Source organism: Streptomyces sp. CA-106110 (assembly GCF_050936285.1).
GTDB lineage: Bacteria > Actinomycetota > Actinomycetes > Streptomycetales > Streptomycetaceae > Streptomyces.
The window spans coordinates 8,490,839-8,547,883 of sequence record NZ_JBNJNB010000001.1 but is presented as its reverse complement, the minus strand read 5'-3'; the positions used below and the strand labels follow the sequence as shown (position 1 = coordinate 8,547,883).

Annotated in this window: 50 protein-coding genes (2 of these 50 only partly in view); 31 read left to right on the top strand and 19 right to left on the bottom strand. The window is 70.8% G+C overall.

The annotated features are described in order from the left end of the window. From lpdA to ACQEXA_RS39420, 7 genes are all read left to right on the top strand, one after another. Window positions 1-1,385, top strand: partial view of a dihydrolipoyl dehydrogenase gene (lpdA, locus tag ACQEXA_RS39450; protein ID WP_432926825.1) — the 3' portion only. The gene continues 4 nt to the left of window position 1, outside the view; the window shows 1,385 of its 1,389 coding nt (coding positions 5-1,389); its start codon lies off the left edge, out of view; the stop codon is at window positions 1,383-1,385. Between the two features lie 61 nt (window positions 1,386-1,446). After that, on the top strand, window positions 1,447-3,195 hold the full coding sequence (sucB, locus tag ACQEXA_RS39445) for a 2-oxoglutarate dehydrogenase, E2 component, dihydrolipoamide succinyltransferase (protein WP_433132415.1): 1,749 nt from the start codon (window positions 1,447-1,449) through the stop codon (window positions 3,193-3,195). A 258-nt stretch (window positions 3,196-3,453) separates the two neighbouring features. After that, entirely contained in the window at window positions 3,454-4,077 is a 624-nt protein-coding gene (locus tag ACQEXA_RS39440) for a GntR family transcriptional regulator (protein WP_432926829.1), read from the top strand. A gap of 295 nt (window positions 4,078-4,372) precedes the next feature. After that, window positions 4,373-7,075, top strand: coding sequence for a pyruvate dehydrogenase (acetyl-transferring), homodimeric type (aceE, locus tag ACQEXA_RS39435; RefSeq protein WP_433132413.1), 2,703 nt, complete (start codon window positions 4,373-4,375; stop codon window positions 7,073-7,075). Between the two features lie 167 nt (window positions 7,076-7,242). Beyond that, on the top strand, window positions 7,243-8,013 hold the full coding sequence (locus tag ACQEXA_RS39430; protein ID WP_432926832.1) for a VOC family protein: 771 nt from the start codon (window positions 7,243-7,245) through the stop codon (window positions 8,011-8,013). A gap of 76 nt (window positions 8,014-8,089) precedes the next feature. Further along, window positions 8,090-9,064 (top strand): helix-turn-helix transcriptional regulator, encoded by a 975-nt coding sequence (locus ACQEXA_RS39425; RefSeq protein WP_432926834.1) that lies wholly within the window; start codon window positions 8,090-8,092, stop codon window positions 9,062-9,064. A gap of 56 nt (window positions 9,065-9,120) precedes the next feature. Next, on the top strand, window positions 9,121-9,639 hold the full coding sequence (locus ACQEXA_RS39420) for a DUF4240 domain-containing protein (protein WP_359389516.1): 519 nt from the start codon (window positions 9,121-9,123) through the stop codon (window positions 9,637-9,639). Window positions 9,640-9,716: 77 nt separating this feature from the next. On the opposite strand, the gene ACQEXA_RS39415 is transcribed toward ACQEXA_RS39420, so the two are convergent. Continuing rightward, a complete protein-coding gene (locus tag ACQEXA_RS39415) occupies window positions 9,717-10,475 on the bottom strand; it encodes a peptidoglycan recognition protein family protein (RefSeq protein WP_432926836.1) in 759 nt (252 codons plus the stop codon). A 406-nt stretch (window positions 10,476-10,881) separates the two neighbouring features. On the opposite strand from ACQEXA_RS39415, the gene ACQEXA_RS39410 reads away from it, so the two are divergent. After that, the gene (locus ACQEXA_RS39410; RefSeq protein ID WP_360989051.1) at window positions 10,882-12,066 is read left to right on the top strand and encodes a MarP family serine protease; all 1,185 of its coding nucleotides are present in this window, start codon (window positions 10,882-10,884) and stop codon (window positions 12,064-12,066) included. A 24-nt stretch (window positions 12,067-12,090) separates the two neighbouring features. Here the strand turns inward: ACQEXA_RS39410 and ACQEXA_RS39405 are convergent, their stop codons facing one another. Beyond that, window positions 12,091-12,588: an N-acetyltransferase family protein gene (locus ACQEXA_RS39405; RefSeq protein ID WP_432926839.1), complete on the bottom strand. Its 498-nt coding sequence runs from the start codon at window positions 12,586-12,588 to the stop codon at window positions 12,091-12,093. 62 nt (window positions 12,589-12,650) lie between these two features. Between ACQEXA_RS39405 and ACQEXA_RS39400 the strand changes: the two genes are divergently transcribed. Together ACQEXA_RS39400 and ACQEXA_RS39395 are read left to right on the top strand one after the other, a co-directional pair. Next, window positions 12,651-13,553 (top strand): TIGR01777 family oxidoreductase, encoded by a 903-nt coding sequence (locus ACQEXA_RS39400; protein WP_432926840.1) that lies wholly within the window; start codon window positions 12,651-12,653, stop codon window positions 13,551-13,553. Between the two features lie 188 nt (window positions 13,554-13,741). Continuing rightward, complete coding sequence (locus tag ACQEXA_RS39395) at window positions 13,742-15,151, top strand: NAD(P)/FAD-dependent oxidoreductase (RefSeq protein WP_433132411.1); 1,410 nt, start codon at window positions 13,742-13,744, stop codon at window positions 15,149-15,151. 185 nt (window positions 15,152-15,336) lie between these two features. On the opposite strand, the gene ACQEXA_RS39390 is transcribed toward ACQEXA_RS39395, so the two are convergent. Then, a complete protein-coding gene (locus ACQEXA_RS39390) occupies window positions 15,337-16,773 on the bottom strand; it encodes a regulator (RefSeq protein WP_432926844.1) in 1,437 nt (478 codons plus the stop codon). Window positions 16,774-17,090: 317 nt separating this feature from the next. Here ACQEXA_RS39390 and lipB point away from each other — a divergent pair, with 317 nt between their 5' ends. The 4 genes from lipB (at window position 17,091) to ACQEXA_RS39370 (ending at window position 20,223) form a co-directional block, all read left to right on the top strand. Beyond that, complete coding sequence (gene lipB / locus ACQEXA_RS39385; RefSeq protein ID WP_433132409.1) at window positions 17,091-17,888, top strand: lipoyl(octanoyl) transferase LipB; 798 nt, start codon at window positions 17,091-17,093, stop codon at window positions 17,886-17,888. 106 nt (window positions 17,889-17,994) lie between these two features. Beyond that, window positions 17,995-18,960, top strand: a complete 966-nt coding sequence (lipA, locus tag ACQEXA_RS39380; RefSeq protein WP_432926846.1) for a lipoyl synthase — start codon at window positions 17,995-17,997, stop codon at window positions 18,958-18,960. 276 nt (window positions 18,961-19,236) lie between these two features. Next, window positions 19,237-19,434: an SCO2195 family GlnR-regulated protein gene (locus tag ACQEXA_RS39375; protein WP_359388861.1), complete on the top strand. Its 198-nt coding sequence runs from the start codon at window positions 19,237-19,239 to the stop codon at window positions 19,432-19,434. Between the two features lie 87 nt (window positions 19,435-19,521). After that, window positions 19,522-20,223 carry a DUF4191 domain-containing protein gene (locus tag ACQEXA_RS39370; RefSeq protein WP_432926848.1) on the top strand — a complete coding sequence of 234 codons (702 nt, stop codon included), beginning with the start codon at window positions 19,522-19,524 and terminating at the stop codon, window positions 20,221-20,223. 217 nt (window positions 20,224-20,440) lie between these two features. On the opposite strand, the gene ACQEXA_RS39365 is transcribed toward ACQEXA_RS39370, so the two are convergent. Then, window positions 20,441-20,908: an RDD family protein gene (locus ACQEXA_RS39365; RefSeq protein WP_432926850.1), complete on the bottom strand. Its 468-nt coding sequence runs from the start codon at window positions 20,906-20,908 to the stop codon at window positions 20,441-20,443. Window positions 20,909-21,106: 198 nt separating this feature from the next. Between ACQEXA_RS39365 and glnA the strand changes: the two genes are divergently transcribed. Beyond that, window positions 21,107-22,516 carry a type I glutamate--ammonia ligase gene (glnA, locus tag ACQEXA_RS39360; protein WP_432926852.1) on the top strand — a complete coding sequence of 470 codons (1,410 nt, stop codon included), beginning with the start codon at window positions 21,107-21,109 and terminating at the stop codon, window positions 22,514-22,516. 12 nt (window positions 22,517-22,528) lie between these two features. Here the strand turns inward: glnA and ACQEXA_RS39355 are convergent, their stop codons facing one another. Further along, entirely contained in the window at window positions 22,529-22,888 is a 360-nt protein-coding gene (locus ACQEXA_RS39355; RefSeq protein ID WP_433132407.1) for a tyrosine-type recombinase/integrase, read from the bottom strand. Between the two features lie 245 nt (window positions 22,889-23,133). Between ACQEXA_RS39355 and ACQEXA_RS39350 the strand changes: the two genes are divergently transcribed. Together ACQEXA_RS39350 and ACQEXA_RS39345 are read left to right on the top strand one after the other, a co-directional pair. Then, window positions 23,134-23,874 carry an SDR family oxidoreductase gene (locus ACQEXA_RS39350; RefSeq protein ID WP_433132405.1) on the top strand — a complete coding sequence of 247 codons (741 nt, stop codon included), beginning with the start codon at window positions 23,134-23,136 and terminating at the stop codon, window positions 23,872-23,874. Between the two features lie 56 nt (window positions 23,875-23,930). Further along, the gene (locus ACQEXA_RS39345) at window positions 23,931-24,683 is read left to right on the top strand and encodes a glucose 1-dehydrogenase (protein ID WP_432926856.1); all 753 of its coding nucleotides are present in this window, start codon (window positions 23,931-23,933) and stop codon (window positions 24,681-24,683) included. A 131-nt stretch (window positions 24,684-24,814) separates the two neighbouring features. Here ACQEXA_RS39345 and ACQEXA_RS39340 read toward each other — a convergent pair whose 3' ends face one another. Then, on the bottom strand, window positions 24,815-25,645 hold the full coding sequence (locus ACQEXA_RS39340) for a helix-turn-helix transcriptional regulator (RefSeq protein ID WP_433132403.1): 831 nt from the start codon (window positions 25,643-25,645) through the stop codon (window positions 24,815-24,817). A 309-nt stretch (window positions 25,646-25,954) separates the two neighbouring features. Between ACQEXA_RS39340 and htpX the strand changes: the two genes are divergently transcribed. Next, the gene (gene htpX / locus ACQEXA_RS39335) at window positions 25,955-26,878 is read left to right on the top strand and encodes a zinc metalloprotease HtpX (protein WP_433132401.1); all 924 of its coding nucleotides are present in this window, start codon (window positions 25,955-25,957) and stop codon (window positions 26,876-26,878) included. 6 nt (window positions 26,879-26,884) lie between these two features. Beyond that, window positions 26,885-27,469 carry a PspA-associated protein PspAB gene (pspAB, locus tag ACQEXA_RS39330; RefSeq protein WP_359388846.1) on the top strand — a complete coding sequence of 195 codons (585 nt, stop codon included), beginning with the start codon at window positions 26,885-26,887 and terminating at the stop codon, window positions 27,467-27,469. Between the two features lie 18 nt (window positions 27,470-27,487). Here pspAB and ACQEXA_RS39325 read toward each other — a convergent pair whose 3' ends face one another. Next, window positions 27,488-27,757, bottom strand: a complete 270-nt coding sequence (locus ACQEXA_RS39325) for a hypothetical protein (protein WP_432926862.1) — start codon at window positions 27,755-27,757, stop codon at window positions 27,488-27,490. Window positions 27,758-28,017: 260 nt separating this feature from the next. On the opposite strand from ACQEXA_RS39325, the gene ACQEXA_RS39320 reads away from it, so the two are divergent. Beyond that, complete coding sequence (locus ACQEXA_RS39320; protein WP_433132399.1) at window positions 28,018-28,743, top strand: alpha/beta hydrolase; 726 nt, start codon at window positions 28,018-28,020, stop codon at window positions 28,741-28,743. Between the two features lie 104 nt (window positions 28,744-28,847). On the opposite strand, the gene ACQEXA_RS39315 is transcribed toward ACQEXA_RS39320, so the two are convergent. After that, on the bottom strand, window positions 28,848-29,354 hold the full coding sequence (locus ACQEXA_RS39315) for a hypothetical protein (protein WP_432926868.1): 507 nt from the start codon (window positions 29,352-29,354) through the stop codon (window positions 28,848-28,850). A gap of 153 nt (window positions 29,355-29,507) precedes the next feature. Here ACQEXA_RS39315 and ACQEXA_RS39310 point away from each other — a divergent pair, with 153 nt between their 5' ends. Further along, the gene (locus tag ACQEXA_RS39310) at window positions 29,508-30,701 is read left to right on the top strand and encodes a winged helix DNA-binding domain-containing protein (protein WP_432926870.1); all 1,194 of its coding nucleotides are present in this window, start codon (window positions 29,508-29,510) and stop codon (window positions 30,699-30,701) included. Between the two features lie 85 nt (window positions 30,702-30,786). On the opposite strand, the gene ACQEXA_RS39305 is transcribed toward ACQEXA_RS39310, so the two are convergent. Further along, the gene (locus tag ACQEXA_RS39305) at window positions 30,787-31,095 is read right to left on the bottom strand and encodes a hypothetical protein (protein ID WP_359388832.1); all 309 of its coding nucleotides are present in this window, start codon (window positions 31,093-31,095) and stop codon (window positions 30,787-30,789) included. A gap of 163 nt (window positions 31,096-31,258) precedes the next feature. Here ACQEXA_RS39305 and ACQEXA_RS39300 point away from each other — a divergent pair, with 163 nt between their 5' ends. Further along, entirely contained in the window at window positions 31,259-31,618 is a 360-nt protein-coding gene (locus ACQEXA_RS39300; protein ID WP_432926872.1) for an arsenate reductase family protein, read from the top strand. A 134-nt stretch (window positions 31,619-31,752) separates the two neighbouring features. After that, window positions 31,753-32,448 (top strand): hypothetical protein, encoded by a 696-nt coding sequence (locus ACQEXA_RS39295; RefSeq protein WP_432926874.1) that lies wholly within the window; start codon window positions 31,753-31,755, stop codon window positions 32,446-32,448. Between the two features lie 2 nt (window positions 32,449-32,450). On the opposite strand, the gene ACQEXA_RS39290 is transcribed toward ACQEXA_RS39295, so the two are convergent. Next, on the bottom strand, window positions 32,451-33,317 hold the full coding sequence (locus ACQEXA_RS39290; protein ID WP_432926876.1) for an alpha/beta fold hydrolase: 867 nt from the start codon (window positions 33,315-33,317) through the stop codon (window positions 32,451-32,453). 68 nt (window positions 33,318-33,385) lie between these two features. Between ACQEXA_RS39290 and ACQEXA_RS39285 the strand changes: the two genes are divergently transcribed. The 5 genes from ACQEXA_RS39285 to ACQEXA_RS39265 all read left to right on the top strand — a co-directional run bounded on the left by ACQEXA_RS39285 (window position 33,386) and on the right by ACQEXA_RS39265 (window position 39,196). After that, complete coding sequence (locus tag ACQEXA_RS39285) at window positions 33,386-33,862, top strand: MarR family transcriptional regulator (RefSeq protein WP_432926878.1); 477 nt, start codon at window positions 33,386-33,388, stop codon at window positions 33,860-33,862. A gap of 202 nt (window positions 33,863-34,064) precedes the next feature. Beyond that, window positions 34,065-35,093, top strand: a complete 1,029-nt coding sequence (gene glnII / locus ACQEXA_RS39280) for a glutamine synthetase (protein WP_432926880.1) — start codon at window positions 34,065-34,067, stop codon at window positions 35,091-35,093. Window positions 35,094-35,568: 475 nt separating this feature from the next. Continuing rightward, window positions 35,569-36,204 carry a winged helix-turn-helix domain-containing protein gene (locus ACQEXA_RS39275; protein ID WP_432926882.1) on the top strand — a complete coding sequence of 212 codons (636 nt, stop codon included), beginning with the start codon at window positions 35,569-35,571 and terminating at the stop codon, window positions 36,202-36,204. Between the two features lie 93 nt (window positions 36,205-36,297). After that, a complete protein-coding gene (locus tag ACQEXA_RS39270; protein WP_433132397.1) occupies window positions 36,298-37,308 on the top strand; it encodes an NAD-dependent epimerase/dehydratase family protein in 1,011 nt (336 codons plus the stop codon). A 349-nt stretch (window positions 37,309-37,657) separates the two neighbouring features. Then, window positions 37,658-39,196, top strand: coding sequence for a DUF1996 domain-containing protein (locus ACQEXA_RS39265; protein WP_432926886.1), 1,539 nt, complete (start codon window positions 37,658-37,660; stop codon window positions 39,194-39,196). A 96-nt stretch (window positions 39,197-39,292) separates the two neighbouring features. Here ACQEXA_RS39265 and ACQEXA_RS39260 read toward each other — a convergent pair whose 3' ends face one another. After that, complete coding sequence (locus ACQEXA_RS39260; protein ID WP_432926888.1) at window positions 39,293-39,715, bottom strand: hypothetical protein; 423 nt, start codon at window positions 39,713-39,715, stop codon at window positions 39,293-39,295. Window positions 39,716-39,904: 189 nt separating this feature from the next. On the opposite strand from ACQEXA_RS39260, the gene ACQEXA_RS39255 reads away from it, so the two are divergent. From ACQEXA_RS39255 to ACQEXA_RS39245, 3 genes are all read left to right on the top strand, one after another. Beyond that, a complete protein-coding gene (locus ACQEXA_RS39255) occupies window positions 39,905-40,408 on the top strand; it encodes a tetratricopeptide repeat protein (protein WP_432926890.1) in 504 nt (167 codons plus the stop codon). 189 nt (window positions 40,409-40,597) lie between these two features. Beyond that, window positions 40,598-42,538, top strand: coding sequence for a hypothetical protein (locus ACQEXA_RS39250; protein ID WP_433132395.1), 1,941 nt, complete (start codon window positions 40,598-40,600; stop codon window positions 42,536-42,538). A 160-nt stretch (window positions 42,539-42,698) separates the two neighbouring features. Then, window positions 42,699-43,388 (top strand): TetR/AcrR family transcriptional regulator, encoded by a 690-nt coding sequence (locus ACQEXA_RS39245; RefSeq protein WP_432926894.1) that lies wholly within the window; start codon window positions 42,699-42,701, stop codon window positions 43,386-43,388. A gap of 6 nt (window positions 43,389-43,394) precedes the next feature. Here ACQEXA_RS39245 and ACQEXA_RS39240 read toward each other — a convergent pair whose 3' ends face one another. The 8 genes from ACQEXA_RS39240 to ACQEXA_RS39205 form a co-directional block, all read right to left on the bottom strand. Further along, window positions 43,395-43,751: a 5-carboxymethyl-2-hydroxymuconate Delta-isomerase gene (locus ACQEXA_RS39240; RefSeq protein ID WP_359406444.1), complete on the bottom strand. Its 357-nt coding sequence runs from the start codon at window positions 43,749-43,751 to the stop codon at window positions 43,395-43,397. 28 nt (window positions 43,752-43,779) lie between these two features. Further along, window positions 43,780-45,399, bottom strand: coding sequence for a SpoIIE family protein phosphatase (locus ACQEXA_RS39235; RefSeq protein ID WP_433132393.1), 1,620 nt, complete (start codon window positions 45,397-45,399; stop codon window positions 43,780-43,782). A gap of 74 nt (window positions 45,400-45,473) precedes the next feature. Further along, window positions 45,474-50,888 (bottom strand): pullulanase-type alpha-1,6-glucosidase, encoded by a 5,415-nt coding sequence (gene pulA, locus ACQEXA_RS39230; protein ID WP_433132391.1) that lies wholly within the window; start codon window positions 50,886-50,888, stop codon window positions 45,474-45,476. Window positions 50,889-51,149: 261 nt separating this feature from the next. After that, a complete protein-coding gene (locus ACQEXA_RS39225) occupies window positions 51,150-52,532 on the bottom strand; it encodes an alpha-amylase (RefSeq protein ID WP_432926900.1) in 1,383 nt (460 codons plus the stop codon). 287 nt (window positions 52,533-52,819) lie between these two features. Next, window positions 52,820-54,487 (bottom strand): glycoside hydrolase family 13 protein, encoded by a 1,668-nt coding sequence (locus ACQEXA_RS39220; RefSeq protein ID WP_433132389.1) that lies wholly within the window; start codon window positions 54,485-54,487, stop codon window positions 52,820-52,822. A 169-nt stretch (window positions 54,488-54,656) separates the two neighbouring features. After that, window positions 54,657-55,568: a sugar ABC transporter permease gene (locus ACQEXA_RS39215; protein ID WP_359406461.1), complete on the bottom strand. Its 912-nt coding sequence runs from the start codon at window positions 55,566-55,568 to the stop codon at window positions 54,657-54,659. A gap of 13 nt (window positions 55,569-55,581) precedes the next feature. Next, a complete protein-coding gene (locus tag ACQEXA_RS39210; RefSeq protein WP_432926904.1) occupies window positions 55,582-56,586 on the bottom strand; it encodes a carbohydrate ABC transporter permease in 1,005 nt (334 codons plus the stop codon). Window positions 56,587-56,697: 111 nt separating this feature from the next. Beyond that, window positions 56,698-57,045: the 3' end of an extracellular solute-binding protein gene (locus ACQEXA_RS39205; RefSeq protein ID WP_432926906.1), read on the bottom strand. The gene runs 927 nt beyond the window's last position; 348 of the gene's 1,275 nt are visible here — the last part of the coding sequence; its start codon lies beyond the right edge, outside the window; its stop codon occupies window positions 56,698-56,700.

The window sequence follows — 57,045 nt, the reverse complement described above, 5'->3', positions numbered from 1 at the left end:
CGAACGACGCCAGCACCGTTTTCGACCTAGTGATCCTCGGCGGTGGTAGCGGTGGTTACGCCGCGGCCCTGCGCGGGGCGCAGCTGGGCCTGGACGTCGCCCTGATCGAGAAGGACAAGGTCGGCGGCACCTGCCTGCACAAGGGTTGCATCCCCACCAAGGCTCTGCTCCACGCGGGCGAGATCGCCGACCAGGCCCGCGAGAGCGAGCAGTTCGGTGTCAAGTCCACCTTCGAGGGCATCGACGTCCCGGCCGTCCACAAGTACAAGGACGAGGTCATCTCGGGCCTGTACAAGGGTCTGCAGGGCCTGATCGCCTCGCGCAAGGTGACCTACATCGAGGGTGAGGGCCGGCTGTCCTCCCCCACCTCCGTCGACGTCAACGGTCAGCGGATCCAGGGCCGTCACGTCCTCCTGGCGACCGGTTCCGTGCCGAAGTCGCTGCCGGGCCTCCAGATCGACGGCAACCGCATCATCTCGTCGGACCACGCCCTCGTCCTGGACCGTGTGCCCCAGTCCGCGATCATCCTGGGCGGCGGCGTCATCGGCGTCGAGTTCGCCTCCGCGTGGAAGTCCTTCGGTTCCGACGTCACCGTCATCGAGGGCCTCAAGCACCTCGTCCCGGTCGAGGACGAGAACTCCTCCAAGCTTCTCGAGCGCGCCTTCCGCAAGCGCGGCATCAAGTTCAACCTGGGCACCTTCTTCCAGAAGGCCGAGTACACCCAGAACGGTGTCAAGGTCACCCTCGCCGACGGCAAGGAGTTCGAGGCTGAGGTCCTCCTCGTCGCCGTCGGCCGCGGCCCGGTCTCCCAGGGCCTCGGCTACGAGGAGGCCGGGGTCGCCATGGACCGCGGCTACGTCCTCGTCGACGAGTACATGCGGACGAACGTCCCGACCATCTCCGCCGTCGGCGACCTGGTCCCCACGCTCCAGCTCGCGCACGTCGGCTTCGCCGAGGGCATCCTGGTGGCGGAGCGTCTGGCGGGCCTGAAGACCGTCCCGATCGACTACGACGGCGTGCCGCGGGTGACGTACTGCCACCCCGAGGTCGCCTCCGTCGGCATCACCGAGGCCAAGGCCAAGGAGATCTACGGCGCGGACAAGGTCGTCTCCATCAAGTTCCCCCTCGGTGGCAACGGCAAGAGCCGGATCCTGAAGACCGCGGGCGAGATCAAGCTCGTCCAGGTCAAGGACGGTGCCGTGGTCGGCGTCCACATGGTCGGCGACCGCATGGGCGAGCAGGTGGGCGAGGCCCAGCTGATCTACAACTGGGAGGCTCTGCCGTCCGAGGTGGCCCAGCTGATCCACGCCCACCCGACGCAGAACGAGGCGCTCGGCGAGGCCCACCTGGCCCTGGCCGGCAAGCCTCTCCACATGCACGACTGACCCTCGGTCGACGAACGCGACGACACAGACTTCCGCACTTCCGTAAGGAGCAACCGAAACCATGCCGGTTTCCGTAACCCTTCCGGCGCTCGGCGAGAGCGTCACCGAGGGCACCGTCACCCGCTGGCTGAAGGCCGAGGGCGAACGCGTCGAGGCCGACGAGCCGCTGCTCGAGGTCTCGACCGACAAGGTCGACACCGAGATCCCCGCGCCGGCCTCCGGCGTGCTCACCTCCATCAAGGTCGCCGAAGACGAGACCGTCGAGGTCGGCGCCGAGCTGGCCGTCATCGACGACGGCACGGGCGCGCCCGCCGCCGCCCCGGCTCCGGCCGCCGCAGAGGCTCCCGCCCCGGCCCCCGAGCCCGCCCCCGTCGCTGCCGCGCCGGCTCCGGCCGCCCCGGCTCCGGCCCCCGCCGCCGCTCCGGCCGCCCCGGCCGGTGCCGCCCAGGGCACCGACGTGGTCCTGCCCGCGCTCGGCGAGTCGGTCACCGAGGGCACCGTCACCCGCTGGCTGAAGGCGGTCGGCGACTCCGTCGACGCCGACGAGCCGCTGCTCGAGGTCTCCACGGACAAGGTCGACACCGAGATCCCGGCGCCCGCCTCCGGCGTGCTCCTGGAGATCGTCGTCGGCGAGGACGAGACCGCCGAGGTCGGCGCCAAGCTGGCCGTCATCGGCGCTCCGGCGGCCGCCCCGGCCCCTGCCGCCCCCGCCCCGGCGCCCGCCGCCCCGGCTCCCGCTCCGGCGGCCCCGCCGGCTCCGGCGCCCACCCCGGCCCCTGCCGCCCCGGCTCCGGCTCCTGCCCCCGCCGCGGCCGCCCCGGCTCCCGCACCCGCACCCGCCCCGGTCACCCCGGCGCCGGCCGCTCCGGCCGCCGCCCAGCCGACCGACGAGGGCGCGTACGTCACCCCGCTGGTGCGCAAGCTCGCCGCCGAGAACGGCGTCGACCTGTCCACCGTCAAGGGCACCGGCGTCGGCGGCCGTATCCGCAAGCAGGACGTCCTCGCCGCCGCCGAGGCCGCGAAGGCCGCCCCGGCTCCGGCCGCCGCCGCTCCGGCCGCGAAGAAGGCCCCCGTCCTGGAGGTCTCCCCGCTGCGCGGCCAGACCGTGAAGATGCCGCGGATCCGCAAGGTCATCGGCGACAACATGGTCAAGGCCCTGCACGAGCAGGCCCAGCTATCCTCGGTGGTCGAGGTCGACGTGACCCGCCTGATGCGCCTGCGCGCCCAGGCCAAGGACGCGTTCGCGGCCCGCGAGGGCGTCAAGCTCTCCCCGATGCCGTTCTTCGTGAAGGCGGCGGCCCAGGCGCTGAAGGCCCACCCGGTCATCAACGCCAAGATCAACGAGGCCGAGGGCACCATCACCTACTTCGACACCGAGAACATCGGCATCGCGGTGGACTCCGAGAAGGGCCTGATGACCCCGGTCATCAAGCACGCCGGTGACCTCAACATCGCGGGTATCGCCAAGGCCACCGCCGACCTGGCGGGCAAGGTGCGGGCCAGCAAGATCACTCCGGACGAGCTGTCCGGTGCGACCTTCACCATCAGCAACACCGGTTCGCGCGGCGCGCTGTTCGACACGATCATCGTGCCCCCGGGCCAGGTCGCGATCCTCGGTATCGGCGCCACGGTCAAGCGCCCGGCCGTCATCGAGACGGAGGAGGGCACGGTCATCGGCGTCCGCGACATGACGTACCTGACGCTCTCCTACGACCACCGTCTGGTGGACGGCGCCGACGCGGCCCGCTACCTGACCGCGGTCAAGGCGATCCTCGAGGCGGGCGAGTTCGAGGTCGAGCTCGGCCTCTGAGCCACCGAGAGGTGACCGACCACAGCGGCGCCCCCGCCCGGAGTTCTCCGGGCGGGGGCGCCGTGTTTGTTTCCGGGCCCGGCGTGTAAGTCTCGTCTCACCTGCACGAAAGCGCCGCCGTGCGCCTCTTCGGCACGGGGATACGGCCTTATTGTCTAAACGTCAAAGCCCTGGGTCCCGCCCGTCGCCCGACCACCGTCCCCCACGAGGCCCTTCGGACCGAAGCATCGGATCCGAGCCATCGCCTAAGGAGCCCTCATGACCGCGCCCGTCGTCCACTCGCTGCGCGAACAGATCCGCGAGCACATCGTGGAGGGCATCGTCAGCGGGCGCTGGAAGCCGGGCGAGCGGATCGTGGAGCGGCGGATCGCCACGGAGCTGGAGGTCAGCCAGACACCGGTCCGTGAGGCGCTGCGGGAGCTGGAGTCGCTGCGGCTGATCGAGTCGGCGCCCAACAAGGGGGTCCGGGTCAGGAATCTGACCGCCGCCGACCTGGAGGAGTCCTACCCCGTACGAGCCGGTCTCGAGGCCATCGCGGCGGAGCTCGCGGCGGAGCGGCTGGCACAGGACTGCTCGGCCCTCGAACCGCATGTCACCGCGCTGTACGAGGCGGACCGCAGGTCGGACGGTACGGCGCAGGTGCGGCACACGGTGGCCTTCCACCGGGAGCTGGTGCGGGCGGCCGGCAACTCGGTGCTGCTGCACACCTGGGAGGGGCTCGGCATCGAGGTGTTCACGGCACTGTCGATCCGGTGGCTGGGGACGGTGCAGCAGTCCTACGCGGAGGAGCACGAGGAGCTGGTGGCCGCGTTCCGCCGCCGGGATCCGCGCATCGCGGACATAGTGAAGGCCCATGTGCTGGGCTGCGCCCCGCGGGCCTGAGGTCCGAAACGCCGGTGAGCGCTCCGGCAGCAGAGCGGGTCCATGCTCAGACGCGGCCGTCACCTGCGAAAACCCCTGGATTCAGCGGCACCCGGTGTCTCCTCGGGAGGCACCCCGTGCCGACTTTCTCGTGATCGAGAGGTTTTGGCCCTCAAACCTTTGATCGATCATCGATCAGGGAGTTACAGTCGCCGTCGGGCCTCTACCGAAGCCCTCGCCCTGTCCTGCCAAAGACCAAGGGCACCCCGAACCCTTACCGATGAGGGAACCCCCTTCGACTGAGGAAGGCGGCGTAATGACCGACCCCAACGCCATCCAGCCGAGCGAGCTCGATCAGCTCCCGGACCGCGACCCGGAGGAGACCGCCGAATGGCAGGCCTCCCTGGACGCCGTCGCCAAGGCGGCCGGGCCGCACCGTGCCGCGTACCTGATGCGGCGCACCCTGGAACGTGCCGAGGGCGCCGGCGTCGCACTGCCCAAGCTCCTCGAGACGGACTACGTCAACACCATCCCGACCGCCGCCGAGCCCACCGTGGCCGGTGACGAGGCGATGGAGGCCCGGATCACCGCGTGGAACCGCTGGAACGCGGCCGCGATGGTGACCCGCGGCAGCAAGTACGGCGTGGGCGGCCACATCGCCACCTTCGCCTCCGCGGCCTGGCTCTACGAGACCGGCTTCAACCACTTCTTCAAGGGCAAGGAGAGCGACGGCTCCGGCGACCAGCTGTACGTCCAGGGCCACGCCTCCCCCGGCATCTACGCCCGCGCCTTCCTCGACGGCCGCCTCACCGAGGCCCACCTGGACAATTTCCGCCAGGAGGCCGGTGGCAACGGTCTGCCGTCCTACCCGCACCCGCGCCGCCTGCCCTGGCTGTGGGAGTTCCCCACGGTCTCCATGGGCCTCGGTCCGCTCTCGGCCATCTACCAGGCGCGCTTCAACCGCTACCTCACCAACCGCGGCATCAAGGACGTCTCGTCCTCGCACGTGTGGGCGTTCCTCGGTGACGGCGAGATGGACGAGCCCGAGGCGACGGCGGCCCTCGCGCTGGCCGCCCGTGAGGAGCTGGACAACCTCACCTTCGTCATCAACTGCAACCTGCAGCGCCTCGACGGCCCGGTCCGCGCCAACTTCAAGATCGTGCAGGAGCTGGAGGCCCAGTTCCGCGGTGCCGGCTGGAACGTGATCAAGAGCCTGTGGGGCACGGCCTGGGACGAGCTGTTCGCGCTCGACACCACCGGCGCGCTCGTACGCCGGCTGCGTGAGGTCCCGGACGCGCAGGTGCAGACGTACCAGACGCGCGACGCCGCCTACATCCGCGAGGACTTCTTCGGCAAGGACCCGGCGCTCGTCGAGATGGCGAAGCTGCTGAGCGACGACAAGATCCTCGAGTGCTTCCACCTCTCCCGCGGCGGCCACGAGGCCCGCAAGGTCTACGCCGCCTACAAGGCCGCCCTGGAGCACAAGGGCGGGCCGACGGTCATCCTGGCCCAGACGGTCAAGGGCTTCACGCTCGGCCAGGGCTTCGCGTCGAAGAACGCCAACCACCAGATGAAGAAGCTGACGGTGGACGAGTTCAGGACGATGCGCGACCTGCTCGAACTGCCCATCCCGGACAGCCGGTTCGCCGACGGCCAGGTCCCCTACGGCCACCCCGGCGTCGACTCCCCCGAGATCCGCTACCTCCAGGAGCGCCGTGCCGCCCTCGGCGGCCCGGCCCCGGCGCGCCGCGTCCACCCGCTCGCGCCGCTGCCCACGCCCGCCGACAAGGCCTTCGCCGCCTTCGACAAGGGCTCCGGCTCGCAGAACCTGGCGACCACCATGGCCTTCGTCCGCCTGGTCAAGGACCTGGTCCGCGACAAGGAGACGGGCCGGCGCTGGGTGCCGATCGTCCCGGACGAGGCGCGCACCTTCGGTATGGAGTCGCTCTTCCCGTCCCTCGGTATCTACTCGCCGAAGGGCCAGACGTACGAGCCGGTCGACCGCGACCAGCTGATGTACTACAAGGAGGCCAAGAACGGCCAGATCCTCAACGAGGGGATCACCGAGGCCGGTTCGATGGCCGACTTCATCGCCGCTTCGACGTCGTACGCGACGCACGGCGAGGCGATGATCCCGTTCTACATCTTCTACTCGATGTTCGGCTGGCAGCGCACGGCCGACCAGATGTGGCAGCTCGGCGACCAGCTGGGCCGCGGCTTCCTGGTCGGCGCCACGGCGGGCCGCACCACGCTGACCGGTGAGGGCCTGCAGCACGCCGACGGCCACTCCCCCGTCATCGCCGCGACCAACCCGGCCGCGCTGAGCTACGACCCGGCGTTCGCGTACGAGATCGCGGTCATCGTGAAGGACGGTCTGCGCCGTATGTACGGCCAGGCGGCCCCGGGCGAGGACCAGAACGTCTTCTACTACCTGACGGTCTACAACGAGCCGCTGCCGCAGCCCGTGAAGCCGTCGGTCGCCGGCATCGACGAGGGCATCGTCAAGGGCCTGTACCGCTTCAACACGGCGGAGTCGGCGGGGCTTTCCCCGGCGGCGAACGCCCCGCGCATCCAGCTGCTGGGCTCCGGCACGGCGATCCACTGGGCGCTCGAGGCGCAGAAGCTGCTCGCCGAGGAGTGGGGCGTCGCCGCGGACGTGTGGTCGGCCACCTCGTGGGGCGAGCTGCGGCGCGACGCCATGGAGGCGGACGCGGCACTGCTGCGGGGCGAGGAGCGCATTCCGTACCTGCGTCGGGCCCTGCAGGGCGCCGAGGGCCCGGTGCTCGCGGTCTCCGACTACATGCGCCAGGTCCCGGACCAGATCGCGCAGTGGGTCGAGCAGGACTACTCCTCGCTGGGCGCCGACGGCTTCGGCCTCTCCGACACCCGTGCGGCGGCCCGCCGCCACTTCGGCGTGGACGCCCCGTCGATCGTCGTCGCGGCCCTAGCCCAGCTCGCGCGGCGCGGTGAGGTCAAGGCCACGGCCGTGAAGGAGGCCCGGGAGCGCTACGGCCTCTGACGCCCTGACCTGTGTGCCCCGCCCCGGCCGCCCCGCCGGAGCGGGGCACACTTGTACGCATATGGTGAGGGCGGCCTGTCGATTGCCGGGGCGGTGCCCCTGTGAATGAATGGGCGGCCGTAGGCATCTCTGCGTCCCATTCCCTCGCGGCAGTCCCGGAGCCGACCATGAAGATCTTCAACCGTCCCTCCGCACCCACCTGGGCCGATCTGTCGACCACCGACGTCCCTGGCGCCAGGGACTTCTACGGCCGGCTGTTCGGCTGGACCGGCGCCGACGTGCCCGACCCGGAGGCGGCCGGGTACGGGATGTTCCTCCTGGACGGTGCGTACGCCGCGGGGTACGGCCCCTGTACCGCGCAGGGGAAGCCGGTGTCCTGGCTGGTCTACTTCCAGGTGGAGGACGCCGATGCCACCGCGCTGGCTGTCACCGGCAACGGGGGCGCGGTGGTCGCCCCGCCCATGGACGTCTTCGACGCGGGCCGGCTCGCCGTCTTCAGCGACCCCGAGGGCGCGGTGTTCGGCGTCTGGCAGCCCCGCGGGCACCGCGGCTTCGGTGTGGTGGACCGGCCGAACAGTGTGTGCTGGTTCGAGTTGATCGCCAGGGAGCCGGAGAAGGCCAAGGACTTCTACCGCGCTGTCCTCGGCTGGGACGGCGAGACCCACCCCTTCGGCCCGTCCGAGTACACCGAATGGGAGCTCGGCGGCGAGACGTTCGGCGGCATGAAGCGCATGAACGAGGACTTCCCGTCGGAGCTTCCGGCGCACTGGACGATGTACGTGGCGGTCGAGGACTGCGATGCCGCCGCGGCGCGGGTCACCGAACTGGGCGGCTCCGTGCGCGTCCGGCCCACCACGATCCCGCCGGGCCGCTTCGCGGTCGTCTCGGACCCGCAGGGCGGCCACCTGTCGCTGATCACGCGGTCCGAGGCGCGGTAGCGCGCAGGCGCGGGCTCCGCCGGAACGGGCGGGGCGACTGCGGTGTCCTGTCGGTGCCGCCCGGCATCATGAACGCATGCGTGCCGCTCGTCTCATGAAAATGGTGCTGCTGCTCCAGTCCCGGTCCTCCATGACCGCCGCCGAGCTGGCCCGTGAGCTGGAGGTGTCCGAGCGGACGGTCACCAGGGATGCCCAGGCACTGTCCGAGGCGGGCATTCCGGTGTACGCGGACCGGGGGCGGAGCGGTGGCTACCGCCTCGTCGGCGGCTATCGCACCCGGCTGACGGGGCTCGCCCGCGGTGAGGCCGAGGCGCTGTTCCTCAGCGGTGTTCCGGGAGCGCTGCGCGAAATGGGGCTCGAGGACGCGGCCGGTGCGGCCCGGCTCAAGGTGTCCGCGGCCCTGCTGCCCTCCCTGCGCGACGCCTCCCGCACGGCGGCGCAGCGGTTTCATCTGGACGCGCCCGCCTGGTTCACCGAGCCCACGACTCCGCCGCTGCTGCCGGCGGTCGCGGACGCGGTGTGGGACGACCGCCGCATCACCGCGCGCTACCGGCGCGGCCAGGACGAGGTGGAGCGGGAGCTGGAGCCGTACGGGCTCGTCCTCAAGGCGGGGGTCTGGTATCTGTGCGCGCGAGAGGCACGGCAGGGGTCGTTCCGGGTGTACCGCATCGACCGCGTCACGGCCGTGGACCTGGGCGAGGAACGGTTCGGGCGCGACGAGGAGTTCGATCTGCCCGCCTTCTGGGCGGAGCAGGCGGAGCAGTTCGCGCGGTCCATCCTGCGGGCCGAGGTCCTGGTGCGGCTGTCCGAGGCCGGCGTACGCACACTGCCCTACGCCGTCGATCCCGCCGCGGCCCGCCGGGCGCTCACGGCCGCGGGCGCCCCGGACGAGCGGGGCTGGGTGACGGTGTGCCTGCCGGTGGAGTCCGAGGAGGTGGCGCACGGGCAACTGACCGCGCTGGGGCCGGAGGTCGAGGTGCTGTCGCCCGAGGGGCTGCGCGCGCGTTTCGCCGAGGACGCGATACGTCTCGCGGCGCTCTACGCCCGATAACGATCCGCCGCACTCCACGTGCGTCGCCCCCTGCGAGGGCCGATGCTGGTCCAGTGATGGACGAGACGGAGTTCTGGGAGCTGGTGGACGCGAGTCGTGCGGCCGCCGAGGGCGACCCCGACGAGCAGGCCGATCAGCTCGTGGAGCGGCTGGTACGGCTGGATCCCGACGCGGTCCTGGACTTCGCCCGGCACTTCGAGTCCCGCTACAACCGCGCCTATCGCTGGGACCTGTGGGGCGCCGCCTGGGTGCTGCTCGACGGCGCGAGCGACGACGCGTTCGACTTCTTCCGGTGCTGGCTGATCGGCCAGGGCCGGGAGGTCTACGAGGGGGCCCTGCACGACCCCGACACACTCGCCGACCTCCTGGTGGACTTCGACGAGGAGGTCGACGGCGACGGTGAGGAACTCGGCTACGCGGCGGACGAGGCGTACGAGCAGCTCACCGGAACCGTGGCACCCGACCTGGGCATAGCGCCCGCCGCCTCCGAGCCCGAGGGCAGCTCGTTCGACCTGGAGAACGAGACCCTGCTCGCCGACCGCTATCCCGCGCTGTGGGACCGCTTCAAGGGCTGAGGCGCGCGTGGCGCCGCCGCTCGTGCCACGCGCCGGCGGCCGGGACCGCACGGCGGCGGACCGCTCGGGGAGGGGCGTCACCGCCTGCCCTGCAGATGCGCCGCCTTCTCCCTGATCGACGGGAGCAGGGCACTGAGCGCCGCGCCAGGGCAACTCGTCATGTAGCCGTCGTTGTGGCCCGCGAGGGCGGACAGCAGGGCGCTGGTGCCCGCCTTGTAGCGGCTGAGGCCGTTGCTGGAGATGAGCCGGACCTTGCTGCGCGGGTCGATGTTGGCGAGGCCCAGCTTCCAGGCGGCGAGGGCGGCGATCGCGTCGGTCATCGCCTTGGGCACGGGCACACCCGCGGTGAAGGTGCCGATGGCGGCGATGCCGGCGGTGCGATGGTTGAAGCCCTGGGTGTGGGCGCCGGTGACGGGACGGTCGACGCCGCCCGCGCGGCCCTCGTAGATGTGGCCGCAGCGGTCGACGAGGAAGTTGTAGCCGATGTCGTCCCAGTGGCGGTTGCCGGTCTGGCCCGAGTAGAGGTAGCGGATGATGCGCGGGGCGTTTGCGCAGTTGTAGCCGTTCGGCGAGTCGGTGTGGTGCACGAAGACGGCGATGACCTTGTCGTCGTAGCGCGGCGGCGGCTGGCCGTCGGTGCTGACGTCCGCCCACACCGATCTCGGCACGATGCGCGGCTTGGGCGCCAGGTGCAGGACGACGGTGGACTTGACCTCGACCGGCCGCGGGGCGGGGGCCACCGCCGGCCGCTCCACCCCGGAGGCGCACAGCACCAGTGCGAGGACGGCGGCGACACCGGGCACACAGCCGAGCAGCGGAAGTGCGACACCACGCAATTTCGTCGCACGCCCCACGAGCGGACGTGCCGCACCACGGATCCACGCCGCACGCCCCACCAGCGGACGTGCCGCACCAGGGATCCACGCCGCACGCCCCACCAGCGGACGCGCCACACCATGCATCCGCGCCGCACGCCCCACCAGCGGACGCGCCACACCACGTACCCGCGCCGCAGGCCCGTTCTGCGGCTCCCGGGTTCTTCGCAAGACAGGCATGGAGTCACTTTCCGTCACCTCCGTCCACTCCGCGATGTGTGGTGTGCCACCTGGTGGAACCATCGTCCGGGTCCGCGACGTTTTTACTGTTCGACGCGTGGATGGCCGGTGTGCGGGCATCCCCACGAGTGACTGATCACTGTGCTACCACGGCGCGTACTAAGGGGTCCGAGAGAAAGGCGGCTCTGTGGACCTGCTCGACATCCTGATCATCCTGGTGATCCTGGCCTATGCGGCGTCCGGCTACCGGCGCGGTCTGGTGGCCGGCTGTGTCTCCCTGGCCGGCTTCGTCGGCGGTGCCGTGATCGGTGTGTGGATCCTGCCGTGGGTGATGAGCCTGGTGACGCGAGGCACCTCCGCCGCGACGGTGACCGCGGTGTTCACGGTGCTGCTCCCGGCGGCGGTGGGTCACGAGTTGGCGGGACGTCTCGCCCTCAAGCTGCGGCGCGAGCTGGACCGCGGGCCCCTGCGGGTGGCCGACGGGATCGGTGGGGCGGCGGCCAACACGGTGGCCGTGCTGATCGTGGCATGGGTGGCCGCGAGCGTCCTGGGCGCCTCCTCGTCACCGCTGGTGACCGGGGCGATACGCGACTCCAGGCTGCTGGGCGCCGTGCAGAGCGCGATGCCGGACACGACCCCCACCTGGTTCTCCCGCGCCACGTCCACCCTCACCCAGGCGGGTTTTCCGCAGGTCTTCAACCCGTTCGAGAACGAGCCCACGGCCGGCGTCGCCGAGCCGTCCGGGGACAGCGTCACGGCGAGCGCGACGAACGCGGCCAAGCTCAGCACGGTGAAGATCGAGGGCGCCTCGGGCACCGAGGGCCGTGAGGGCAGCGGTTTCGTGTACGCGGCGCGGCATGTGATGACGAACGCCCATGTGGTGGCGGGCATCGACCACCCGTCCGTCCGGATCGGCGGTGTCGGCCCGTCGTACGCGGCGCGCGTGGTGTTCTTCGACCCCGACCGGGACGTGGCCGTCCTCTATGTACCGGATCTGCACGCACCGGTCCTGCGCTTCGACGACGGCGCGAAGCGCGGCGACGCGGCCGTCGTCGCGGGTTACCCGCAGGACGGCGACCTGACGCTGCGGGCCGCCACGGTCGCGAACCGGATCCAGGCCACGGGCCAGAACATCTACAGCACCGCCACCGTGACCCGGGAGATCTACTCGATCCGCTCGACGGTCCTGCCGGGCAACTCCGGCGGCCCGCTGCTGACCACCGGCGGCCGGGTCTACGGCGTCGTCTTCGCCCGCTCCACCTCGGACCAGGAGACCGGGTACGTGCTGACGGCGGACGAGGTCGCGGGCGACGCCCAGCGCGCCGCGCGGGCCACGGCGGCGGTGGACACGGGCGACCTCATCAGATCGTGAGCCGCCCGGCGCCGGTGCGGGCGCTCACAGGGAGCGCCCCATGAGGATGTCGTCGACATACTCGCCCTCGAGCAGGAACTCCTCGGGCAGGATCCCCTCCACCACGAACCCCTCGGACTCGTAGAGCCCCCGGGCCGGGGTGTTGTGGCCGAGGACCCGTAGCGTGATGCGCCGCGCCCCGCGCCGCCGCGCCTCGTCCTGCACGGCCCGCAGCAGGGCCCGGCCGACGCCCGCGCCGCGTGCCTCGTCGGCGACCGCGAGCCCCTGGATCTGCCGGACGTGGGAGTTGCACTCGAGCGGCGTCGGGTAGCCCAGCCGGATGTAGCCGACGACGGTACCGCCGAGTTCGGCGACCAGATGGTCCCGCGGCCCGAAACGCTCGGTGTAGAAGGGCTCGTACGGCGGCTGCGGACGCGGCTGCACCGCGTGCAGCGGCGACCAGGTGTCCCGGTCGAGCCGGCCGAGTGTCTCCTCGTCGCCGGGCGTGGCCTGGCGTATGTACGGAACGGGCATGAGGATCACTGTACGGCGGGGGTACGAGGAGCCGTCCGGTTTTGCGGCCGGGTACCGGGCAGGATGGGCGCATGGAACGTTCCCGAATCGCCGTCGCCGGTGCGTCCGGTCTCATCGGCAGCGCCCTGACGCGATCGCTGGCCGCCGACGGGCACGAGGTGGTGCGTCTGGTGCGTCGCGGGGCCCATGGGGAGAACGAGGTCTGCTGGGATCCCGAAGGACAGTACGTCGACGCGACGGGGCTTCTCGGGTGCGACGCCGTGGTGAACCTCGCCGGGGCCGGCGTGGGCGACCACCGCTGGACGGACGCGTACAAGAAGACGCTGCGCGACAGCCGGGTGCTCGGCACCGCGGCGCTGGCGGAGGCCGTCGCGTCCCTGCCCGAGCCGCCGCGCGTCTTCGTCAGCGGCAGTGCGATCGGCTATTACGGCGAGACCGGGGACCGGGAGGTGGACGAGAAGGCGCCGCCCGGGGACGGCTTCCTGTCCTCGATGTGCGTGGAGTGGGAGGAGGCCGCGGCCCCTGCCCAGGAGGCGGGCGTCCGCACGGTGTTCGCGCGTACGGGACTGGTCGTGGCCCGCGAGGGCGGGGCCTGGGGGCGGCTGTTCCCGCTGTTCAAGGCGGGGCTCGGCGGGCGGATGGGCGACGGTCACCAGTACTGGTCGTTCATCTCGCTGCACGACGAGGTGGCGGCGATCCGTCATCTCATCGACCGTGAGGACCTGTCGGGGCCGTTCAATCTGACGGCACCGCAGCCGCTGACCAACCGTGAGATCACGGCTGCGATGGGGCGCGTGCTGCACCGGCCCACGCTCTTCACGGCACCCGCGTCGGCTCTGCGCGTCGCGCTCGGCGAGATGGCCGGGGACGTGCTCGGCAGTGTCCGGGTGGTGCCCACGCGGCTGCTGGAGTCCGGGTTCTCCTTCGCCTTCCCGGGGATCGAGGACGCGTTGCGGGCGGCGCTCCGGCAGTAGCCGAGAGGCCGGACCGCGGCACGGGACGTTCGCCTGCGACCACATGCGACCGTCGTGCGACCGTGCTCTGGCGATGCGCGACTTCACTTGACCGGTCACGGACCTACCCTCGACCCGAACTCGAGCATTCCGGACGCCCGTTGGGGGCATGACGTCTCCACCGGCCGCACAACCTCGAGGAGGGGCACGTGCTAGAGCCCGTGTATCAGGCGGACGTCGTCATCGTGGGGGCCGGGGTCGCGGGCCTCGCGGCTGCTCACCGGCTGACCAGTGCAGGAGTGACCACGGCAGTTCTGGAGGCGGCCGCCTTTGTGGGCGGCCGTATGTCGACCGAGAAGGTCGACGGCTTCCGACTCGACCGGATCGGGCAGCTCCTGTCCACGTCGTATCCCGAACTGCGCCTCACCCCGGGGCTCGACGCACTCGTACTGCGTCCCTTCGCACCGGGGGTCCTTGTGCACAGCGAGGGGCGTCACCACCGCGCGAGCTCTCCCCCGGCGGGAGGGGGCGCAAGGGGCGCACTCAGCGCTGTGCGTGCGCTCGCCTCCGCTCCTCGCGCGACTTACGCGCCCCGTACGGGGGTTGGCGCGACCGGGGGACGCGTCGTCCGCTTCAGGGCGGCGGGGTCGCGTTCACCGGTGCCCCGGCCGGCCGCTCCGCTCGGCAGCGCCATGGACCAGGCCCGGCTCGGCGCGGCACTCGCGCGCCTCGCCGCCACGCCCGTGGAACGGCTGCTGGTGCGGCCCGAGTTGCCCGCCCGCCGAGCGCTGACGAGCCGTGGGCTCCCCGCTCGCACGGTCGACGGATTCCTCCGGCCGCTGCTGGCCGCCTTGTTGTGCGACCCGGAACTGACCACGTCGAGCCGCTGCGCCGATCTCGCGCTGCGCGCCTTCGCGAGCGGCCGGCTGTGTCTGCCGGAGGGCGGGGCGGAGGTCCTACCCGAACTGCTGGCACGGGCGCTGCCGCCGGGCACGGTGCACACCGGGGTCCACGCCACCTCCGTCTCCACGACCTCGGTGACCACCGCCGATCACGGTGAATTCCGCTGCCGCGCGGTCCTGGTGGCGACCGACGCGCACGCCGCGGCCGGTCTGCTGCCCGGCCTCCGGGTCCCGGACTTCCACCCCGTCACCGTCGTCCACCACACAATGGACGAACCGCCGCAGACGGGCGCGTCGCTGCTGCTGGACGCGGACCGTGAGGGACCCGTGGCGCACACGGCGGTGGTCAGCACGGTGGACCCGTCCCGGGCGCCCGCGGGGCGCGCCCTGGTCTCCTCCACGGTGCTGGGCCCGCCACCGGACGGCGTCGACAGCGCCGTACGGGCTCATCTGGCCCGCCTGTACGGCACCTCGACGACCCGCTGGGAGACGCTCGCCGTCCATCACACGGCGCGTGCCGTCCCGGCGATGCGGCCTCCGCACGACGTGCACCGGCAGGTACGGCTGCTGGCCGGCCTGTACGTGTGCGGCGACCACCGGGACACCAGCACGGTGCAGGGCGCACTGCACTCCGGTCACCGGGCCGCGTCCGCCGCCCTGACCGACCTGGGCGCCGGACCGATACACGCCGCCGAACCACTGCCCAAGGCAGCCTGACGCTCACCGGTGCGCGGCAACCCGGTCACGGTAGCCGCGCACCGGCGTCGCGTCCTTGTACGGCTCCAGCCGCCGCTCGAAGTCCCGCATCGCACTCCGGTCACGTGGTCGCATCCGCCGTCCTGACCGACCCGGACGCCGGACCGATACACGCCGCCGAACCACTGCCCAAGGCAGCCTGACGCTCACTGGAGCGCGGCAACCCGGTCACGGTAGCCGCGCACCGGCGTCGCGTCCTTGTACGGCTCCAGCCGCCGCTCGAAGTCCCGCACGTACTCGGTGGCTCGCACCGACCGCATCTCCGAGGCCTGCGCGGCCGCCTCGGCCCCCAGCAGGCAGGCCTGGTCCAGCTCGCCGAGGCCGAGCCGCGCCGAGGCGAGCACGACCCGGCAGAACAGGCGGCTGCGGGCGTAGCCGGGCGCCCGCAGTTGCAGCGAGCGCTCGGCGTGCTGGGCGGCGGCCCGGTACTGCTGCAGGTCCCGGTGGCAGTGCCCGAACTCGTCGGCAAGCTGCGCCTCGTCGAAGAACCGCGCCCAGTGCGGGGCTTCGTCGCCCGGGCGCGCGGCCTCCAGCGCCCGCTCGGCCCGGACCAGCGACGCTGTGCACGCGCGCACCTCGCCGAGCACCCCGTGGCCACGCGCCTCGACGGCGTGCAGCAGCGCCTGGACGGCCGGCGGCGCGGTCGTCCCGACGCCCTGCTGGGCCACCCTGGCGAGCTGCACGGCCTCGCGTCCATGGCCGAGGTAGACGGCCTGCCTGCTCATCGTGATCAGCACATACGCCCCGTAGAGCCGGTCCCCGGCCGCCTGCGCGAGCCGCAGCGCCTGCACGAAGTAGCGCTGGGCGAGACCGTGCGCACCGATGTCGTACGACGTCCAGCCGGCGAGCCGGGTCAGATCGGCGGCCGCCGCGAAGAGGCGGCGGCCCGTCTGCTCGCCGTAGACGCCGCGGAGCATCGGCTCGGCCTCGTGCTCCAGGTAGCGCACGAGCGCCTGGCGGGCGTGGCCACCGCCGTAGGCGTGGTCGAGGGCGCGGAACAGCTCGCCCACCGACCGCAGCGCGGCGATGTCGCCGCCGCTGACCTTCTGGCCGGGTCCGCGCTCGGACTGGCTGCGCTGCCGGGGCACCGCGGGGCGGCCCTGCGCCGGGATGCGGGGGACTGCCTCGCCGCGGCCCACCTTGTCGTCGGCCCGGCCGATCAGCCAGTCCCGGCTCGGCACGACGAGTCCGGCCGGGGTGAACGCGATCTTGCGCAGCTCGGCATGGCTTCCCGAGTCCTTGCGCCACAGACCGCTGACGATGTCGATGGCCTCCTCGGGGGTGGCGGCGAACTCCAGGCCCGCGTACACCGGGGCGCAGGCGTCGAGTCCGAGGTCCTGCGCCGTGAGCCGGCGTCCGAGCCGCCGGGTGAACACCTCGGCGATGAGCGCGGGCGTCGTGCCGCGCGGCTGCTGCCCGCGCAGCCAGCGCGTCACGGATGTCTTGTCATATCTGAGATCGAGTCCGTGTTCGAGGCCTAGCTGGTCGACGCGACGGGCGAGCCCCGCGTTGGAGAACCCCGCTTCTGCGATGAGCGCGGCGAGCTGTCGGTTGGGGGTGCGCTGCGCGGGTCGTTCCGTCATCTGCGGTGCGGTCTCCTGCCTTTCGGACCTCGTCGGCACCGCGGAAAGGGCATGGTGCCGTCCCCCGCGTCGCCGCCGTGCCCGGATCGCCTGTGAGCAGCCCATATGGCCTCGTGAACGGCGCGAATGTAGCGGAGAGTGAGCGGGCGATTGCAGCGTTCGGGACCCATTCATCCGATCGTGTGAGGATTGGCGAGTCGAGCTGACGGGACGACCGAACGGCGTCAGCACACCGGCCGGACACGGCGCAGCCGGCTGGACGTACAGTGGCGTGGGCGCGTTTCGTGCCTTACGAAGCTTCTAGGGAGGCGCTTGCCGTGAGTGAGTTGCGGTTCGTCCGTATGGGGTTCGGGGCCGAGGCCGTCGAGTACCAGGAGGCCTGGGACGAGCAGCGCCGGGTGCACGCCGCCCGTTTCACCGACGAGATCCCTGACACCTGCCTGCTGCTCGAACACCCCCCGGTCTACACGGCGGGCCGGCGCACGGCGGACAACGAGCGGCCCCTGGACGGCACGCCGGTGATCGACGTGGACCGCGGCGGCAAGATCACCTGGCACGGTCCGGGCCAGTTGGTGGGCTACCCGATCCAGAAGCTGCCCCGCCCGGTCGACGTCGTGGCCCACGTACGCCGCCTGGAGGAGGCCCTGATCCGCACCTGCGCGGAGTTCGGCCTGCAGACCACCCGGATCGAGGGCCGCAGCGGTGTGTGGGTCCTCGGGGACCCGGTGGAACAGCGCCCCTCGCTCGGCGGCCTCTCCCTGGACTTCGACCCCCGGCTGCAGGACGAGGAGTTCGACCCCCGGCTGAACGGCCCCGAGTACGCGCCCTCCAACGCCGGCCAGCGCCGGGAGGACCGCAAGCTCGCCCAGATCGGCATCCGCGTCGCCAAGGGCGTCACGATGCACGGCTTCTCGATGAACGTGAACCCGGACACCACCTGGTTCGACCGCATCATTCCCTGCGGAATCAGGGACGCCGGCGTGACGTCCCTGGCGAGCGAGCTGGGGCGCGACGTGACGATCGCGGACGTGCTTCCGGTGGTGGAACGGCACCTCAAGGACGTTCTGGAGAACGCGGATCTGAAGCCGCGGGAGATCGAGAAGGCGTCCGCCTGACGCGGGAATGGACTCCGGAGCCGCGGGGTTGGCCTCACGGGTAGGGCTCAACAAACACGGGCGTACCCTGGTGTACGCCGAAGAATCGAAGCTACAGGGAGCCGATGTGTCCGCAGTCGCACCCGACGGACGCAAGATGCTGCGCCTGGAGGTCCGCAACAGCCAGACCCCCATCGAGCGCAAGCCCGAGTGGATCAAGACCCGGGCGAAAATGGGTCCCGAGTACACCAAGATGCAGAGCCTCGTGAAGAGCGAGGGCCTGCACACGGTCTGCCAGGAAGCCGGCTGCCCGAACATCTACGAGTGCTGGGAGGACCGCGAGGCGACCTTCCTCATCGGCGGCGACCAGTGCACCCGGCGCTGCGACTTCTGCCAGATCGACACCGGCAAGCCCGAGGCGCTCGACCGCGACGAGCCCCGCCGGGTCGGCGAGTCCGTGGTCACGATGGACCTGAACTACGCCACCATCACCGGGGTCGCCCGCGACGACCTCGAGGACGGCGGTGCCTGGCTGTACGCCGAGACCGTGCGCCAGATCCACCTGCAGACCGCCGGCCGCGAGAGCGGGCACACCAAGGTCGAGCTCCTCGCCCCCGACTTCAACGCGGTCCCCGAGCAGCTCGAAGAGGTCTTCTCCGCCCGGCCCGAGGTCTTCGCGCACAATGTCGAGACCGTCCCGCGGATCTTCAAGCGCATCCGCCCCGGCTTCCGCTACGAGCGCTCCCTCAAGGTCATCACCGCGGCCCGCGACTACGGCCTGGTCACGAAGTCGAACCTGATCCTCGGCATGGGAGAGACCCGTGAGGAGGTCGGCGAGGCGCTCAAGCAGCTGCACGACGCCGGCTGCGAGCTGGTCACCATCACGCAGTACCTGCGCCCCAGCGTCCGCCACCACCCCGTGGAGCGCTGGGTGAAGCCGCAGGAGTTCGTGGAGCTCAAGGAGGAGGCCGAGCAGATCGGCTTCTCGGGCGTCATGTCCGGCCCGCTGGTGCGTTCCTCGTACCGCGCCGGGCGGCTGTACCAGATGGCGGTGGAGAAGCGCGGCAGCTACGTCGCCTCGCAGGCGGTCTGATCCGGCTCCCGCATGTACATGGCACTGCGTGCCACTTCCCGCGTGTGAATCCGCACACAAGCAACTACCCCCGGGTAGCGGCCGATCGACGCGGCCCCGACCGTCCCCGCAGCTAGCGGGCACGTCAGGGCCGCGTCAGGGTTTTGGGCCTCTGTATCAAGGTTTCATTGGTGTTTGACCGGTCGGTCACGCCCTGGTAACACCAATCAGTGACGCTTGCCTTACGCCACGCACAGCCCTTACCCCAAGCCGCCGATCCCAGGGGGGACCCCAGCCATGCAGGCCGCGCCCGTTCGCGCCAACGCCATCCCGTCGTTCAGCACTGCACTGCGTGCCATCGAATCCCTTCTCATGAGCAGCGGTCAGCGGACCGCCCGCCAGAACGCCTGGACCTCCGTACTGGAGGACCGGCGCCGGGCCAAGGACCGGGTCGAGGCGCAGCGCGTCCTCGACTCCGTGGTGCACGGCTCCTGATCGCCGCTCGCCCGCGCGGAGCGTCCCCACCGCTCCGGCACGGCACTGCCGTCGTCGCGGCTTCCCCGGCCACGTAGACTTCGTGGCATGGCGAGGAAGGAAACTGCAGCGGACGCTGCGAATGCCGGGCGACTGAAGCAGATCGCCCTGACCTACAAGATGACCCGCAAGGCCGACCCCAAGATCGGTCTTGTACTCGCGGCTGTCGGAATCGTCACCTTCGGTGTCTTCCTCGCGATCGGATTCTTGATCGGGCACCCTGTCTATCTCGGAATTCTCGGCCTCCTGCTCGCCTTCCTCGCGTCGGCGATCGTCTTCGGACGCCGGGCCGAGCGAGCCGCCTTCGGCCAGATGGAGGGCCAGCCCGGCGCCGCCGCGGCGGTCCTGGACAACATCGGCCGCGGCTGGACCACCACTCCGGCGGTCGCGATGAACCGCAGCCAGGACGTGGTGCACCGCGCGGTCGGCAAGGCCGGGATCGTCCTGGTCGCCGAGGGCAACCCGAACCGCGTCCGGAGCCTGCTGGCCGCGGAGAAGAAGAAGATGGCGCGCATCGTCGCGGACGTTCCGGTGCACGACGTGGTCGTCGGCACGGGCGAGGGCCAGGTCGAGCTGAAGAAGCTCCGTACGACGATGCTGAAGTATCCGCGGGTGCTGACCGGTCCGCAGGTGACCGCGACCAACGACAGGCTGCGGGCGCTGGGCGACCTGATGAGCAACATGCCGCTGCCGAAGGGACCGCTGCCGAAGGGCATGCGGATGCCGCGGGGCGGACCGAAGGGCCGCTGACCTCCACTGACACACAATGGGCCGTCTCCCGAGAACCCCAGGTTCTCGGGAGACGGCCCATCGGCGTTCTCGGGGACGGCCAGTCGGCGATCGGAACGGAGCGAAGCGTCTTCGGTCGAAGGGAGCGGCCGGGCCAGCGGGGGGTCACAGACCCGCGGGTCCCGCCAAGAGCGGTCATCAGGCGGTCATCACCCACGGCCCCGCCGGGGGCCGAGGCTCAGAGCCGTACCTCGACCGTTCCGGCCAGCCGGTCGTGCAGACCGCGGCCGTCGCGGTCCCAGACCAGCGGCGGGATGGCGAGGAACAGCAGGACCGTACGCAACAGCGCGCGCAGCGGGTGGACGCGGCCGGTGCTCAGGGCGACGACCCGCAGCCCGAAGAGCCGCTTGCCGGGGGTGAACCCGAGAGAGCCCACGGTGACGACGATCAGCGCGAAGAGAATGAGCGGGGCCCACACCTGGGCCGCCCGGTGATAGCTGTCCGTGATCAGACCGTATGCGATCAAGAGGCACAGGCCCCAGTCCACGGCGAGGGCACCCAGGCGCCGGCCCGGGTGGGCGATCGAGCCTGGCCCCTCCTGCGGCAGACCGAGCTGCTCACCCCGGTACCCGAAGTCCGCCCCGGCGTCTTCCATGGCCGCGCGGGGACCGGAGAGCCAGGATCCGATTGCTTGCCTGTTGTCCACCCGTCCACGGTACTGCCCGCGTTTCGGCGAGCAGTGAGGTGGGGTCCGAGAGCCTCGGGCTGGTTAACCTGGGAGAAACAATTGGGTCACGCCCGAGAAATGCCCCGTCCCTATGGTCGGCACCAGCGTGTGCCACCGCACTGGCCGCACGAACGAACTACCACCCCGGCGAGGACGGTCGGGAGTAGGAGGAGCTGGATGTTCCAGAACGCCGACGAGGCCAAGAAGTTCATCGCGGACGAGGACGTCAAGTTCATCGACGTCCGCTTCTGCGACCTGCCGGGCGTCATGCAGCACTTCACCGTGCCCGTCGAGGCGTTCGACCCGGACGACGAGCTCGCCTTCGACGGATCCTCGATCCGTGGTTTCCAGGCCATCCACGAGTCCGACATGGCGCTGCGCGCAGACCTGTCGACGTCCCGGATCGACCCCTTCCGCCGCGACAAGACGCTGAACATCAACTTCTTCATCCACGACCCGATCACGGGCGAGCAGTACTCCCGTGACCCGCGCAACGTGGCGAAGAAGGCCGAGGCCTACCTGGCCTCCACCGGGATCGCGGACACGGCGTACTTCGGCCCCGAGGCCGAGTTCTACGTCTTCGACAGCGTCCGCTTCGCCACCAGCGCGAACGAGTCCTTCTACCACATCGACTCCGAGGCCGGCGCCTGGAACACCGGTGCGCTCGAGGACAACCGCGGTTACAAGGTCCGCTACAAGGGCGGCTACTTCCCGGTCCCGCCGGTCGACCACTTCGCCGACCTGCGCGCCGAGATCAGCCTGGAGCTGGACAAGGCCGGCCTGAAGGTCGAGCGCCAGCACCACGAGGTGGGCACCGCCGGGCAGGCCGAGATCAACTACAAGTTCAACACGCTGCTCGCCGCCGCCGACGACCTCCAGCTCTTCAAGTACATCGTGAAGAACGTCGCCTGGCGCAACGGCAAGACCGCGACCTTCATGCCGAAGCCGATCTTCGGCGACAACGGCTCGGGCATGCACGTCCACCAGTCGCTGTGGAACAACGGCGACCCGCTGTTCTACGACGAGGCCGGCTACGCGGGCCTCTCGGACACCGCCCGCTACTACATCGGCGGCATCCTCAGGCACGCTCCGTCGCTGCTGGCCTTCACCAACCCGACGGTGAACTCGTACCACCGCCTGGTCCCGGGCTTCGAGGCGCCGGTCAACCTGGTGTACTCGCAGCGCAACCGCTCCGCGGCGATGCGTATCCCGATCACGGGCTCGAACCCCAAGGCCAAGCGCGTCGAGTTCCGTGCCCCGGACTCCTCCGGCAACCCGTACCTGGCCTTCTCCGCCCTGCTGCTGGCGGGTCTGGACGGCATCAAGAACAAGATCGAGCCGGCCGAGCCGATCGACAAGGACCTGTACGAGCTGGCCCCCGAGGAGCACGCGGGCGTCCCGCAGGTCCCGACCTCGCTCCCGGCCGTCCTCGACTCCCTCGAGGCCGACCACGAGTTCCTCCTCCAGGGCGACGTCTTCACCGCCGACCTGATCGAGACGTGGATCGACTTCAAGCGCACGAACGAGATCGCCCCGCTGCAGCTGCGCCCGCACCCGCACGAGTTCGAGCTCTACTTCGACGTGTGATATCGCCCCAGGTCAGAGCGGGTAACCGCTCCCCTGGGCCGCCTGTGGGCCGTCGGCCGGCTCTCCCAGCACGGGAGAGCCGGCCTTCGGCTTTTTCGGCTCCCGGTCTTCAGGGGCCCACTCAGGCTGCGTCATCCCGCCGGTCTTCGTACGCCTGGTCACGGCCTTACGGGCTCGATCCTGGCTGTTCGGCAACAGGTGCGTGCAGGTACGCGGCGTGAAGCCGGGGTCCGCGTGCCTGAGGTACTCGGCCAGGGCCTTCACGTTCTCCCCCGCGTCCGGCAGCACCGACGCGTAGCAGTGCCTCAGGGCGTGCATGCCGTGCTCGCGCGACTGCTTGAACCGCTCCCCCGACGACCGCTCGGGGATCACGCCTGCTGAGACCCAGCCAGCCCGCGTGCCTGCGCAAGACCGGCCGGGCGCGCAGACGCCGCACACGGCCGGGTGGCCCCGCCTGGGGCGCGGTGCCGGTTGCCGGCGTAAGGGGGGTCTGGCAGACCCCCGGTAGCGCGTGCCCCGGGTTGAAGGGGCCTCTACCTGGCCTTCTTCTCCTTTGGCCTCATGGAGGTGTCCCCGTTCGGCCATCAGGGCCGAAAGATCCATCCAAAGGAAGAACCATGAGCAACCCCACCCCCGACAGCAAGGTCGTCCTCATCACCGGCGCGTCCAGCGGCATCGGCGAGGCCACCGCTCGCCACCTGGCTGCCGCCGGCCACACCGTCGTCCTGGGCGCCCGCCGCGCGGACCGCCTCAAGCAGCTGGCCATGGAGCTCACCGAAGCGGGCTACCAGGCCGACCATGCGGAACTGGACGTCACCGAACTCGACAGCGTCAAGGCCTTCGTCGACGGTGCGATCGCCCGGCACGGGCACGTCGACGTCCTGGTCAACAACGCCGGCGTGATGCCGCTGTCCTACATGGCTGACCTGCGCATCGACGACTGGAACCAGACCATCGACGTCAACCTGCGCGGGGTGCTGCACGGCATCGCGGCCGTCCTGCCCTCCATGAACGAGCGCCGGTCCGGCCACATCATCAACGTCGCCTCCACCGCCGCGTACCGCTCGGACCCGACCGGAGTCGTGTACTGCGCCACCAAGTTCGCCGTCCGTGCCATCTCCGACGGCCTGCGCAAGGAGACCACCGACCTGCGGGTCACTCTCGTCAGCCCCGGGCTCACCCGTACCGAGCTCACCCAGTCCGGGGGCGACGACCAGCTGCAGGGTGCCGTGCGCACCGCGCTCCAGGATGTCGGGATCGACGCCAAGGCGATCGCCGAGGCCATCGGCTACACGATCGGCCAGCCCAACGACGTCAACGTCAGCGAGGTCATCGTCCAGGGCACCGCGTCGGTCTGACACCCGGCCACGGACCCCACTGGCAACCATCCCTTCACGACCGAAGAGACACAGCAATGACTTGGCAGTTTGCAGGAAAGACAGCGTTCGTCACTGGCGGCGGCAGCGGCATCGGCCGTGCATCCGCCCTGGCCCTGGCGGCCGACGGAGCACTGGTCACAGTCGCCGGCCGCACCGCCGATACTCTCAAGGAGACCGTCCGCCTCATCGAGGCCGCCGGCGGCTCGGCCCGCTATGTCGTGGCGGACGTGACCGACGAGGCCCAGATCGAGCATGCCGTCCAGGACGCGACCGCGGGCACCAGCCGCCTGGACATCGCCTTGAACAACGCGGGCTACGACGGCGAGTTCCAGCTCACCAAGGACTACTCCAGCCAGTTGCTCGACCGCATGATCGCGCTCAACGTGCGCGGCATGTTCCTGTCGATGAAGCACGAGTTGCAGTACATGACGACGCAAGGCTCCGGCGTGATCGTGAACATGTCCTCCGGCGCCGGGCTGATCGGCGTCCCTGGGTTCTCCGGCTACACCGCCACCAAAGCCGCCGAGATCGCCATGACCAAAAGTTCCGCGCTCGAGGTCGCAGACCAGGGCATCCGCATCAACGCCGTCTGTCCCGGCCTGGTGGACACCCCGCTGATCGCGGATCTGGACCCGGATTACCGGGCGTCGCTCGGCGCCTCCCACCCCCTGGGCCGGATCGCCCGCGCCGAGGAAATCGCCGACGCGGTGGTCTGGCTCGCCTCCGACAAATCCAGCTTCGTCACCGGCATCGCCCTGCCCGTCGACGGCGGCTACAGCGTGCCGTAGCCCGAGCCACTCGCCCTGGACAACGCCGTCCGAAACCCGCAAAGGGGCCCGGCCTCGTCACATGTCGGGCCCCATGGGGCCGGGAACCCCAGCTCCCACCCGGTAGGGGGCCGGCCCCCGGCCCACACCGGTCAGTCGACGAGCCGACGCAGGGCCTGCTGCGACGCCGACCCGGGCTCGACGGTATACAGGCCAAACGTCTGATCTGCCTCCCCCATGGGCGTGAACGCCTCGAAGCCGAGTGTCAGCTCCCCCACCTGCGGATGCCGGTATCGCTTGACCCCGTGCTTGGGCAAGAACACGTCGTGGTCCGCCCACCACCGGCGGAAATCCTGGTCCGCCGCCGACAACTCGTTCACCAGCTGGACCAGCTGCGGGTCATGCGGATGATGACTGGCATACAGGCGCAGCATGCCCACGATCTCCCGGGCCGTCTCGTGCCAGTCGACATACAGGTCACGGGCCGCCTCGTTCAAGAACACATACCGCGCCATGTTCCGCTCCTTGACCGGCAAGGCCTCGAAATCGAGATACAAAGCACGGGCCGGACGATTGGTGGCCAAGACATCCAGACGGTGCCCCAACAACAACGCCGGCACCTCGCTGATGTTCTCCAACGCCCGGACCAGCCCGGCCCGCGCCTCCTGCTCCGCCACTGCACGCGGCTGTCGCCCGATCGCCTCAGCCAGCGCGAACAAGTGGTCCCGCTCCGCCTCGTCCAACTGCAAAGCCTGGGCCACAGCCCGCAACACCGATTCGGACACGCTCGCGCTGCGCCCCCGCTCCAGCCGCACGTAGTAGTCGACACTCACCCCCGCCAGCTGGGCCACCTCCTCACGCCGCAATCCCGGCACCCGACGCGCACCCGGCATCGGACGAATCCCCGCCTGCTCCGGCGTGATATGAGCCCGCCGGGTCCGCAAGAACTCCCGAAGATCAGCCTGGGGGCCACGCTCAGTCATGAACGCCACACTATCCGCGCCCGTACCACACACCCCCAACCCCAGCTCACGCCCCGCACAATCCATCAAGACGGCACCCCCGCCGGACGCCGCAACGATCTGCGGGCGCCGTCGAACACGTAGCCGCCGACCATCGGGTAGGACGGCTCGACACCCCAGGCGTCCCCCCGCCGGGCAGTGGCTCTTCACCCTTCACGGGCACTCTTTGCCTGCCGTGGGGTCGTTCGGGACCGGTCCATGGGCGGGACCGGGCGCACAATGGGTGGTGGGACGAGTGCCTTACCGACGGGTACTGCGGGGTGATGCAGAATGCAGAGCCGGTTCCGGAGCGATCGGCGGCTGACCGTGCGGATGACGGTCACGCTGTTCCTGCTCGGATTGCTGTACGTGGCGTTCGTCGCCGCGTTGATCGTGCTGCTCAAGTCCTGGGTGCTGGTCGTCGTGATCGCGGCGCTGGTGCTCGGCGCACAGTACTGGTTCTCGGACCGGATCGCGCTGTACGCCATGCACGGGCGGATCGTGGAGCGTGAGGAGTATCCACAGCTGCACGGTGTGGTCGACCGGCTGTGCGCCGTGGCCGACATGCCCAAGCCACTCGTGGCGGTGTCCGGCATGGATATGCCCAACGCCTTCGCGACCGGGCGCAACCCCGACCACGCCGTGCTGTGCGTGACCACCGGGCTGCTGCGGCGCCTGGAACCCGACGAGCTGGAGGGCGTGCTCGCGCACGAGCTGTCGCACGTGGCGCACAAGGACGTCGCCGTGATCACGGTGGCGTCGTTCCTGGGAGTGATCGCCGGGCTCGTGACCCGGTTCGCCTTCTACTCCGAGCTCTTCGGCGGGCGCGGACGCAAGGACCAGAACACCATCGTCGTCTTCGGCGCCATCATGGGGATCTCGGTACTGGTGTACGCGATCAGTTTCCTGCTGATCCGGGCCCTGTCCCGGTACCGCGAGCTGGCCGCCGACCGCGCGGCCGCCTTCCTGACCGGCCGCCCTTCGGCGCTGGCCTCCGCGCTGACCAAGGTCACCGGGGACATCGCCCGTATCCCGACGAGGGATCTGCGGACGGCGCAGGCCTTCAACGCCTTCTACTTCACGCCTGCTTTCGGTGCCGAGCCGGGTCTCTCCCGTCTCTTCTCCACCCACCCGACCCTCGAGCAGCGGCTGGAGCAGCTCGGCCGTATCTCGGCGGAGCTGGGCGAGGCGGCGACGCCGGGAAAGGCGGGCTGAGCGCACATGGGGCTCCTGGACATCCTGCTCGGCCGCACCAAACCGGTGGCGCCCGACCTCGACCGGCTCTTCGCTCTGCCGTCGGCGGCGATCACGCTCCAGGCGGCGGCCGGGTTCACCCCGACCGGAACCGGAGCGGTCTGCTTCGCCACCGTGGAGGGCGGCGCCTTCGCCGAGATCAACCGTGAGGTCCAGGCGCTTCTGGATTCGGACACCGACCGCAGCGGGCCGCCCGTGGAGCTCCAGCGGGACGACTACGGGTACTCCTGGCTGGTGTCGCGCCGCGACCCGGAGCAGCTGCCCGCCCTGGTCAACGATCTGCACGCGGTCAACAGCGCGATGGAGGTCAATGGATTCGGGCCGCAGCTGCTCTGCTCGGTGGCCGGCTTCCAGGACGAGCGGGGGCGGCAACTGGGCCTCGTCTATCTGTACAAACGCGGCACCTTCTACCCGTTCGCGCCGCTCGCCGGGCAGCGCGAGCGGCGCGACAACGCGCTGGAACTGCAGGTCAAGGCGGCGCTCGGCGACGATCTGCAGATCGAGCAGGACCTCGGCCGCTGGTTCCCCATCTGGGGCGCGCCCGGTCTGTGAACGGGCGCGCCGGATCGGTTACTTGGACTTGCCGCGTTCCTGACGGCGGTGCTCGAAGGGACGCTCGCGGCGGTAGCGGCGCTCCCACTTGGCGTGCAGGTCACGGCGCTCGCGGTACTCCTGGTAGCTGGCCGCTGCTCCCGGAGGGCCGCCCGGCGAGGACGCCGAGGAGCCGCGCCCGTACTGCGCGTACAGGAAGAGCAGAACGGCGGCCGCGAGCCACCAGGCGTGGTTTCCGAACCCCAGGATGACGAGGACGACGATTCCGGCGATGACGATGGTGCCCATGACGGGCCTCCGTGAGCGTGGGTGATGAGAGGTGGTGCAGGGGATACGGCGGGGCGCTGGGGGAGGGCGGCCGCCGTCGGTGCGTAGAGAGTAGCCCCGGGTCCACCGGGTGACGCCGGTCCGGCGGAAAGCGGTGGTGGGCGGCTCCGGAACGCATGTCCAGCGTACGGACGCGGTCACCCCGAGTGCATCCCCTTTTCCTGCGGCCCGAGTTCGGCGAAACACGCAACGTGGCGCCCCGGCCGTGCATGAATGGGCCCATGATCGAGCTCTCCTCCTTCGACCACCGGCACGACGACGAACGACTCAGCGGTGTGTACGCCGACAACGGCGGCTGCCCGGACGCGGCCACCGCCGTGCTGCTGCACGGAGCGGGCAACGGCAGCTCACAACGGCTGTTGCCGCTGCTGGAGGAGTTCGTGGCACACGGCCGCCACGGTCTGGCCTTCGACTTCTCCGGGCACGGCGAGAGCACGGGCCGCCTGGCCGAGTCGAGTCTGCGCAGACGCTTCGAGCAGGCGGTCGCCGTGATCGACGCCCGGACACCGGCGGACGGCCCGCTGGTCCTGGTCGGGTTCAGCATGAGCGGGCAGACGGTCGCGGACCTCGCGCGGCACTACGGGCGGCGGGTGGTGGCGATGGGCCTGTGCGCGCCCGCCGTCTACGCCCCGCAGGCCTGGCCGCTCCCGTTCGGTGACGGGACCGGACGCTTCACCGAGATCCTCCGTACCCCGGGGAGTTGGCGCGAGGCTCCTGCGCTCCCGGTGCTGCGGGCGTACACGGGACGGGCGGTGCTGGCGGTGCCGGGCACCGACGACGTGATCCCGGTGGAGGTGACCGAGGCGGTGGCGGCGGCGCTCGCCACGAACTCCGCGTTCACCCGGCTCGAGCTGCCCGGCGCGGACCACCGGCTGGGGCTGTGGTTCCGCGAGCACGCCGGGGATCGCGGACGGTTCGTGGACGCCGTCCTGGCCGGCGCGGTCTAGGCGAGGGCCCGGGCGCGGACGCGTGGGCCGGGGGCCCGAGCGTGGGGCGCGCGGGCCCGGGGGCCGCGTGCCGAGGCGCGGTGCGTGGGGGCCGGTCACCGGCATCAGTACCGCACCGCGCGGGCGACCGAGGTGGTGACCTCGCCAGGGAGTTGGCGGTTGCTGAGCGCGGTGGCGTTCTTCGAGCCGTGTGCGGGCACGTCGTCGACCGTCACGACCACCGTGTCGAGCAGGTTGCCGTGGCTGTCCTTGAAGTTGACCTGCACCGCGTAGGTGCGGGCATCGGAGTTCGGGTTGGTGACGGAGAGCGGCGCCGCCTTCCGTCCGTCGGACCCGGCGGAGACCGCGCCGAGCCTGACGTCGCCCTTGGCGTGCACACCGCCCTTGATCTGGTCCAGTTTGCGGCTCGCCTCGGCGCTCGCGGACGCCAGCACGGACGAGGCCTGCGACGACAGTGAGGAGGCCGCGGAGGCGGCTGCGGAGGCCTTCGACGCGGCCTGCGACGCGGTGCCCGAGGCGACGCCGCCGCCCGAGCAGCCGCAGAGCACGGCGGCAGCCGCCAGGACCACCGCGAAGCCCCGCACCGCGTCCCGTACTCCGTGTCGTGCCATCGCTGCTCCCGTCTTCGCGTGATGCCTTCAGTCAAGGCCGGTCGGTGCACCACCGCATGCGGGGCGCGGCACTTCGGGTGACGGGTCGCCGCGACGGGCCGGCTTCCGGAAGGATGGGCGCAATCCGTACGGGGCGGGTCGGTGGGAGGCGGAGTGGGCGGTCGGCAACGGCACATCGGAGTGGAGGAGCGGCGGGCCCGGCTCGCGCTCCGGCACCGGCCGGCCGCCCAGGCGCGGGCCAAGACCCCCGAGGAGGTCGCCGGATCGCTGGTCGCGCTGCACGGCACCGACCCCGCCACGGTGTACCTGGCGATCGGGGCCCGGCTCGCGGACGCGGGCGGGACCGTGCCGGAGGTCGAGCGGGCGCTGTACGAGGAACGGACGCTGGTGCGGATGCACGGTATGCGGCACACCGTGTTCGTGTTCCCGACCGGACTGGCGGCCGTGGTGCACGCGTCGACGGGACTGGCGATCGCGGCGAAGGCGCGAGCCGGGCTGGTCAAGGACATGGTCACCGGCAGCGACGGTCGGCTGACGGCACAGTGGCTCACGGAGGTCGAGGCGTCGGCGCTGGCCGCGCTGGCCCGCCGCGGGCAGGCGACGGTCGGCGAACTCACCCGGGACGAGCCGCGGTTGAAGGAGCGGTTCACCTACGCCGCGGGCAAGAGCTACGAGAGCCCGCACACGGTGTCGTCCCGGCTGATGCGGGTGCTCGGTGTCGAGGGCCGGGTGGAGCGCGGGCGTCCGCTGGGTGCGTGGACGTCGTCGCATTTCCGCTGGGCGGTCGCCCCGCCGCACCCCGAACTGCCGCCCGCCGAGGCCCAGAGCGAGCTGCTGCGCCACTGGCTGGCGGCCTGCGGCCCGGCCACCGAGGCGGACCTCAAGTGGTGGACCGGGTGGCGGGTCACGGATCTGCGCCGGGCACTGAGCGCGATCGGCGCGGTTGCGGTGACCGTCGACGGCGGGGCGACGGCGTATGTGACGGCCGGCGACGAGGAGCCCGCGGCGGCCCCGGAGGAGCCCTGGGCAGCCCTGCTCCCCGGTCTCGACCCCACGACGATGGGCTGGCAGGAGCGCGACTGGTACCTGTCCCCCGGTCTGCGCCCCGCGCTGTTCGACGGCAGCGGCAATGTGGGACCGACGGTGTGGTGGAACGGCCGTGTGGTCGGCGGCTGGGCGCAGCGCCCGGGTGGCGAGGTGGTGTGGCGTCTCCTGGAGACGGCGGACGTGGGGCAGGAGGCCCGGGCGGCCGTCGAGGAGGAGGCGGCCCGGCTGTCCGCCTGGCTCCGGGACACCCGGGTGACACCGCGCTTCCGGACACCCCTGGAGAAAGAGCTGTCCGCCTAGCGGCACTTCTCGGCACGGCAGGCCCGAGCGACCTGAGTGCGGCGACTTCGGGCGCCCATGACGAGCGGGCGCCCGAAGTCACGGCTCAGCGGCTGTACCGCATCAGCGCCCGCACCATGTGACAGGTGGTCTCCGACGGCGGATGCACCCCGATCCGTTCCGCGGTGCTCCGTATCGTCTCGTTGCGCGCCTGGTTCGGCATGTACACCCCGGAGTCGAGCAGGGCGATCGCAAGGCGCATCGCCTTGAGGCGCCGGTTGTGCGTGACGTACCACTCGCGCGGCCGTCCCGGAGGGAGCGGGCGCTTGTCCAACGGTGCGTAGGGCAGGTCCAGCGGGACCGGCCTGCGGGCGGTGGACTGGGTCGGCTTCGGCTTGGTTGCGGCAGCGGGCACGGGCATCCTCCTGTCGCGGTCTGGGAGTCGTGGTGAACTCCACCGACTCCCTCGAACACTGCTTCTATTCTACTGCCGCCCACTGACAAAAGCCGCTGGCCACAAGGGCTTTGGGCAGGGTGCGGCATGGGTGACCAGAGGGGTTTCGGCTACCGTGCGTGCCATGGAGATCTGGATCAACCCGGCCTGTTCGAAGTGCCGCAGCGCCATCAGCCTGCTCGACGCCGAGGGCGCCGACTACACCGTGCGCCGCTATCTGGAGGACGTCCCCACCGAGAACGAGATCCGCGCCGTGCTCGAGCGCCTCGGCCTCGAACCCTGGGACATCACCCGCACCCAGGAGGCGGAGGCCAAGGAGCTCGGCATGAAGGAATGGGCGAGGGACGCGGCACAGCGCGACCGCTGGGTGCGTGCCCTCGCCGAGCACCCCCGGCTCATCCAGCGGCCGATCATCACCGCCGACGACGGCACAGCCGTCGTGGGCCGCACGGAGGAGGCGGTGCGGGACGCTCTGTCGCGCTGAGCCCAACTCCCCTGTGACCTACGTTACTTCCATGACTCCTGTGACTGCTGAGTAACAGCGTTCGGTATCCCGTACCTAGCGGCGTACCTATCGCATCCGGCCGCCGTGGAGGCGGCCGGGAACAGGAGGCGCGCATGTCGCGTAGGAGGACTCTCAGTCCCAAGAAGAAGATCGCACTGGCGGTCACCGCCGTCGCCGTGGCCGGCAGCGGGGCCTTCGCCCTCGCGGCCACCTCGAACGCGGCGAACGTGCAGAACGCGTCCAACTCGACGGTCTGCAAGGGGCTGGCCACCGCGCTCGGCAACAACGAGTCGTTCATCGCCGGGCAGAAGGCCAACCCGGACGCCCAGTCGGCGGCGCGCATCGCCAACCGCGAGGCGGTCATCGCCCAGATCAAGGTCCAGCAGCAGGCGTCGGGCTGCCAGGTCGGCGAGTCCGTTCAGGCGGGCGGGGCGGCTCAGCCCGGCGGTGCCGCACAGGCCGGGGGGTCGGCTCAGGACCCCCAGGCCTCGCAGGGCGCCGGCGCCGCACCCGCGACGACGGCACCCGCCGGCAACGGGGGCAACGCCGGGAACGTATCCGGCCAGCAGGTCTGCAAGGGCTCGACCGTGACACTCTCCGGCGAGGCCGGCGCCCCCGCCGCGTCCAGCAACCAGTTCCCGGCCGGCACGAAGCTGAAGGTCACCAACCTGGACAACAACAAGTCCACGACGGTGACGGTCACTTCGGTCTCCGGCAGCTGCGTGCTGCTCAACAACGCGGCCTTCGAACAGGTCCGCGAGCCCGGCAAGTTCCTGATCCGCCGGGCCGTGATCGAGAAGGTGGGGTGACCTCAGCCGCCCAGGAACTCCAGGAGGCGGCGGTTCGTGGCCGCCGGGTTGGTGTACGGCAAGGCGTGGTGAGAGACGTCCGGCAGGACCGCGGTCTCCACGTCCGGCAGCAACTCGGCGGCACGGGCGGCCACCTGGCGGGGATCATGGGTCCTGCTGCTCGCCGCCACGAGCAGCAGGACCCTTGTGCGCAGCGAGCGCAGCGCGGCGGCGCTCGGGCGCGGTCCCGTCACCGGCCTGGCCGCCGGGAAGCCGGCCGTCGTCTCCTGGAGCCGCAGCCACGCCGCGGCGTGCGGCACCCCGCCCGTCTCCCACTCGAGGAAGGCCCGGATCCGGCGCGGGGAGGGGCGCAGCAGCATGGGCAGAGCGTGCAGCAGGTACCCGGCCCGGAACCCGGCGAAGCACCCGGTCGGGTCCAGCAGGGCGAGCCGGGTGACGCGGTCCGGCGCGTGCAGCGCGTAGTGGAGGGCGATCCAGCCGCCGTACGAGTGCCCGGCCACGGCGGTGGAGCCGATGCCCAGCCCGTCGAGGACCGCGTCGAGCCAGGCGGTCAGATCGTCGACGGTGCGCACCGGCCGCCGCGGGTCCGGGACGCTGCGGCCGGGATCGCCGATCAGGTCGACCGCGTGGACACGGCAACTGCGGGAGAGGGCGGCCGCGTTGGCGTACCAGGACACGGCGGTCGCGCGGCCACCCGGCAGCAGGACGAGCGGTGGAGCGTCGGCGGGGCCGCAACTGGTCACCCGTGTGCGGCCGTAGGGAGTGGGGACGCTGCTCTGCCGGGTGTCGGCGGGCCACTCGGCGAGCACCTCGTCGTAGGCCGCGTGGAAGTCCGCCGGGCCAAGGGTCTCGTACACAGAGGAGTCCATGGGCACCTATTCTCTCGCTGAGCGAGATACTTGGCCAGCGAGATAACAGGACCTCTTCGGGAGCGGACATGGCGGACCGTGCACACCAGGGACCCGAGATGGAGATCGTCCATCTCCTGCGCGCGGTCGCCGTCGAACTCGGCCTGCACAGCGCCCGGTTCGCCAGCCTCAACGGCATGCACCCGACCGACGTACGCGCCCTGATCGCCCTCATGGACGCGTCCCGCGCGGGCCAGGACATGACGGCGGGCCGCCTCGGTGCGCTCCTCGGGCTCAACTCCGCCGGCACCACGGCCCTGGTCGACCGGCTGGAACGGCTCGGGCATGTACGGCGGGTACGCGACGGTCGCGACCGGAGGCGCGTGCTCGTCGAGGTCGACGAGCGGGCGGTGGAGCTCGGCCAGGAGTTCTTCGGGCCGCTGATCGGGCAGGCGGTGGAGTTGCTGAAGGGGTACGACGAGCGGGAACTGGCGGCCGTGCGGGGCTTCCTGGACGGCGTCCGGAAGGCGGCCGCGGACCAGGGCCGCCCCACCGCCTCCGGCTGACGCCGAGCCCCTCGCGCCGCCCCGGGAAGGGATGAACGGGCCACCCGGCCGTTCGGGTGCACACGCCCCGGGTAACACGGGGTTCACACATGGGCAACGGCCGGGAAATCGCCTGTTGACAAGCTGCCGCGCAGCAAGCGCGGCGCCCCCGGTGCCGCGGCACCCGCAAGTGCGCCTAGACCCACCCCGAAGGATGAGGCCCGTGACCTTCAAGGCTGAGTACATCTGGATCGACGGCACCGAGCCGACGGCCAAGCTCCGTTCCAAGACGAAGATCCTGGGCGACGACGCCAAGGGTGCGGAGCTGCCGATCTGGGGCTTCGACGGGTCCTCCACGAACCAGGCCGAGGGCCACGCCTCGGACTGCGTGCTCAAGCCGATCTTCTCCTGTCCCGACCCGATCCGCGGCGGCGACGACGTGCTGGTGCTGTGCGAAGTGCTCGACACGGACTTCACCCCGCACCCGTCCAACACGCGTGCCGCGCTGGCCGAGGTCGCCACGAAGTTCGCCGCGCAGGAGCCGATCTTCGGCATCGAGCAGGAGTACACCTTCTTCGACGGCACACGTCCGCTCGGCTTCCCCGAGGGCGGCTTCCCGGCCCCGCAGGGCGGCTACTACTGCGGTGTCGGCGCCGACGAGATCTTCGGCCGTGAGATCGTCGAGGCGCATCTGGAGAACTGCCTCAAGGCGGGCCTGGGCCTGTCCGGCATCAACGCCGAGGTCATGCCGGGCCAGTGGGAGTTCCAGGTCGGCCCGCTCGCCCCGCTCGAGGTCGCGGACCAGCTGTGGGTCGCCCGCTGGCTGCTGTACCGCACCGCCGAGGACTTCGGCGTCTCCGCCACCCTCGACCCGAAGCCGGTCAAGGGCGACTGGAACGGCGCCGGCGCGCACACCAACTTCTCGACCAAGGCGATGCGCGAGGGCTACGACGCGATCATCACCGCGTGCGAGGCGCTCGGCGAGGGTGCCAAGCCGATGGAGCACGTCAAGAACTACGGCGCCGGGATCGACGACCGCCTGACCGGCCTGCATGAGACCGCCCCGTGGAACGAGTACTCGTACGGCGTCTCCAACCGCGGCGCCTCGGTCCGCATCCCCTGGCAGGTGGAGAAGGACGGCAAGGGCTACATCGAGGACCGCCGCCCGAACGCCAACGTCGACCCGTACGTGGTGACCCGCCTGCTCGTCGACACCTGCTGCTCGGCGCTGGAGAAGGCGGGCCAGGTCTGACCGGCGCACCGCACGGCTCCCGAGGGGGCGCCCGCCGTTCGGCGGGTGCCCCCTCGCGCTGTGGCGGCCGTCCGCAGAGTGGGACGGCCTCCCGGGCACATCACTCCGGGCCACTCCCCCGGCCGCGGCGAACTCCTGGTCGGAGGGGGTGGGCGGCGTCGGGCTCACGTCAGGGGGCTGTCCGATGCGTGAGAGAAGCCTCCTGCGGAGCGCCCCGGTCTGCTTCAATGGGCCCATGACCGGCATCCAGAAGTACACCGCGACAGGTCGCCCCGACCTCGAGCCCTTCTGGCCTTCCCGTCAGCACCACGATTTCGACCGGGTGTGTTGTCGCGCGCGGAACGCGCGGGCCCTCTAAAGCCGTACACCCCGGCCTTCGGCCAGCGCGCACGACGTACGTCCTCGACGACCCCGACCACGAACTCGCGGTCGTCGGCCTCCCCGACGATTTCTCGCGCGAAAGAGCTGACCTCTCATGGCGACTCCTCGTTCTCTGCCGTCCGCCGCCCTCGACACCCCGACCGCCCCCTCGCCCGGCTCCGCGCGACACCGGCTGCGCGCCGTCGACCGGGACGAGGACTGGGTCCTCCCCCACTCGAACCCGGCCGAGAGCCCGGGGAACGACGTGGCGGCCCTGCTGCCTCCGGGCGCCACCTGGCTGCCGGCGCCCCAGCACTTCCTCCCGGCCCTGCCGGGGCAGCCGCCGATGATCGGTTACCTGGTGCTGGTCCCGGCCGACCGGCCGCAGCCCGTCCTGCCGTACGCGGTGCCCGGCCACCCGGAGGCCGCCCCGGCCGACGAGCGCGACGACGGCGGCGACGGACTCGTCCGCGTCGACACCGAGCAGCGCACCGCCGAAGTGGACGGGCGGCCCCTCGACCTCACCTATCTGGAGTTCGAACTGCTCGCCCATCTGGTCGCCCATCCCCACCGGGTGCACACCCGGGACCAGTTGGTGACCACGGTGTGGGGCTACGGCCATGTGGGCGACGGGCGCACCGTCGACGTCCATGTCGCCCGGCTGCGCCGCAAGCTCGGCGCCAGGCACCGCAGGGCGATCCAGACGGTGCGGCGCGTGGGCTACAAGTACGCGCCGTCGACGGGGCACTGACTCCCGCAGGGCCGGCCGCCCGCAGGTGGCGGGCCGTCTGCTGTCGGCAGACTCCCGTTCCGTCCGGCGCTCCGAGCGGGCACAGTCACGGGCATGAGACTTCTGGTGCTGGGTGGTACGGAGTTCGCGGGCCGGGCTGTCGTCGAGGCGGCGGCCGGGCGCGGCTGGGATGTGACGGTCCTGAACCGGGGGCGGCACACGCCGGTCCCCGGGGTGCGGTCGCTGCGCGGCGACCGCACCGCGCCCGGCGGGCTCGCCGCCCTGGCCGAGGGCGGCGAGTGGGACGCCGTCGTGGACACCTGGTCGGCGGCGCCGCGCCCCGTGCGGGACGCGGCCCGGCTGCTGCGGGGCCGCGCACGGCGGTACGTCTATGTGTCGAGCTGCTCGGTCTACGCATGGGCACCGCCCGCCGGGTACGCCGAGGACGCGCCCCTCGTCGAGGGCGCGGAGCCCGGTGCGGACCGCACCGACTACGCGCGTGACAAGCGGGGCGGTGAGCTGGCGGCGGTCGAGGCCTTCGGCGCGGACGGCTCCCTGCTGGTGCGGTCCGGGCTGATCCTCGGGCCGTACGAGAACATCGGCCGCCTGCCCTGGTGGCTCACCCGTATCGCGCGGGGCGGCCCCGTGCTGGCGCCCGGTCCGCGGGAGCTGCCGCTGCAGTATGTCGACGTCCGCGACCTCGCCGAGTGGCTCCTCGGCGCGGTGGAGCGGGAGCTGAGCGGGCCGTACAACCTGATGAGCCCGCAGGGGCACGCCACCATGGGCGAACTTCTGGACGCCTGTGTACAGGCCACCGGCGCTCAGGCCGAGCTGCGCTGGACGGACCCCGACGTGGTCCTCGGCGCGGGCATCGAGCCGTGGACCCAGCTGCCCGTGTGGATGCCCCCGGGCAGCGAGGGACACGGCGCCCTGCACGGCGCGGACGTATCGCGTGCCGTCACGGCGGGACTGCGCTGCCGCCCCGTGACCGAGACGGTCGCCGACACCTGGAGCTGGCTGAAGGCCCTCGGCGACGGCGGTGCCCCGGGCCAGGCTCCGCAGCGCGCGGACCGGCCCCGGGTCGGGCTGGACCCCACCGTGGAGGCGAAGGTGCTGGGCCTGTGATCGTCACCGTTCCGGCCCTGGAACATACCTCCGAACTATTCGCCGAACGGGGTCCTGTGGATTTCAGCGGCGGCAATCCGCGGGTTTCTCACCGTACTCGTCCATTTGGAACACGATCGTCGAACAAGGCCGGAAACGGCGCGCTGAATTTGATTCAGAAAGGAGCGGCCTACCCCCCCTCAACTACCGCTGAAACAGGGGCCTCTGTGCCTGTTGCGCCCGAAATGACCTCACGAGGTCCCAAGTTTTTCATGAGGATTCTGAACACCCCATGGACCTCCTGCGTATGGGATGGCGCCGCTTCACCCCTGTCGGGCGCCTCGCCCCGAAAGGAAGTCAGAGGAGTTCCATGGGACGCAACACACGAAAACGCCGTACGCCGCTGGCCACCAAGGCCATAGCCGCCTCGGCTGCACTAGCGCTCGGTGGGGGCGGGCTGATTTGGGCGAACTACTACGCCTCGGCGCACGAGACGAGCTCGCAGAACAGCACCAAGGCCGCCGCCGCTCAGGTGGCCACCATCACCTGTCCGGACGTCGGTCAGCAGCTGACCAATGTGCCGAACCAGGCCCGTACCGAGGTCGACGGGGAACTGGCCAACCTCGACCGCCAGATCACGGACGCCTACCAGCGTCTGGCGACCACACGCGACGCGCAGGCGAGGGACGCGAGTTTCGTCCAGAACTCGATCCTCCAGCCGCTGAAGGAACGGCGGGCGGTGATCATCGACCGCATTCAGCTGGAGATCAACCGGGTCGGCGGCAGCGCGCCCGACAGCCTGGACGGTCTGGCCGCCTGCACCGGCACCACCGCGGGCCAGGCGGACAACACCGCCGGCCAGAACAACTCCGGCCAGCCGAACACCGGCGGCCAGCAACCGCAGCAGACCGGCAGTCCGCAGCCGACCGGCGGCCAGCAGCCGACCGGCGGTCAGAACACCGGCCAGCAGCAGGGCAACGGCGGCCAGGCCGGCAACGGCCCCGCCGCTGCCGACTTCGTCGACATCACGAAGGTCCAGCCGAACGTCGCCGCCAAGCCGCGGAAGACCCGCAGCGCCTCGAACGGCACGTTCACCACCCGATGCGGTGTGAACGCGAACAAGAACCACAACACCGACAACGTCATCGTGGCGCCCGGTGTGACCAACGGCGCGCACCACCTGCACGACTACGTCGGCAACCAGAAGGTCAACGCCTTCGCCAGCAACGACACGTTCCTGCAGGGCGGTACCAGCTGCCAGAACAGGAACGACCTGTCGTCGTACTACTGGCCGGTGGTCCGTGTCCAGGACGGCACCCAGGACTTCGACCAGAACAACGACGGCGGCGGCAAGGAAGGCAACGTCGGCAAGATCTTGACGCCGGTGCAGGCCCAGATCAAGTACGTCGGCAGCCCGACCAGCAAGGTCGTCGCGATGCCGCAGTTCCTGCGCATCATCACCGGTGACGCCAAGACCACGACCAACGGTCTGGCGAACGCCAACGCGCACTGGAGCTGCACCGGCTTCGAGAACAAGGTCCAGCTGACGACGCAGTACCCGATCTGCCCGCAGGGCAGCAACGTGGTCCGCACGTTCGCCTTCCAGAGCTGCTGGGACGGACAGAACATCGACAGCGCCAACCACCGCACGCATGTGGCCTTCGCCGACGCCAACGGCAACTGCCAGAACGGGTTCAAGGCGATCCCGCAGCTGACCATGCGGCTGGTGTACAAGATCACACCGCCGACCCTCCAGAACGGTGTGGTGAAGAATGCCTACGCGGTGGACGGCTTCCCGGAGCAGCTCCACAAACCGGCCACCGACCACGACGACTTCATCAGCGTCACGACCGGCGGCCTGGCGAACAAGATCGCCAACTGTGTCAACCGAGGACAGCGGTGCCAGTGACGCACTGAGCCGGTGACCCACTGAAGAAGGCCGGTGGCGGGAGATCCCGCCACCGGCCTTCAGTGTGTGCGCCCCGGGCGGGCGTCCGGCGCGGACTCAGCCGCTGTGGCCCGCGTGGGCGTGGTGGTCGGTACCGATCTCGACCTCGCCGCCGAGCGTGCCCCGCAGCGCCTTGACCACTCCGTCGTCGCCGACGGCGACCCACTTGCGGCCCACGAGGTAGTAACCGCCGTAGTCCTTGGCGTCGTTGATCCACTCGCGCTGCCCCCGGTCGGTGGCGAAGGTGGCGAGCACGAACTTGCCGTCGGAGTTGATGCAGATGGCCTGGCGGATCTCGTCGGCGTCCGTCTGGACGTTCGGCTTGCAGTTCACGTCCGCCGCCAGGTCCTCCAGACTGCCGGTCGCGGTCGCCGGCACCTGGTCCTGCGCCTCGCCCGAACCGCCCGTCCCGGCGCAGCCGGTCAGCACCAGCAGGGCGACGGCCGCGCCGGCCGCCAGCTTCTCGCGCGTGCACCTCATGTGTTCCTCCGGTCGTTCCGGCCCATGCCGCCAGGAGCCCTCGCGAGAGCCCTGCCCTTCCGTACGGCTGCGGCGCGCCCCGTGCTCAATGACGCCACGCCTCTCCCTCCCGGACCACGCAAATCCGGTGTCCGGACGGCACAGGTGTGCGAGGGTGAGCGGTCTGAGCACTCGGGACGAGGGGGACGCGTGAGCACACAGGACTGGGAGTCGCGTGTGGCCGCCGCCTGGGAGGGCTTCGACGACTACGCGGAGGAGGATGCCGCGGACTTCCGCGCGGTGATCGACGCCCTGGTCGCCGAGTTGCCCGACGACAGCCCGCTTGGCCCCTTCGAGCGTGCCTGTGCCTGGGACTCCACGGGACACTCGGACACGGCGGTGCCGCTGTACCGGGAGGCGCTGGCCCGCGGCCTCGACGGCTACCGCGGCCGCCGGGCGAAGATCCAGCTGTCCAGCTCGCTGCGCAACGTCGGGCGGGCCAAGGAGGGCGTCGACCTGCTCACCCCCGAACTCGACGCTCCGTCCGACGAGCTGGACGACGCCGTGCGCGCCTGCCTGGCCCTGTGCCTGTCCACCCTGGGCCGGGACCGTGAGGGCCTGTCCCTGGTCCTCGGCGCGCTCGCGCCGCATCTGCCGCGCTACCAGCGGTCGATGGCGAACTACGCGCGCCTGCTGGTCGAGCCGGACGCCTGACCGTCCCGCCCGGCCCACCGCGGTACCAGGGCCGTCGCCCTCACCACCGTGCTGTGAGGCGCGCCGACCGGCGCAATGGCCGCGATCGCGGCGGCCGGAGTCCTGCCGTTCGGGACGGTGGCGCCGCTGCCGTGGCGGGGCTGCCCCTGGCGCAGGTGACCAACCACCGTCTCACTCGTTTTGCCGGATGTGCAGCCACAGCATGTCGCCCCGCGCCGGGCCCGGACCTCAGCACCGGTCGTCGATGTCGAGCAGGCCGAGGCCGCGCTCGCCGAGCACTACCCCCGGCTCGTCCGGCTCGCCTATCTCGTGCTGCCACCGGGTCTCGGACGCAACCGGCGGGTGCTGACGGCGCATGCCCTCGCCCAGCGGGCGCTGCCCCGCCGGCGCTCCTCGTCCCTGATTCCGGCCCAGGCCACAGGTCCTTCCCATGCGCGCCGGGCCGAGGGCCGCGGCGGCGACCCCGGGTACTCCTTGCTGCGGCTGAAGGTGGTGCGGACCGCGCTGGAAGCGGGGCGGCCGCTGAAGTGGACGGCGTGGCCGAAGCGGTCGCAACTGCCGCCGCTGCTTCCCCAGGTCTGGGGCCTCAGGCTCTTCCCGCGTTCCGGCGGGGCCGACGAACTCGCCCTGGACCAGCGGCTGTCGGCGCTCTCCGGTCCGGCCCGCGCCGCCTATGTACTGCGCGGCCTCGAGCGGCTCCCCGAGGACGCGGTGCGCAGACTGCTCAAGTCGGTGGGCGTGACGGATCCGGCGGCGGCGGTCCGCGAGGCCGCCCGCGTTCCGGCCCAGGACAGGCTGCTGGACTCCCCCGAGTTCGACCCGTGTTCGCTGCAGGCGCGGCCGACCGATCTGATGCGGCGCCGGCAGCACGCCAAGGCCGCACTGGCCGCCGCGGCCGCCGCCGCGGTGTGCGGGGCGCTGTTCGCGCTGCCCAGCGGGGGCTGGGGTCAGGACGGCGCGGCCGCACCGCCGTACGCGCAGAACCCGGCCGACCAGGCCGCGCTCGACCCGGCCAAGGTGACGAAGGTGACCCCCACCGCCTGGCGGACGTCCGCACGCACCGACTTCTCCGTGTGGCCGGCGCGCGGCAACCTCACCGGCGACAGGGCTCTGCTGCGCCGCGCGCTCGCCGTCTGGGCGCGCCCCGGGGACTCCGTCCAGGTCTCGGCGACGCCCGGCACCCCCTCGGGCGCCCCGGCCGGACCGCCGCAACTGCTGTACGCCGGCCGGGTCGACGCCGCACGCGTGGTGATCTTCTACGACGGACTGCGCATCGCACGCTACGCCGAGCCCGCGAACGACACGAACGGGGCCGCGCTCGACTTCGCGCGGGTCGACGCGGCGACCGGGGCCGAGGCGGACGCCATGGTCCTGGCCCGGGCCGACGGCAACGTCCGCTATCTGACGGCCCCTTGGGTGACCGGGGCGGCCGAGCGGGACCTGCTCGATCCGTCGGCCCGGGCGACGGACCTGCGCCCGGCCGACGGGGTCACCGCGCCGCTGGCCGGACCCGCGGAGCGCACCGGTTCGTGCACGTCCTGGAACGTGCTGCAGCTGACCGACGGTTCCGGCACACGGCTGCTGACCGACCTCGGGGAGCTGACACCGGCTCACCTGACGGTGGGTCGGCCGGGCGCGACGCGGGAGGCGTCCGGGGCGGCGGAGCTGCGCACCTGGTCGCCGTTCGCCTGTTCGCTGGCGGCGGTGCGCTCGCAGGGCGTGCGCACCGTGAACGCCTGGGAGTACGCACGCCAGCCGCTGCCGGACGCGTCCGGGGCCGCCACATGGGTGTGCACCCGGGCCGACACCTGGCGGGGCGGCGGTCCACGGGTCCTCGCGCAGTTCCACACGCCGGGCGGGCGGTACGGCGCTGTCGCGGCGAAGGCGGAGGGCGTGGCCGCCTGCGGCACAAAGGATCCGCATGTGCTCGCGGGGGTGTTGTGGAAGTCGGCGGGGGGAGTCTGGTACCTGCTCGCCGCGGGAAGCGAGGACACCGCCTCGATCCGTACGACCGGCGGAGTGTCGGGTTCGGCCAAGGGCAGTCTGCTGGCGGTGCGGACGGAGCAGGGAGTCCAGGCCGGGCTGCAAGGGACGTTGGGGGACGGACGGACGATCGGCGGTCTTCGCTGAGCGCGGCACCGACGCCCTTCGCGCGCCCGCGGCCGATACCGGGAGAGCCGCTGCCGATCGGTGTGTCGCGGGCGTTCGGTGAGAGACATGTGCTGAACATGTGAAACACCGGCGCCGGTGTGGTCCGTTCGGGGCGGGATCCGATCGGTAAGGTGTTCGTATGACGACAGGGATACGCCGGAGATTGGGAGTCGAGGAGCGGCGGCAGCAGTTGATCGGCGTAGCCCTCGAACTGTTCAGCCGGCGCTCCCCGGACGAGGTCTCCATCGACGAGATAGCCTCGGCCGCGGGCATCTCGCGGCCGTTGGTCTACCACTACTTCCCCGGCAAACTCAGCCTGTACGAGGCGGCGTTGAAGCGCGCGTCCGAGGATCTGGCGGACCGCTTCGCAGAGCCGTGCGAAGGGCCGCTGGGGGCACGGCTGTTGCGGGTCATGCACCGGTTCTTCGACTTCGTCGACGAGCACGGGCCCGGTTTCTCGGCCTTGATGCGCGGCGGCCCCGCGGTCGGCTCCTCACGGACCAACGCACTCGTCGACTCCGTACGCCAGGCCGGCTATGTCCAGATCCTTGCGCACCTGGGGGTCGAGGATCCGCCCGCCCGGCTCGAATTGGTGATCCGGTCGTGGATCTCGCTCGTCGAGTCGACGGCACTGATCTGGCTGGACGGCCGCCGGATCCCGCGCCACGAGCTGGAGACCCAGCTCGTGCACGACTTCGCGGCGCTGGCGGCGGTGAGCGCCTCCCACGACGACGACATGGCCGCGCTGCTGCGCCGCGTACTGAAGGACGAGCCGGGCGACGGGCCCTTCAGTGATCTGGTCGCCCGGCTGGTCAATCTGGCGAGCTGACGGCCGTCAGCTCTCGGACTTCCGGTACGACGGCTCGAGGTCACGCACCTCGGCGGACACATGCAGCGCGAGCCCCGCGGCGGGCTTCAGATACTGCCGCAGGAGCTCCAGCGTCGTCTCGCTGAGCTTCACCTTGGTCTCTTCGGTCCGTCCGGCCAGCAGCGCCAGGGTGATGTGCACGACGGCGTGCCCGTCCAGGTCGGCGCCGACCGTGGTGTCCTCCGTGCGGCGGAACTGCGTCTTGCACGCCTCGATCCGGGCGCCCGCGATCTCGACCACCTCGGCGTGCAGCGCCGACGCGAATCCGCGCCGGTCGAAGGAGCCCTCCAGCGGTGCGGAGTAGTCGACGGTGATCTGCGGCATGGGCGCTCCTGTTCTACGGCGGATGCCCTCACCTTAGGTCCTGTCCTCCCAGCCGCAGCGCCAGCAGCGCGATGTCGTCCTCCCGGTCGCGGCCGAAACGCCCGAGCAGCGTGTCGCACAGCGTGCCGACGCCCGGCGAGGCGCCGGCGGCGGCCGTGCGCAGGTGTTCCATGGACACGGCGAGGTCCGTTCCGCGGTTCTCGATGAGCCCGTCGGTGACCATGAGCAGCCGGTCCGCGGGCCTCAGCACCGTCTCGGTGGGCGCCGGCCGGTCCAGGCCGAGACCGAGCAACGGGCCGTTGGCGCGTACGTAGTCGGCGGTGCCGTCGTCGTGCACGAGCAGCGGCGGGATGTGCCCGGCGTTGGCGATGCGCACGCGCCCGCTGTCCGGGTCGACCAGGACCAGGCAGACGGTGGCGGTGACGTCGGGGTGCAGATGCTGCAGCAGCCGGTCGAGCCGCCGGGCCAGGCTCAGCGGGTCCGGGTTCTCCACGCAGTAGGCCCGCAGCGCGTGTCGGATCTCCACCATGACGGTGGCCGCGTCCAGCGAATGCCCGGCGACGTCGCCCACCGCGGTGAGCACGCCGCGCGAGGTCGTCAGCGCCGCGTAGAAGTCGCCGCCGATCTCGGTCTGCCGGGAGGCCGGCACATAGCGGACGACCACCTCGACGCCCTGCATCACAGGCGGCTCATGGGGCAGGAAGCTGTGCTGCAGGGTGAGTGCCACATGCCGCTCCACCTGGTACATGAGCAGGGCTTCGGCGGCGAGGGCGGTGGCCTGGGCGAGCCGGGAGACGAGCGCGTCCCCCTCGGCGACCGTTCCCCGTGCGGGAACGGCGACGCAGACGGCCGGCTTGCCCTCCTGGGTGCGCGCCACCACCAGGCGCGCGTCGTCGGGTTTGCCGGGACGCAGGAACCCCGCGGGCCACAGCGGGTGCGGCACCACCGTCGTACGCGCCCCGGTGTGCTTCGAGGCGAGGCCGCGGATCAGCCGGGCCACGGACTCGTGCGCCGCGGCGTCCGGGAGCGTGGCGCGCGCCCGGGACCCGGACACGCCCCGGTGCAGTTCGCCGTCCTCGCCGAGCACGAAGACCACCGCGGGCGACGCGGTGAGCCTCGCTGCCCCCTGGGCGGCGGCCCGGACCAGTTCCGTCATGCACCGGCCCGACTGCACGGAGACGATCGTCTCGGACAGCAGGGTGAGCCGGCGCGCCAGCGCCTCGGCCCCGGTGCGCATCCTGGCGCTGCGCACGGCGGCCCGTACGACGGCCTGGATCTCCTCGGGCTCGGCCGGCACCGACAGATAGGCGTCACCGCCGGAGTCCAGCCCCCGGCAGCGCTGGCCGGGCCCGGCGGACGCGGCGGAGAAGTGCACCACCGGTAGTGCGGCGGTGGCGGGCGAGGACTTGAGCCTGCGGCACAGTTCGAAGCCGCTCATGTCCGGCAGGCCCACATCGACGAGGGCGACGTCGGGCAGGGCGCCCTTGCGCTGCCGTATGCCGAGTTCGGTCAGGGCCTCGCGGCCGCTGGCCACGGGCACGACACGGTGTCCTGCCCGGCGGAGCACGGCACCCAGCGCATAGCGGCCGTCGGCCGCGTCCTCGACCACCAGCACGGTGGGCTCGGTCTGCTTGCCGTTGCCGTCCATGTGAGCCGCTCCTCGGCGCACGGAAAAGGTGGGGCGAACCAGGAGTTCCCGGCCCGCCCCACCACGCTAGTGCGCTAGCGCGTGACCCGTGAGAAGACCGCCACCGTGCGACCCGGAACGGCGAACATGCCTGATTCCTCGGCGTAGGAGGAGGACTTGACGATAGGATCCGCGCCCGCGGCCTGCACCGGGTGCAGCGCGTAGGCCTTGCCCGCGAGGCCCGCGACGGTCTGCTCCTGCTGCTTCGGCGTCGCGTTGAAGACGACGACCAGGTCGCCGAGCTCCATCGTGATCACCCCGGGCGTCTCGTCCTTCCCGGAGAGCGGGAAGGACAGCTTCGACTGCACCTGGTCGGCGGTGGCGAGGGAGAACCCGGACTCGCTCGTCCGGATCCTCAGCAGGTCGCGGTAGGCGCCGGAGGCGCCGTCGATCTGGTCGCACCCCACCTTGACCGAGGTCAGCAGGGGCTTCGCGTACGGCCACTTGGACTGGTTGTCGGCCGCCGGCGGCAGCCCGCGCCCGAAGCCGTTGCCGTCCCGGCAGTCCCAGTGGATCGCGTTGAACCAGTCGCCGCTGTCGAACGAGTTGCGGTCGAGGGACTTGGAGCGCAGCAGGTCGGAGCCGGCCTGGGACAGGGACGGACCCTGTGAGAGGGCGGCCGTGGCCATGGCCAGAACCTGCATACGGGCCCGGTCGGACGCGGAGGTGTCCTGGGGCAGCTTGTACGTGAGTGCGTCGAACAGCGACTCGTTGTCGTGCGCGTCGGCGTAGGCGAGGGCATCGCCGGGAGCGTCCGCGTAGCCGGCCGGCGAACCGTTGTAGTCGACCTCGGCGCCGGTGACCTCCTTGCCGTCGTCGCCGGTGAAGCGGTACTTGGCGAGATTGCCGCTCAGTCCGACCTTGATGAGGTCCTGATAGTGCAGCAGGCGGGCCTTCTGCTCCGCCGTCGTCCCGTTGGCCGTCGAGGCGTTGGGGTCGGTGTACAGCCCTGAGGCGAAGCCCTGGACACCGGGGTCGGAGTCGAAGGGGCTGCCGCCGCGCACGGCGTCACGGGCGCGGTCGGAGAAGGTCGCGATGCCGGTGCCCGCCATGTTCTTCTGGGTGGCCTGCACAAAGCGCGCGTCGTTCGCGACCTCGCCGAAGTTCCAGCCCTCGCCGTAGAGGATGATCTTCTTGCCGTCGACTCCGTCCTTTGCGGGGGTCAGCGCGTCGAGGGCCTTGCGCACGGCGAGGATGTTGGCCTTCGGATGGTGGCCCATGAGGTCGAAGCGGAATCCGTCGACCTTGTACTCCTTGGCCCAGGTGACGATCGAGTCCACGACCAGCTTGCCCATCATGGCGTTCTCGGGCGCGGTGTTCGCACAGCAGGTGCTGTTCGCCACTGAGCCGTCGGCGAGCAGCCGCTGGTAGTAGCCCGGCACGATCTGGTCGAGCACGGACGTGTCGGCCTCGCCGCTCGCGGCGGTGTGGTTGTAGACGACGTCCATGACGACCCTGAGGCCGTCCTCGTTCAGCGACTTGACCATCTTGCGGAACTCGACCGTGCGCTCGGTGCCGTCGGGGTCCGTGGCGTACGAGCCCTCGGGAACCGTGAAGTGGTACGGGTCGTAGCCCCAGTTGTAGGCGTCCTTCGCGGCGGTCGCGGCGACGCAGGCCTGCTGCCGGTCGGAGTCGGCGGCGTAGGAGGCCAGGTCGCAGCCGGGCGCCGACTGCTCAGACTTCTTCTCGGGGACGGTCGCGATGTCGAAGGCGGGCAGCAGGTGCACATAGGAAGTGCCCGCCTCGGCCAGCTCGCGCAGATGCCGGGAGCCGTCGCTGTTCTTGTCGGTGAAGGCGAGGTAGGTGCCCTGGTCCCGGGCCGGCACGGTCTTGTCCGCGACGGAGAAGTCCCGGATGTGCAGCTCCTGGATCTGGGCGCTGCTCAGCGGCACCGCCTTGGGCTTCTTCAGGCCCGACCAGCCGCTGGGGGCGAGGGACCTGTCGTTCAGGTCGACCACGAGGCTGCGCTCGGAGTCGGCGGTGAGGGCGAGGGAGTAGGGATCGGTGACCCTGTTGGTGACGATCTTCCGGACGCTCGGCGCCCACACCTTGACGACATACCGGTAGGGCTTGTTCTTCCAGGACGCCGGGCCCGTGACGGACCAGACGCCGGTGGCGGCGTCACGGTGCATGGCGACGGTGGAACCGTCGAGTTCGAGCTTCACCGACTGCGCCGTCGGCGCCCACACGGCCAGGGTGGGGCGGCCCTGGTGGAACGTCGGGCCGAGATCGGCCCGCGTCGCGTCGTACACGTCGTCCAGTACGCCGGCGATCTGGACACCCGTCGCCGCCAGCACGGCGCCGTTCGCGGCCCGCTGGGTGGCCACGATCTGCCCGCCGAGCGCCGCACGCACCCGGTCGCGGTCACGCGGGTCGACGGACCAGGCCGTGTAGTCCTTCAGATGAGGGAACTTCGCCTTCTGCGCGTCGGTGAGCGTGGTCCTCGTCAGCCGCAGCCAGCGCTCGTCGTCGCTGGTCAGCGCGCCGTCCTTCACGGCGATCGAACCGTCGTGGGAGGAGAGGAGCTGGGTGGAGGCCGCGCCCTCGACGCCGTTCCAGGCGACCGTGTTCCGGTCGATCCAGACCGCCTTGGAGGTGGCCGGGTCCAGAGCCGCCGCACTGCCCGCGGGCTGCGGCAGCAGGTACTTCTCCTGCCCGTTCAGCAGCCACACCTCGTACCCGTTCGCCTTGAGGTCGAGTGACTGGTCGGACGGGAGGTCCTTCTCGTCGCCCTTGTGGACGATGTAGCTGAGGCTGGTGGCGCCGTCGGCGAGCGGCACCTCGAACACCGCGCCGTAGGAGTCGGTGCGCACCGGCTTCAGGGGCGCGGCCCAGTCGGTGGGGTTCGCGGCGCCCGTCCAGACGTGCAGCCCCCAGCCGTCGTAGTCGCCGTCGGCGCGGTGGTAGTGGATGACCGCCTTCGTCTTGTCCTGCGCGGGGTAGTCGGCGGCCGGCCGCTCGGTGAGCACGGCCTCCTTGCCCTGCTCGACCCAGACCTCGCCGGTCCTGGTGACGTCGATGGTGCGGTCGGCGGAGACGTCCTTGGTGCCGTTCTTGTCGATGACGAGGAACCCGACGCTCGATGCGCCCGGCTTCAGCTTGACGTAGGCGAAGGCGCCGTAGGCGTCGCGGCCGGTGAAGGGGTGGCTGTCGGGCCAGTTGGTCGCCTCGCCGTCGGCGAGGTCACCCCAGGCGTACAGGCCCCAGTTGCCGTAGTCGCCGTCGGCGCGCTTGTAGTGGACGATCACATAGTCGCGGGAGGAGGCGGTGGGGATCTCGGGGGCGGGCGGGGTGCCGGTGGTGCTCATGGCCGTCGCGCTCGCGGTGCGGCCCGCCGAGTCGACGACGACCGCCTTGTAGCGCAGGGCGGTTCCGGCGGGGACGGTCTTGGCGATGGCCTGGGTGACCTTGTACGGCGCGTGGTCGGCCGAACCCAGGGTCTGCCAGCCGCCGTTGCCCACCTGGGCGGCGAAGACGACGCGGTTGAGCTGCCCGCCCTGGACGTCGGCGGAGAGTTCCACCGTGCCGGTGGCGCTCGCGTCCGGGGCCTTGAGGGCGATCGTGGGCTTCGAGGCGGGCGGGGCGAGCGGGTGGGCGGCCTTCAGGACGACGGCGGACCCGGCCGGGACGGTGACGGTGACCTTCTTGTCGGCATCGCTCGTGACCGACCCGTTGGTCCCGTATATACCGCGGAAGGCCGTGCCGGCGGACCCGGTGGCGAAGGTGGCCGTCCTCTGCTCGCCGGCGTTGTTGAAGGCGACGACGTACTCCGTGCCGTCGCCGCCCGTGCGGGAGAAGGCGTAGATGCCAGCGCCGTCGGCCGCGTACCGCTCGGTCTGGACTCCGTCGGCGAGTGCGGGGTTGTCCTTGCGCAGCTTGGAGAGAGCGCTGATCTGCCGGTAGAGCGGCGCGCTCGTGTCATAGGCGTCGTCGGCGTGCGTACGGTCGGTGCCGATCTCGTCGTCGTCCAGGTAGTCCGCGACCTTGGAGGCGAACATCGTCTGGCGGGCGTCCTTGTCGCCGCCCGACCCGGTGAAGCCCTGCTCGTCGCCGTAGTAGACGACCGGGTTGCCGCGACTGAGGAACATCAGCTCGTTGGCCAGCTTGTCCATGGCGAGCAGCCGGGCGTCGGTGGCCTTGGGGTCGTCCTGCTTCAGGAAGTACCCGATACGGCCCATGTCGTGGTTGCCGAGGAAGGTGACCTGCTCGTACGCGTTGGCCTTGCCGCTCGTGTACTTGTAGTCGTCCCCGAAGACACCGGCGAGCTTCTGCGCGCTCGCGCCCTGGGAGGCGTACTCGCGGGCCGCCTCCTGGAACGGGAAGTCGAGCGTGGCGTCGAGACGGCCCTGGGTGACGTACGGCGAGGTGATCGACGGGTCGGCGGAGTAGACCTCGCCGAACATGAAGAAATTCTTCCGTCCGTGCGCGGCGGCGTACGTGTCGAGCGCCGTCGCCCACTGGGTCCAGAACTCCATGTCCACGTGCTTCACGGTGTCGATCCGGAAACCGTCGACGCCGAAGTCGCGCACCCAGCGCTCGTAGATCTTCTCCATGCCCCTGACGACCTCGGGACGTTCGGTCCACAGGTCGTCAAGACCGGAGAAGTCGCCGTACGTGGTGGACTCGCCTGCGTACGTGGAGTCGCCGCGGTTGTGGTACATCGTCGGGTCGTTGAGCCACGAGGGGACCTTGACGTCCTTCTTCGCGGCGGGGACGACGGGCGTGCGCGGGAAGGAGCCGGCGTCCGTGGCCGGGAAGCCCTTCGTGCCGTCGGCGTAGTCGGCGTCGTCGAAGGGCCGCCCGTCCTTGGTCAGGTACGGGAAAGCGCCCTTGGAGAGGTAGTCGTAGGACTTCTCTTGATAGTCGACGACGTCGGCGGTGTGGTTCGTGATGACGTCGAAGAAGACCTTCATGCCCTTGGCGTGCGCCGTGGCGATGAGGGTCCGCAGGTCCTCGTTGGTGCCGAAGTGCGGGTCGACCCGGGTGAAGTCGGTGATCCAGTAGCCGTGATAGCCGGCCGACGCGTCGGAACCGGTGCCCTGGACCGGCTGGTTCTTGAAGATCGGCGCCATCCAGATGGCGGTGGTGCCGAGCCCCTTGATGTAGTCGAGCCGCTTGGTGAGGCCCTTGAGGTCGCCGCCCTGGTAGAAGCCCTTGTCGGTGGGGTCGTAGCCGGTGGCCAGGCGGGAACCGGTCAGACCCCCGCGGTCGTTGGAGGTGTCCTCGTTGGCGAAACGGTCCGGCATGACGAAGTAGAACTGCTCGCGGGTGTCGTCGTGCCGCGCGGGCTCGGCCGCGAGCCGCGCGTCGGACGGAGGCGCGGGCGGGGTGGCCGCCCGGGCGGCGAGGGGCGGCAGGAGCGCCGCGGCGAGCGCGACGACGGTGAGGGCCGTGACCCTTCTCCGGCTCGGGAAACGGCGCCTCCGGGGCGCCGGCCATCTCGGTATCACAGGCTGAACTCCTTGCGCTTGCGGCTCGATCGGGTCCGACCCCTGCGTCGCGGCACGGCTCCGTCGCCGGGCGCCCGCGCGACCGTATCGCCACCGAAACGCTTACAGCAAGAGTTGTGAAACTCACGGCAAGGACTTTCAGAGCCAATTTTCGACGCGCCTCAATCGGCCCCGCACGCCCGGTCGTTGCGCGGCGGGCGCGACGGAGCGCCCTCCGGCGCAAGCCGGAGGGCGCGGAGCCCGGGCGGGCCTGTCAGCCGGTCAGCAGCTCGACTTGCCCGCGTAGATGGCGAGCGCGGTGTTCGGGGCGACCGACGCCTCGAACCAGCCAGTGCTGTTCACCGTCACGGTCCTGTTGCCCTGCACATCGCAGTAGGTGCCGGCGGGCAGCGAGGTCTCGAACCACCGGTCGGCCGTGGTGGTCTCGTGGTTGACCACCACATAGCCCTTGGTGCCACGACCGAACGCGATCAGGTTGTTCCCGTTGTCCCACCACTTGGTGACCGCCTGGCCGCGCGTGGCGTTGCGGAAGGCGACCATCGACTTGATCTCGGGCCAGGCGTGCTGGCACTTCCAGCCGTTCTGCCAGCAGGCGTTCACCTGACCGCCGTTCGGCGGGCCGGCGTCCGCGTCGGACCACTCGTAGCCGGAGTTGATGTCGGGGGCGCCGTAGGGCCAGGCCAGCATGAAGACGTTGGCCAGCGTGTAGTCGGCGCCGCTCTTGTAGTTCAGGGTCGAGCCGTTGCGCTCGGTGTCGTGGTTGTCCACGAAGACACCGGCGACCGAGCTGCTCAAGTAGCCCCAGCCCTCGCCGTAGTTGCTCAGGTAGGCGAGCTTCTCGCTGGTGAAGACGCGCTTGAGGTCGTAGGCGTAGCGGAACTCCTGGACGTCGCCGTTGCCGGTGTACTCGGTCGGCTGGACCGCCTCGCCCGCGCCGTAGATGACCTCCTGCTTCCAGTAGGCGGAGGGGTTGGTCAGCCGGGACTTGATGTTCGCCAGGTCGTCCGCCGGTATGTGCTTGGCCGCGTCGATGCGGAAGCCGTCCACGCCCAGGCTGAGCAGGTCGTTCATGTACCCGGCGATCGTCTTACGGACGTACTCCTCACCGGTGTCCAGGTCGGCGAGGCCCACCAGTTCGCAGTGCTGGACGTTCCACCGGTCCTGGTAGTTGGTGACCTGGGCGGTGCAGTCGTCGAAGTCGGCGGACGAGTACAGGCCGGGATAGTCGTACTTCGTGTACGACGAGCCTCCCGTGCCGGTGCCGCTGCCGGCCGACATGTGGTTGACGACGGTGTCGACGACGACCTTCACGCCCGCCGCGTGACAGGTGTTGACCATGCTCTGGAAGGCCGTGCGGTCACCGAGACGGCCGGCGATCCGGTAGCTCACCGGCTGGTAGGACGTCCACCACTGCGCGCCCTGGATGTGCTCGGCGGGCGGGGAGACCTGGACATAGCCGTAGCCGGCCGGGCCGAGGGTGCTGGTGCACTCTTTGGCGACCGAGGCGAAGTTCCACTCGAAGAGGACCGCGGTGACGTCTTTGGTGCCCGGCGGGGAGGCCTGGGCTGTCCCCGCGGGGACGGCGAGTGCGACCGACGCGGTCGCCACCAGGGCGAGGGCGCCGGAGAGCGTTCTGCTGGTCATGTGTGGGGGTTCCTTCTCCGTCGAAGGATGTACTGGGGAGCCCGTCGGAGATCCTGAGATCACCTGAGGGGAATTGCTGCAAGTTTTCAACTACTTGCAGTGGAGCAGACCGTACGAGGCCCGACCACAGTGGTCAACCCCCGGGACATGTTCCTGTCACCTACGCGAAATAGGGCCGGATTGCGGCCTGTTGGAGCTGCGCGAACCCACATGGGAAGACAACGGGGCCCGCCGTCCGCACAAGGACGACGGGCCCCGGAAAGCCGGACGAAAGAACTTGCGGTGCGTCAGGCGGTGGTCCACCACACCGTGGTGTCGGCGGGCACCTTCGCCTCGCCGTCCGCCTCGGTCACCTCGCCGCTGGCGAGCAGCACACGGCCGTACTCCGGCACCGCGACCGACTCACCGGTGGTGTTGGCGACACAGACGAAGTCCCCGCGCCGGAAGGCCAGCACGCCCTCGGGCGCCCGCAGCCACTCGACCGAGTCGCCCGCGCCGAGGGCGGGCTGCTCGCGCCGCACGGCGAGCGCCGCACGGTACAGCTCCAGGGTGGAGCCGGCCACGCCCTGCTGCGCCTCGACGCTCAGTTCGCCCCAGCCGGCCGGCTGGGGCAGCCAGCTGCCACCGGTGCCGAAGCCGTACGACGAACCGGTGCGGGTCCACGGGATCGGGACACGGCAGCCGTCGCGGAAGCCGTCCTGTCCTGCGCCCCGGAAGTACGCCGGGTCCTGGCGCACCTCGTCGGGAAGGTCGACCACGTCCGGCAGACCGAGTTCCTCGCCCTGGTAGACATAGGCCGATCCGGGCAGCGCCAGCATGAGCAGAGTGGCGGCCCTCGCTCGCCGGAGCCCCAGCTCACGGTCGCCGGCCGTGCGGATCTGCGTGCCGAGGCCGGGCGGGTTGGCGAAGCGGGTGGCGTGCCGGGTCACGTCGTGGTTCGAGAGCACCCAGGTGGCCGGGGCGCCGACCGGGCGCATGGCCTCGAGAGTCCGGTCGATGACGCCACGGAGCTCGGCGGCGTCCCAGGCGGTGCTCAGGTACTGGAAGTTGAAGGCCTGGTGCAGTTCGTCGGGGCGGACGTAGTGGGCGGTGCGCTCCACGGTGGGGGTCCAGGCCTCGGCGACGAAGATGCGCTCGCCCGCGTACTCGTCCAGGATCGTGCGCCACTGGCGGTAGATGTCGTGGACGCCGTCCTGGTCGAAGAACGGCATGACATCGTTGCCCAGCAGCTTGAGCTGGTCATGGCTGCCGAGGTCGGGCAGGCCCTCGGCCTTCACCAGACCGTGGGCGACGTCGATACGGAAGCCGTCGACGCCCATGTCGAGCCAGAAGCGCAGGATGGAGCGGAACTCGTCGCCGACGGCGGGGTGGTTCCAGTTGAAGTCCGGCTGCTCGGGCGCGAAGAGGTGGAGGTACCACTCGCCGTCCGGCACCCGGGTCCACGCCGGGCCGCCGAAGATGGACTCCCAGTCGTTGGGCGGCAGTTCGCCGTTCTCACCCTTGCCGGGGCGGAAGTGGTAGCGCTCCCGGAGCGGCGAGCCGGGCCCCTCGGCGAGCGCCCGCTTGAACCACTCGTGCTGGTCGGAGGAGTGGTTCGGGACCAGGTCGACGATGATGCGCAGCCCCAGACCGTGAGCGTCGCGGATCAGCGCGTCGGCGTCCAGGAGGCTGCCGAACATGGGGTCGACGGCACGGTAGTCGGCGACGTCGTAGCCGGCGTCGGCCTGCGGCGAGGCATAGAAGGGACTGAGCCATACGGCGTCCACGCCGAGGTCGCGCAGATACGGGAGACGGGAACGTACGCCCTCCAGGTCTCCCATGCCGTCGCCGTTGCTGTCGGCGAAGCTGCGCGGATAGACCTGGTAGATCACCGCGTCGCGCCACCAGTCGCGATGGGTGGTGGCGACGGTGGCGAGGGCGGTGTTCGGGGCCTGGTCGGCGGGGTGCTGGCTCATGGCGTCCTTGATGCGGTGGGGGTCCTTCCGCCCGGGCGGAGCCGGGCGGAAGGAGTAGGTCTTTGTGGAGGGGCGAGGGGTGATGCGGCGGCCGCGGTGACAGCGGGGTCGGATGGGCACCGCGGCCGCCACCCGCGCGGGTCAGGCGCGCGGGAGCCCGGGGGGCGGGTCAGCCCTTGGTGCCGCCCGCGGTGAGGCCGGTCACCAGGTTCTTCTGCACGAGGTAGAAGAAGATGGAGACGGGTATCGCGATCAGCACCGCGGTGGCCGCCATCAGGTTCCGCTGGGCGTCGTGTTCGCTGATGAAGCTCTGCAGACCGACGGCGAAGGTGTACTTGTCGTCGCTCAGCATGAACGTCGAGGCGAAGGCCACCTCGCCGAACGCGGTGAGGAAGGCGTAGAAGGCGGCGACCGCGAGACCGGGCCTGGCGAGCGGCAGAATCAGCCGGACGAAGGTGCCGAAGGGCGTGAGTCCGTCGACCCGGCCGGCCTCGTCGATCTCGAAGGGGATCGTGTCGAAGTAGCCCTTCAGCAGCCACGCGCAGTACGGCACGATCGTCGTGCTGTTGATCAGGATGAGCCCGAGGTAGGTGTCGATGAGTCCCAGGTCCGACATGATCTGGTACATCGGCACGATCAGGACGGCGATCGGGAACATCTGGGTGAGCAGCAGCACCCACATGAACTTCTTGTAGCCGGGGAAGCGCATCCGGGACACCGCGTAGCCGGTGGTGGCGGCGATCATCACGCCGATGACCGTGGTGCCCGCCACGACGATGAGCGTGCTCTTCAGCCAGTCGAAGAAGCTCGTGTGCTGCAGGACGAACGAGTAGTTGTCCAGCGTCATCGTGTGCCAGATGTGCCCGGGGTGCAGGTAGTCGTCCTTGTCCGGGCCCAGCGACAGGAAGATCAGCCAGCCGACCGGGAAGAAGGCGATCAGGCTCGCCACGATCAGCGTGGCGTGGGTGCCGAGGGTCGCGACGGGACCGCGCTCGCCGCGTCTGCGCGCCCTGCGCCGCGGGGCGTCCGCGCCGGACTGCTTGGTCACCGCGGCGGAGGTCTCGACGGTGGTCGTGCTCATGGGGACTCCTGCCTCAGATCGCGAGCTGCTGGTCATTGCGGTTCAGCCAGCGGCGGTAGAAGGAGGTGAAGACGATCAGGATGGCCAGCAGCAGGATGCCGTAGGCCGCGGACTGCGCGAAGTCGCGCGGCTGCTGACCGAAGCCCAACTGGTACGCCCAGGTGACAAGGATCTGGGCGTCCGGCGCGGTGTTGCCGAACAGCAGGAAGATGATGGCGAACTGGTTGAACGTCCAGATGATGCCGAGGAGCACGACGGTGGAGCTGACGGCTCGCAGGCCCGGCAGGGTGACGTACCGGAAGCGCTGCCAGGCGCTCGCGCCGTCCATCTCTGCTGCCTCGTACAGCGAGGTGTCGATGGCCTGCAGGCCGCCGAGCAGCGAGAGCATCATGAACGGCACACCGCACCAGGTGTTCACCAGGATCGCGGCGGCCCGCTGCCAGAAGGTGTCCTCCAGCCACAGGGGTGTCGGCAGATGGAGGGCGTGGAGGGCGGCGTTGATGATGCCGCCGTCGGCGAGCATGAACCGCCAGCCGAAGACGGTCACGAAGGTGGGCACGGCCCAGGGCAGGACCAGGATGAGGCGGTAGAACGTCAGGCCGCGGAACTTCTGGTTGAGCAGCAGAGCGAGGCCGAGGCCGATGCTGTAGTGCAGGACGACACAGGAGACGGTCCACACGATCGTCCATACGAAGTGCGACCAGAAGCGGTCGTACGACGTCGGCCCGAACAGGATGTCCTTGTAGTTGTCGAGCCCGATGAACTTGTAGGTGGCGTCGATGTGGTTGACGCCGATCGTGCGGGCGGTGTTGAGGCTGTTGGCGTCGGTGAGCGTGAGATAGAGGCCGTACACCAGCGGGTACAGCACCAGCACCCCGAGCACGACGGCCACCGGGGTGATCATGGCGTACGCGTACCAGTGCTTCTGGTACCCGTTCTTCAGGCGCCGGCCCAGGCCGGGCCGCGGGGCGCGGTCACCGCGGCGCTTGCCGGTGGCGCGGTCGATGACGACTGTCATGGTTCGACAACCTTCTCGAAGGTCTGCGGGTCAGGGGAGGGGCCTGGGCACAGGCCGGCGGCCGCCGGATCCTTCCCCCTTCTGCGAGGAGGATCCGGCGGCCACACGGGCTTACTTGCTGAAGTCCGGAACCAGCTTGGCGATCGCGAGCTCGGCGTTGCTCAGGCCCTTGTCCAGGGGCTCCTTGCCACCGGCGATCTTGGGCAGCTCGGTGTCGAGCGGGCCCCACAGCGAGCTGTACTCGGGCAGCGCCGGGCGCGGCTGGGCGGCGGCGAGCACGCCCTGGTAGCCGGCGATGCCGGGGTCGGCCTTGACCTGCGCGCTGTAGGCGTCGTCACGCGTGGGCAGCGTGGAGTTCTTCAGGGCGATGGTCTCCTGGGACTTGGCCGAGGTCATGAAGTTGACGAACTTCAGGGCCGCCTCCTGGTGGGCCTTGTCCGAGCCGGCGTACACGGAGAG

Bases quoted from the DNA above. Each gene is read 5' to 3' on its own strand.
- sucB (WP_433132415.1), top strand. From the start codon at position 1,447: ATGCCGGTTTCCGTAACCCTTCCGGCGCTCGGCGAGAGCGTCACCGAG.
- ACQEXA_RS39440 (WP_432926829.1), top strand. From the start codon at position 3,454: ATGACCGCGCCCGTCGTCCACTCGCTGCGCGAACAGATCCGCGAGCAC.
- aceE (WP_433132413.1), top strand. From the start codon at position 4,373: ATGACCGACCCCAACGCCATCCAGCCGAGCGAGCTCGATCAGCTCCCG.
- ACQEXA_RS39430 (WP_432926832.1), top strand. From the start codon at position 7,243: ATGAAGATCTTCAACCGTCCCTCCGCACCCACCTGGGCCGATCTGTCG.
- ACQEXA_RS39425 (WP_432926834.1), top strand. From the start codon at position 8,090: ATGCGTGCCGCTCGTCTCATGAAAATGGTGCTGCTGCTCCAGTCCCGG.
- ACQEXA_RS39420 (WP_359389516.1), top strand. From the start codon at position 9,121: ATGGACGAGACGGAGTTCTGGGAGCTGGTGGACGCGAGTCGTGCGGCC.
- ACQEXA_RS39400 (WP_432926840.1), top strand. From the start codon at position 12,651: ATGGAACGTTCCCGAATCGCCGTCGCCGGTGCGTCCGGTCTCATCGGC.
- ACQEXA_RS39390 (WP_432926844.1), bottom strand. From the start codon at position 16,773: ATGACGGAACGACCCGCGCAGCGCACCCCCAACCGACAGCTCGCCGCG.
- ACQEXA_RS39375 (WP_359388861.1), top strand. From the start codon at position 19,237: ATGCAGGCCGCGCCCGTTCGCGCCAACGCCATCCCGTCGTTCAGCACT.
- ACQEXA_RS39370 (WP_432926848.1), top strand. From the start codon at position 19,522: ATGGCGAGGAAGGAAACTGCAGCGGACGCTGCGAATGCCGGGCGACTG.
- glnA (WP_432926852.1), top strand. From the start codon at position 21,107: ATGTTCCAGAACGCCGACGAGGCCAAGAAGTTCATCGCGGACGAGGAC.
- ACQEXA_RS39350 (WP_433132405.1), top strand. From the start codon at position 23,134: ATGAGCAACCCCACCCCCGACAGCAAGGTCGTCCTCATCACCGGCGCG.
- ACQEXA_RS39345 (WP_432926856.1), top strand. From the start codon at position 23,931: ATGACTTGGCAGTTTGCAGGAAAGACAGCGTTCGTCACTGGCGGCGGC.
- ACQEXA_RS39340 (WP_433132403.1), bottom strand. From the start codon at position 25,645: ATGACTGAGCGTGGCCCCCAGGCTGATCTTCGGGAGTTCTTGCGGACC.
- htpX (WP_433132401.1), top strand. From the start codon at position 25,955: ATGCAGAGCCGGTTCCGGAGCGATCGGCGGCTGACCGTGCGGATGACG.
- pspAB (WP_359388846.1), top strand. From the start codon at position 26,885: ATGGGGCTCCTGGACATCCTGCTCGGCCGCACCAAACCGGTGGCGCCC.
- ACQEXA_RS39325 (WP_432926862.1), bottom strand. From the start codon at position 27,757: ATGGGCACCATCGTCATCGCCGGAATCGTCGTCCTCGTCATCCTGGGG.
- ACQEXA_RS39320 (WP_433132399.1), top strand. From the start codon at position 28,018: ATGATCGAGCTCTCCTCCTTCGACCACCGGCACGACGACGAACGACTC.
- ACQEXA_RS39315 (WP_432926868.1), bottom strand. From the start codon at position 29,354: ATGGCACGACACGGAGTACGGGACGCGGTGCGGGGCTTCGCGGTGGTC.
- ACQEXA_RS39300 (WP_432926872.1), top strand. From the start codon at position 31,259: ATGGAGATCTGGATCAACCCGGCCTGTTCGAAGTGCCGCAGCGCCATC.
- ACQEXA_RS39295 (WP_432926874.1), top strand. From the start codon at position 31,753: ATGTCGCGTAGGAGGACTCTCAGTCCCAAGAAGAAGATCGCACTGGCG.
- ACQEXA_RS39290 (WP_432926876.1), bottom strand. From the start codon at position 33,317: ATGGACTCCTCTGTGTACGAGACCCTTGGCCCGGCGGACTTCCACGCG.
- ACQEXA_RS39285 (WP_432926878.1), top strand. From the start codon at position 33,386: ATGGCGGACCGTGCACACCAGGGACCCGAGATGGAGATCGTCCATCTC.
- ACQEXA_RS39275 (WP_432926882.1), top strand. From the start codon at position 35,569: ATGGCGACTCCTCGTTCTCTGCCGTCCGCCGCCCTCGACACCCCGACC.
- ACQEXA_RS39270 (WP_433132397.1), top strand. From the start codon at position 36,298: ATGAGACTTCTGGTGCTGGGTGGTACGGAGTTCGCGGGCCGGGCTGTC.
- ACQEXA_RS39265 (WP_432926886.1), top strand. From the start codon at position 37,658: ATGGGACGCAACACACGAAAACGCCGTACGCCGCTGGCCACCAAGGCC.
- ACQEXA_RS39260 (WP_432926888.1), bottom strand. From the start codon at position 39,715: ATGAGGTGCACGCGCGAGAAGCTGGCGGCCGGCGCGGCCGTCGCCCTG.
- ACQEXA_RS39245 (WP_432926894.1), top strand. From the start codon at position 42,699: ATGACGACAGGGATACGCCGGAGATTGGGAGTCGAGGAGCGGCGGCAG.
- ACQEXA_RS39240 (WP_359406444.1), bottom strand. From the start codon at position 43,751: ATGCCGCAGATCACCGTCGACTACTCCGCACCGCTGGAGGGCTCCTTC.
- ACQEXA_RS39235 (WP_433132393.1), bottom strand. From the start codon at position 45,399: ATGGACGGCAACGGCAAGCAGACCGAGCCCACCGTGCTGGTGGTCGAG.
- ACQEXA_RS39225 (WP_432926900.1), bottom strand. From the start codon at position 52,532: ATGACCAGCAGAACGCTCTCCGGCGCCCTCGCCCTGGTGGCGACCGCG.
- ACQEXA_RS39220 (WP_433132389.1), bottom strand. From the start codon at position 54,487: ATGAGCCAGCACCCCGCCGACCAGGCCCCGAACACCGCCCTCGCCACC.
- ACQEXA_RS39215 (WP_359406461.1), bottom strand. From the start codon at position 55,568: ATGAGCACGACCACCGTCGAGACCTCCGCCGCGGTGACCAAGCAGTCC.
- ACQEXA_RS39210 (WP_432926904.1), bottom strand. From the start codon at position 56,586: ATGACAGTCGTCATCGACCGCGCCACCGGCAAGCGCCGCGGTGACCGC.